The organism is Synergistaceae bacterium DZ-S4, assembly GCA_025943965.1.
GTDB lineage: Bacteria > Synergistota > Synergistia > Synergistales > Synergistaceae > Caenicola > Caenicola nitritireducens.
Genome location: JAPCWD010000011.1, coordinates 1 through 57,671, shown reverse-complemented (window position 1 = coordinate 57,671; position 57,671 = coordinate 1). Strand labels below are relative to the sequence as shown.

Here is a 57,671-nt window from a genome sequence, read left to right as displayed (position 1 = left end):
GATGTAAGAGCGGCGGCGGATGAGACAACTTTAGACAATGACAGCGACGGGGCGGCAGTGATAGTTGAAAGATATCTGTAACGGGGGGTCAGATTATGAGAGATTACTTTGAACAGGAAAGGCCAACGATGACTTTTGAAATTTTTCCTCCCAAGGGCGCGGGAGATCTCGCTTCGATATTTGCGACGGTAGACGCGCTTGCAAGCCTGGCGCCTGACCTCATCAGCGTTACATACGGTGCGGGAGGGACCAGCCGCGTCAACACCGTTGAAATCGCCTCCCAGATACAGAACAGCTATGCCATACCGGCTCTCGCCCACCTTACCTGCGCGGGAAACTCGATCGAAGAAGTGGAGCCAATACTGAAAACACTCTCTGAAAACGGGGTAAAAAACATCCTCGCCCTCAGGGGAGACCTGGCGGAAAGCGAGACGCTCAAGGACTTCCGCTATGCCTCGGACCTCATAAGATACATAAGATCCAGATATGATTTCAGGATCTTCGCGGCCTGCTACCCGGAGAAGCACATCGAAGCATATTCGATGGAAGACGACCTGCGATGCCTCAAGGAAAAAGCAGACTGCGGAGTCGATGTGCTCATATCCCAGCTCTTTTTCGACAACGAGATCTTCTACAGCTTCAGAGACCGGGCAAGGACCATAGGAATAGCGACTCCGATAGTAGCAGGCATTATGCCCATAACATCCTCTTCCCAGATCAGCCGCATGGTCTCAATGTGCGGGGCAACAGTCCCGGAAAAGGTCCAGAAAATTATAAGGGCATTCGGACATAACAGCATGGCTATGAAAGAGGCGGGTATCGCATACGCGACGGCGCAGATAGTCGACCTGCTCGCTGCAGGTGTTGACGGCATACACCTCTACACTATGAATCAGCCTGATATCGCAAAGAGGATATCAGAGAACATAAGGGGGATACTCTATTCCCTTAGGGTAAAGCGCGGCTGAATTTCCCGGCTGACGTCAATGAGCGGAAACAGTTTACAAGGAAAATGAGGCGGGTCATATGACATTCAGGACAGATGAAAAAAGGGCAGTAATTTTCGACGGTGCCATGGGCACCATGCTCCAGAAGAGGGGGCTGAAAAGTGGCGGCATACCTGAGCTGCTCAACCTGACCGATCCTGAACTGATCAGATCCATCCACGAAGAATATCTTGACGCGGGGTGCGATGTAGTCTCGGCAAATACTTTCGGGGCCAACAGGTTCAAGGCTGAAAAGGCAGGATGTCCGCTTGCGGATATCGTATCGTCGGGGGTCATGATCGCAAAGGCTGCGGCTTCTGCCCGCAAGGGCAAGTTCACCGCTCTCGACATAGGTCCATGCGGGCGTGTGCTTAAACCGGTCGGGGACCTTCCTTTTGAAGATGCCGTCGGGGTCTTTGCCGAAATAGTGAGGGCAGGGGATGCAGCAGGAGCCGACCTGATACTTCTTGAAACGTTCACCGACCTTTATGAACTCAAAGCAGCCATGATCGCGGCAAAAGAGAATTCAGACCTGCCTGTCCTGGCTACGATGAGTTTCGGGGAAAACGGAACATCCTTCTTCGGTGCTACAGTTGAATCAATGGTGCTGACACTTCAGTCCCTTGGAGCAGATGCGTTGGGAGTTAACTGCTCTCTCGGGCCTAAACAGCTTGTGCCTATAGTCGAAAGGATCCTCCGGTCAAGCAGCATACCTGTGATGATCCAGCCAAACGCCGGGCTTCCGGTTTTCAGCGAGGGAGAAGCCAGGTATGATGTCACGGCTGAAGAATTTGCCTGCTGCATTAAAGGATTTGTCGAAAAGGGTGCCTTGATCGTCGGAGGGTGCTGCGGAACGGATCCGGGGTACATCAGCCTTGTAAAAGAGCGGCTCCGGGGCGTAAGCCCTACAGGGATCTGGCCGGGCCTCAAAACGGGAGTCTGTTCCGCGTCAAAAACTGTCTTCTTCGGGGATGACACGGTGATCATCGGTGAACGCCTCAACCCCACAGGAAAGAAGTCGCTGCAGGCCGCGCTCCGGGCGAAAGACATGGACTACGTGCTCAGGGAAGCGGTTCGGCAGCAGGAACAGGGAGCTCACATCCTTGATGTGAACATGGGGCTTCCGGATATTGACGAACCTGAGATGCTCAGGAGAGCAGTCATTGAGATACAGTCGGTGACTGCTCTGCCTCTTCAGCTTGACTCCTCTGATCCGGAGGCTCTGGAAAGGGCTGCGAGAGTCTACAACGGAAAGCCCCTTATCAACTCGGTCAGCGGTAAGAGGGATTCCCTGAAAAAGATACTTCCCATAGCTAAAAAATACGGAGCAGCCGTACTGGGGCTTACCCTGGACGACGACGGGATACCATCCTCCGCGGAGGGCAGACTTAAGATAGCCCGGACGATCATGGAGGAGGCCCAAAAGGTCGGCATCCCCAAAGAGGATGTCCTTATCGACTGCCTTGTTATGACTGTCTCAGCGCAGCAGGATCAAGCTGTGGAGACCCTCAGGGCCGTAAGGATGGTCAAAGAAGAACTCGGGCTTAAGACGGTGCTCGGTGTGAGCAATGTCTCCTTTGGACTCCCGGCTCGCCCCGTTATCAACAGGACTATGCTTGCGATGGCACTGATGCAGGGCCTTGACGCTCCGATAATGAACCCGGGCGACGAGGGGATGAGGGAGGCCGTCGATGCGTTCAGGGTGCTGATGGGCAAAGACCGGCAGGCCGAGGCATTTATTGCGGGTCATTCAGGACCGGAAGAAGAAAAGCAAAACCGGGGCTCCATGACCGGCGGCGATGTGCAGGCCGATCTTGCACAGGCTATTATTAAAGGGTTCAAGGGAGATGCGGAAAGGGCGACTGAGCTCCTGCTCTCAAGAATGAAACCTCTGGAAATTATTGAAAAAGAGATAGTTCCGTCCCTCGACTTGGTGGGTAAAGAGTACGAATCATGCAGCATATTCCTTCCGCAGCTTATCAAGTCGGCCGAAGCCGCACAGTCATCCTTTGAACTGATCCGCAGACAGCTTGCGAAAGACGGCTCCGAAGGCTCCGAAGAGAGGGGCCGGGTAGTTATCGCGACCGTTCAGGGAGACATACACGATATCGGTAAAAACATAGTGAAAGTGATTATGGAAAATTACAATTTCAGGATGATCGACCTGGGGAAAGATGTCCCTCCTGAGAAGATCGTAGAGGCAGTCAGGGAGAACGGCGCCGATATTGTCGGTCTCAGCGCTCTAATGACGACGAGCGTCTCAAGCATGAAGACGGCGATCGACATGCTGAGGAAGGCATGTCCTGGAGTGAGGGTCATAGTCGGCGGAGCGGTGCTGACTCCATCACTTGCGGAATATGTCGGTGCTGACCACTATGCGAAGGATGCCATGGAGGCAGTCAGGATACTGGGCCGCAAATAACTCCTTTTCAGCAGCGGAGGGGCCTAATTGAAAAGGTTAAGCAGACTGAAGCCCTCAACGCTGTCGATCGATGAATTTCCCTTATGGACGCGGAGTTTTTTGTACTTCGCGTCAGTGCCGTTGCTGTTCAGCCCCGCAGCGTAAAAGGTGAGCCCGCCGCCTTTCGCAAGGCATACGACAGCCTTGTCCTCTCCCTCTTTTCTCCATTCAAGCCTTGATGAGTTTTTGGGGAGAAGGAAATTCGTCAGCCCCAGCCCGGTCTCTGTCTTGTACTCCCCGGAGCGGGCCTCTGCTTCGCGGACCTTGCCGTTTATGAATATCACACGAAGTCCTCTTCCCGGCATAGTCCTGCTGTAAGTCCAGATCTCCGCAGTGTCGTCCGACAGGATCGATTTTCCTCCGACCTTCCTGAATTCCTTTGCCTCAGGCGCGCCAAGTTTTCCCTTGACCGCATCTTTCGTATCGCCGATCTCGACCGGTCCGATGGATCTGCCCGGCCTGATGACGAGCCTTTGGTCTGTCGGCCAACCCAGCATCGCCTTGGCCGCGTTTGCCCCGTGTTCCCCCCGTTTATCCTCAGGGGCAAGTTCCGAGAACCTCTCGTAGCCCTTAAGAGCCTCTTTCCATGCACCAAGGCCCATGAGCATCTTTGAACAGGTCAGCACCTGTTCCGGTTCCCTGAAGAGTTCGGTCTGCTTCAGGAGGGCCTCAACAGCCGTTCCTGAGTCCTTCGATTTTATCGCGGCCTCACTTACAAGCGCCCATGCATAAGGGTCTTTCAGCTTTGCCGCTCCCTCTTTGAGGGCAGCAAGGCCTTTTCCCGTATCATTCTTTTGAGTGTAGAGCCAGCCCATCCGAAGGAGAGCCTTTCCATCTCCCGGAATTGTCTTAAGATGCTCTTCATAACGGGTTATCGCTTCGTCGGTCCTTCCGGTCTTTTCAAGACAGAACGCCATCTGGTAAAGGATGTTTTTTCTTTCGGGACGCAGCTTCAGAACTTTTTCGTAGAGAAGATAGGCTTCCGAGTATTCTTCCAGCTTGAAATGCGACGATGCCCTCTGGTAATATTTTTCGGGCAGGACGCTTGTTCTGTAGTACCATAGGCTTCCTCCGAGAAAAATTATAAGGATCAGCGCAGCGATGACGCCAAAGACATAGCGAGGCAGAGGAGGACGAGGTTCTTTTTTCAGCCCCCACTCCTGTTCCTCTTTTGTCATCCCCGTCTGTTCTTCGGGAACTGTTTCAGGGCATTTTTCTTGGTTGCCGGCGCAATTGTTTTCTGTCAAGTCCATCGATCCCTTTTTAATATTTGATGCTGATACAAAATTGTAGCAGATATACGTTCTTTTGCTATTGGCAAAAAGTGCGAAAGAGGTTTAATCTTTAATCGTAAGCAGAACGGAGGGAATCGTTCCTTGTTTCAATATAGTGACATAAAACTTGAAGACATCTCATTTTTTGAGCGTTACTGGAAGATCACAAACCAAAGAGCATCCGACTACAGTTTTCCGATACTTTGGGGATGGGCCTGTGACTACGGATACCGGACAGCCAGGGAAGATGACAAGGATCTGCTCTGGATCAGGCAGACCTTTCCCCGTGACTACGACCTCGCACCGCTGGGGAATTGGGAAAGAACAGACTGGGCCGACGTTATAAGAGAAAGATTCGGCAATGAGCCTGAATTCTGGCTCGTGCCCGAAAAACTTCTCGAAATTTGGAAGGACCAGCTGGGAGAAAAGCTTGAAGCGGAAGATATGAGGGGAAGCTGGGAATACCTTTACGACATAAGGGATCTGGCGATGCTTCCGGGCAACAGGTATATGAAGAAACGTAACAGGGTAAACCATTTCCGCAGGAATTACGACTATCTTTTCAGGCCCATAACACAGGAGATAATTCCTGAAGTCATGGAATTCCAGCTTGCATGGTGCCAAGCCAATAACGGATGCACGGACAAGGGTCTGCTTCAGGAAAACCATGGCATATTAAGAATACTGAGCAACTGGGAGAGCATCCCGCGTATCGTTGGAGGAGTCATCGAAGTGTCGGGGAAGGTCGCAGCCTACACGATAGCCGAGCTTGCCTGCAATACGATACTCGTACACTTCGAAAAGGCCAGCTTGGAATATGGAGCCGCATACCAGGTGATCAACAAGGAATTTATGTGCCGCATGCTTCAGGAACATCCTGAACTGGCAGTCGTGAACAGGGAAGAGGACATGAACGACCCGGGGCTTCGGGAGGCGAAGATGTCATATCTGCCCACGGACTTCATAAAAAAGTACAGGGTGCGGATCAAATTTTAAAAAAATTTGGATGATGATCGGGAAATATTGAAAGCAACGGTCAGATCTCTGCCGCACTTTTTAGGGTTCGGAGAGTGGCTGAGGACAGGTATAAATGTTAGAATCTGCAGGTCAGGAACAGACAAAAGAAGACATTGGAGGAATAAGCATGAAGATATTTTCAGCAGGCCCCGCATCGGCGGAAGAAGCACCAAAGCGTCAGACGGCAGTTTTTGAAACATCCGCGGGTACTTTCAAGATCGAACTCTACAACGATCTTGCGCCGAACACGGTTAAGAATTTCACGGATCTTATCGAAAAAAATTACTACGACGGAATAATCTTCCATCGTGTGATAGATAACTTCATGATCCAGGGAGGCTGCCCCCAGGGCACAGGCATGGGGGGCCCAGGCTACAACATACCTGATGAGTTCGGCAAAGGGCTTAAGCACGACAGGCCCGGGATCCTGTCTATGGCTAACGCGGGGCCGAACACAGGCGGATCGCAGTTCTTCATTACCCTCGTCCCATGCCCCTGGCTTGACGGCAAGCACGCGATATTCGGGCATGTCTCTGAGGGAATGGATGTAGTTGAAGTGATAGGCAAAGTCCCCACGGATTCAAGGGACCGCCCGTTGAAAAAGGTAGTCATAGAGAAACTGACAGTAAATTAGTCCGAAACAGGACCCAAGTCAGAAGATCGATCTCATGGGGGCCGGGTGCATAAGCATCCTGCCCCCTTCGCAGTATCGGCGGAATATTTCCCGTCATTAAAAAATTACTTTTTTGGTGTATACAACAGCGATTTTATGATAATATGTTCAGATGAGGTTTTGTGTCTGGAATTATTTTAAAAACCTGACATATAGATTTAATGAGCTGCTCACCGGATCCCGGTGTCCGGATGACCTGTACGGGGAGGATAAAGAATGAGCTTAACTATAAGCTTCAAAGACATGCAGGAGATCAAAAGCGATTTCCCTATGACCGCGAGGGATGTACTTATAAGGACTGATTTCCCCGGAAGGGACAGGGTCGTGGCATGCAGGGTGAACAGAGTCCAGCGCCCGCTCTCATGGGAGATCGACATGGATTCCAGGCTTGAGTTCATCACATACGACACCATAGAGGGTTCGGAAGTTTACCTGCGAACCATCAGTTTCATGCTGACCTCTGCGGCCACAAGAGTATGCGGCATAAGGCTGCACCTTCGGCAGTCGATGAATTATTCATACTACTACGACAGCCCTGACGGCCCTGTCACCGAAAAACAGAAAAAGGCCATACTGGCAGAGATGCGAAGGATGGTCAAGGAGGGAGTAAGCCTGGTGAGGGAGGAACTCTCCCTGGATAAGGCTCGCGCTATCATGTCCTCCCAGGGTTACATCGACAAGGAGAGACTCCTCCGCTGGGTCAACAACGATCCTGTTGTCCTGTACAGATGCGAGGGCATATACGACTTTTTCGGGGCGGCACTTGCTGACAATGCCGCCATAGTCCCTGTATTCGACCTGCACCTCTATAAGGGGGGCATCTTCATATCAGGCCCTTCTTTCACTGATCCGACAAAGACACAGCTCTTCAAGACCTCGGCGAAGACCTTCTCCCTCTTCCAGGGCTATGCCAGGTGGCTTGACAACCTCAAGGTGTCAACGATGGACAATATCCATCACCTTGTGGCGAATGGTCATTCCCGTGATTTCATAATGGTCTGCGAGGCTCTCCACACAAAAACACTGAGTGAGATATCCATGTACATTTCAGACAGGCCCGAGGTGCGTCTGCTTTGTCTCGCCGGCCCCTCAAGCTCAGGTAAGACGACCTCGTCAAGGCGTATACGAGTACAGCTCCTTGCCTCATGCAAAAATTCAGCCACGCTCGAACTGGACAATTATTTTGTAGAGAGAGCAAGGACACCGAGGGATGCCGACGGCAATTTCGATTTTGAAGCCCTTGAAGCGCTTGACATTGACCTTATAAACGAACATCTCGAAGCTCTGCTCAAAGGCAGGGAAGTTGACGTGCCTAAGTTCGATTTCACTTCAGGGGAGAGGAAAAAGGGATACAGAATGAAACTTACCCAGGATCAGATACTGGTGATGGAGGGCATCCACGGACTGAACGAAAAGCTCTCCGAGAGCGTTTCTGCCGACAATAAATACAGGATATTCATTTGTCCCCTTACCGGCGCTGCCATAGACATGCACAACAGGATAGGAACGACAGATACACGCCTTCTCAGGCGCATGCTGCGCGACTACAGGACCAGGGGGCACTCTCCCGAGGCTACCCTTATGCAGTGGCCTTCAGTGGTAAGAGGCTCTCACCGCCACATCTTCCCGTACCAGGAGAACGCCGATACGCTCTTCAACACATCGCTTGCGTACGAGATCCCTGTGCTAAAAGGTTACGTACAGCCCCTCCTAGCTTCCGTGAAAGAGGATTCGCCCGCTTACGGTGAGGCACAGAGGCTTCTTTCCATACTAAGTTTCGTTCCGGTAATACCCTCAGACGATGTTCCGAATATTTCCATATTGCGGGAGTTCATCGGCGGAAGCTGCTTTGAATAAAGACTGGTACGGTATGTGTGAAAAATGATAGTGTTGCATTCTTTTTTTGCAGACAACAGTTTTTTCGTGTGGGGGGAAAGCTCATTCGGGCCGAATGGTCCTGACCTGCAGCCAATGACCCGCGCTGCGATACCCAGAATACCGTGGGACGCGGGAAGCGCTGCGGTCAACGATGCACTGAAGAGGGCAGGCATACGCCACAGCAGGAAAAATCTTGCAGAATCAACAGTTGTGGCTTATGTTGATCTTCCTTCGCAAAGGGGATGCCCTTTGCCGTCCTCACCTCTTCTGGGCGAGTTTCCTGAAATTGACGGAGAACTGACGACAGAGAGGTTTTCTGTAGAAGCTCTTCGGATCTCTCACGAAGAGATGACAGCGCTTTTCCGGATCATAAGGGAAGGCAGGGAGAGGCTGCCTGTGCCGGGTCTTTTGTGGGGCAACGACCTAAAATATGTCCTAAAGGGCCTGGAATATGCATCAATGATGGTAATTAGGGGGACATACCTCCCGGGCATGGAGTCTTCGGGCGAAAGCTATTTTTCCGTCTGGAGGCCGTTACATCTGGCTAAATACCAGGATGAATACTCAGCCTTCGTAAACGCGCTCCCGCCTGTTCTGATGAGCTTCTCACTATCATGCGAGAGACCGGCGAATGAGGGGCCGCAGGCGATCGCGGACTCAATGCTGGAGTCCTTCCTTGAGGATATGGTACGGAAAGCCCAGGCAGCACCGGGAAGAAGGGGAAGACAGGTCGACCAGACCAACCCCCACGATATATGGCTCCGGTCACTTGCCTGGCCGAGGTCCGCACTCCACAGATGGAAAGACGAGATGAGCCAGGTCTCATCTCAGATAGCGGAATGGACCGATTCTGTAAGGGTGGTCACGAACCAGCCATGGAGACTTTTCCTGAGGCTTGAGGAACCTTTGTCCGGGGAGAGGGAGGGGACCTGGACCCTCTCATGGCATCTGCAGTCTGCGATGGATCCTACCCTTTCTGTTGCCGCCGAAAAGGTATGGAGTCCGGGCCCTGCAGAAAGAAAGTGGTTTCGTGCCTCAGGAGCCAATCCGAGAAGGTACCTGCTTCAAATGCTTGGGCAGATATCCTCCTCTGTCCCGGCGATAGCAAGAAGCCTGAACGGACCCTCCCCCATTTCCTGTACCATGATGTTTGACGAACTGCTCGTGTTCCTCCACGACAATGTGCCGGCTATACTCGACCATGGGATACAGATACAGTTCCCCTCTTCATGGGGTTCCCCGTCCGACAGGCCTAAACTTGCGGTAAAGGGAAGCGTAAGGGAAAGCTCTGTCTTCTCTTCAGGAAGCGGGATGGACCTTGGCGACCTGATGGACGTCGACTGGTCCGTCGCTGTCGGGGATGATGTACTGACGGAGGGCGAGCTCTCGATGCTGAGGAAGCTTAAGGCTCCCCTTGCGAACATAAGAGGGAAATGGATCCTTATCTACCGCGACGAACTTGAGAGGGTAATGGAAGGGATCAAAAAGCTGCCTCGCAAAATATCCAGAAGAGAGGCCCTGATCTCTTCCTTCAGGGAGAGCAGGGGCGATCTTCCGCTTTCAGCTATTACCGGCTCAGACTGGCTTGATTCAGTCAGGTCTGTCCTGACCGGCGTTGAACAGATAGAGCAGACAGCGCAGCCCGAGGGGTTCCGAGGAGAACTGAGGCCATACCAGATAAAGGGTCTTTCATGGCTGTCGTGGCTTGCGGAAACGGGGCTTGGGGGATGCCTGGCGGACGACATGGGGCTTGGAAAGACAGTACAGGCCCTGGCACTCATGAAAACAAGGATACTGAAGGGAGAAAAAGACCCGGTCCTTCTCATATGTCCCACTTCAGTCATAGAGAACTGGCGAAGGGAAGCCGAACATTTCGTTCCTGACCTCTCTGTCCGGATACACCACGGGACCGGGAGGCAGAGGGGTGAAAAGTTCTCTGAGTCGGTGAAGGGAACGGATCTCGTTATTACCTCCTATTCGCTCCTTCACAGAGACAATGATACATTTAACAGGACAGAGTGGTCTGGAGTGATCCTGGATGAAGCCCAGAACATCAAAAATCCTGAAACAAGGCAGTCAAAGGCCGCCCGCTCAATAAGGGCGAAATGGCATTTCGCCCTTACCGGTACCCCGGTCGAAAACCACGTTGGAGACATGTGGTCCATAATGGAATTCCTGATGCCGGGCCTTCTGCCGAACAAAACAAGGTTCGTAAGGGATTTTATGCGTCCGATACAGGCCGGGGAGACCGGCGCGCTCCAGAAGATAAAAAAGATAACAGGACCGTTCATTCTGAGAAGATCGAAGACGGACAAATCAATAATTTCCGACCTGCCCGAAAAAATCGAGACAGAGGTCTTCTGCTCGCTGAACAGGGAGCAGGCCTCGCTCTACGGAGCGGTATTGGACGACCTTGAAGAGAGGCTGAAGGGAAGCAGCGGCATCAGACGCAAGGGAGCTGTTCTTGCCGCGATAACCTCCCTGAAACAGGTATGTGATCATCCTGCTCTCTACCTTAAGGACAGGTCGCAGATAGCAGGACGCTCGGGGAAACTTGCCCGCCTGACCGAGATCGCAGAGGAGATGCTGAGCGTAGGAGACAGGGCCTTGATCTTCACACAATATGCTGAAATGGGCGCTATGCTGAAAAATTATCTTCAGGAAACTTTCGGAAGAGAGGCCCTCTTCCTGCACGGAGGGGTCGAGAGAGGAAAAAGGGACGAAATGGTCAGGAAGTTCCAGGATTCTAAAGATGCTCCGCCCTTCTTCGTACTCTCTCTCAAAGCGGGTGGGACTGGTCTCAATCTTACAGGAGCAAACCACGTGGTCATGTTTGACAGGTGGTGGAATCCGGCAGTCGAACAGCAGGCAGTGGACAGGGCATACAGGATAGGACAGAAAGAAAGGGTCCTGGTCCACTATTTCTGCTGCAAAGGGACTCTTGAAGAGAAGATAGAACTGTTGATCAAATCGAAGAAAGAGATAGCCGATTCAGTGGTATCCGCAGGCGAGAACTGGCTGACAGAGATGTCGGACAGCGAACTGAGGCAGCTTTTCAGGCTGAGCAGAGATGCAGTGGAGGACATAAGCTAGATGTACAGAAGAAGGACTTCCTGGACATACACAAAACCACTCAGTACAAAGGGCGGAATAAAATCCCGCGTTAACAGGGGGCGCTTTCACGGTTCCAACTGGTGGTCGTTGCGCTGGATGGAAATACTTGAGAGCAGCATAGACGCTGCACGGCTCTCAAGAGGGCGGAGCTATGCCAGACGGGGACAGGTCGTAGATATCGAAATAGAACCGGGCCTCGTTACCGCATCTGTACAGGGGACCAGAAAGAAGCCGTACCAGATAAGGCTTGGTTTCGAAACCCTCTCGGATGAAGCCAAGGCGCTTCTCCTCTTCCGTTTCAGGGAGAGGTCGTCCTTTGCGGCAAGGCTTCTGGCTGGAGAGATGCCGGAGGAAATGGAGAAGGTGTTCAGGGAAGCCGGGATGGGACTATTCCCCAACAAAACCGACCTGCGCCGCTACAAATGCAGCTGCCCGGACGACGCGGTCCCGTGCAAGCATATAATCGCTGTGCTTTTGCTGCTTGCCGAGGTCTTTGACGATGACCCCTTTCTTCTTCTGAAACTGAGAGGGGCCAACCGTGAAACGCTGATAAACCTTCTTACGCTTGAGTCATCCGGTGAAAATGAAGAGGATAACTGCGAAAGGGAGGAGATCAGCGAGGACGGGGAGCTGCCAATGATGATCACCGGGGGTTTTGAAAACGACCCGGACATCCCTGCAGGCATTCCCGATCTGCCCGAGGCCTTTTCAGAGGCCTCGGTCCGGCCAAAATGGTATGGGGATGAGATCCCCGAATTCAAATACAATATTGAAGAAAAGGAAAGACGGATAGCGGCACTCGAGATCATCAACGATTTTCCCTTCTGGAAAGGAGATCTTCCCTTCAGACAATCTCTCTGCCAGTACTATGAACGGGCTGCCGACCTTGCTGAGGAAATACTGACAGGAGAGAAGAAAAAGACAGTGGGACGCCCCCGGAAGCTTATCTAGGATACAAAAATAGGAAGGGCATCTGCCCTTCCTCAATGATCCAGAATAACTGGCCCTTTGAAAAACTAAATTCCGGGGTAGTCGAAGTCCTTTACCTCAAAGGATGCATACCTTTCAGCTATCTCCCTTATCTTGACCTTCAGTGCATCGGCATCGGGAGCATTTTCCGATTCGCGCTTTATGCTGTACTTTCTGAAGAAGGCATTTTCCTCTTTTGCCCCCTCTACCCCAAAGATTTCCCTGTACATCATAAGATCGACTGGCATCTCAAAATCCTTAGCAACATCCTCATATCCGAAAAGGACCCAGATCTCTTTGAAACCGGACCATGCAATAGCGGAAATGCACATTGAACATGGGTCATGGCTCGCCACAAAAATGCATTCGGAAGGATCGGGATGGCCTTTCATTGAAAAGAAGCGAAGGATAGTGTCTATCTCACCGTGAAAGATCGGGTTTCCCTGTCTGTTGTTTGTTCCGGCAATGACGGTCCTGAAGCTCGCGGCATCCAGGACCAGTCCGCCGAATACATGGTTGCCCTCTTCCACTCCCTTTTTTGTAAGAGGCAGCAGATCGTTTTTGATAGCGTCAAGTATTTTATCTATCTTGGTCAAATTGATCATCTCCTTATCTGTACGGAGTTTCTCACAGACTCAAACTTAAAGACCAGTCTAATGTAACACCGTTCCGGACACTTTGTCCACCTCTCCCCTGCTCTCCCGAAGAGGCTGAAGCAAGTCATGTCGCCTTTGCAGGAGAATATTTGCGCCTGATCAGGCAGATGGCGGCCGCTGTCATAAGGAGGAAGGCGCTGAAGGCGAAGAAGCTCTTCTCCATGCCCCAGAACGCCCCGCAGACTCCCCACATTATCGGGCCCAGAAAGTATCCCATGCCCCAGAAGAGGTAGTATGCGCCGGATATCGTACCCTTCAGGCTGTCGGGGGCCTTTTCATTCAAAAACGCCATAGATGAGACGAAAAAGCCGCCGAGGGATCCGGCTGAAATGCCCAGCAGTACCGTTGCGGAGAGCTTGCCGGTGTAAGGAAAGAACCCCCATGCAAGGGCGGAGCAGGTAAGTCCGAGCATCATGAATATCTCCCTGCCGAACCTGTCCGAAAGAGGCCCGTAAAAGAATTGTGCCCCTGCGATAAAGAGGTAGTAGGCGGAGAAGAGGATGCCTATGTCCATTGCCCCGTACTGCCTTGCCGTGACAAGCCAGCCTGGAGCTATGCTGAAGAGAAGGCCCTGCCCGCATCCGTACAGGAATATTCCAAGCAGGACGATCCTTACGGGGATATCGGAAAGGAGGGAGAAGGCTTTTTTTATCTCAAGTGATTCCTTCTTGCTGCCGGGTCCGGGTCTCCTGTTTTTCTGCGTAAAAAATATTATCATAAACGCAAGACAGCAGAGGAGGCTGAAAAAGAGGAAGCCGCCCCGTTCACCGAAAAGATCCGGCATGCTCGGAACAAGGAGAGGTCCTGCAGCAAGCATTATGTACACGGCTGCTGTGTATATCCCTATCATCTTACCTTTGTTGCACGGATATGCTATCGAGATTATAGCCGGAGCAGTTGCCCAGACGGGTATCTCCCCCGCTCCCTGGACCGCGCGGCCGATAAATATCGGCATGGGTGATCCTGCAAAATAAAATATTATGCCCGATACGGCTGAAAGAAAATAACCGAAGAGCAGGAAGGGCTTGAATCCATAACGGTCAGAAAGGTTTCCGAAAGGGACCTGTAGGAATATATACGGCAGTGCGAAACAGGAGGCAAGGAGTCCTACAAGTGAGGCGTCGCCCCCCGAAAGCGTTATCACCCTCGCCGGGAGGCCTGAAGCTACGATCCCCACACCAAGCATTGATATCGCTGCGGCGGAGGTGATGCCGAGAAAAGTCTTCAGTCTGCTTTCAGACAAAGAGAACGCCTCCGATTGGATACAAAATAGTGATCATTAAAAAATGTTATACCACAAATAAAGCCGGAAGGGGCAGGGAACTGAAAGATTTTCAGGCTCTTCCGGTTCAAAAATGAGAAAAGGGCCCCAAAAGATCGTTTTTCGATCCCAAACTGATGCAAAGCAAGGGATTTAAGGTCTATCGCCCTTGCCAAAATGATAAAAACAGAATAACATATCCGTTATTCCACTATTAAAATCAGGCGGGTCAATTTTGTCTGCCAAGTTTATTTTAAGGAGTATCAGTGAATATGATAACGAAAGAAAAAGAACTCTCTGTCTTAAGGATAGGAAAGCATCAGCCCAAATATCCGATAGTCCAGGGAGGGATGGGGGTAATGATATCAGGCCCCCGGCTTGCCGGAGCCGTGGCGGCTGAGGGCGGGATAGGCACTCTTGCCTCCGTGGGTCTCGGAGTTCTCACCGACGGATACAACGCTAAAAATTTTGCTGAACGCAACAGCACGATGCTGAAAAAATACATCAGGCAGGCAAGGGATGCCGCAAAGGGCGGAGTTCTTGCGGTAAACTGCATGTGCGCCCTCTGTGACTATGAGTCGCTCGTAAAGACCTCGTGCGAAGCGGGTGCGGACATAATCGTATCGGGCGCTGGACTTCCCCTGAAGCTTCCGGAACTGACGGACGGTTTCCCCGACGTTGCGTTGGTGCCCATCGTCAGCAGCGTAAAGGCTGCCAACATCATAATAAGCCGTTGGAAAAAACATTATGACCGCTATCCCGACGGTATAGTCGTGGAGACGCCGAACACCGCCGGCGGACACCTGGGCGCGAGGGACATTGAACAGGTGTCCGACCCGGCACTCTCGCTGGAAGCTGTCGTTCCCGCACTCGCGGATTACCTAAAGGAAAATGAGCTCGATATTCCTATCATCGCTGCCGGAGGGATATGGGACAGCGAAGACATTTCGAAGGCCTTTTCGATGGGGGCGAAGGGTGTTCAGCTTGGCACACGTTTTGCCGCTACGGAGGAAGGCGACGCCTCAGACAGGTTCAAGCAGTCGTATGTGGACGCGAAAGAGGAAGACGTGGTGCTTATCAACAGCCCCTGCGGACTCCCCGGCCGTGCGATCAACAGCCCGATGGTGAAGCGCTACCTTGCCGGGATCCAGGAGAGGATGCCCTGCAGGACGCCATGCCTTACCCACTGCATCTGCAGGATAAAGCATGAGACTTTCTGTATAGCCGACGCTCTTGTTAACGCCTACAGGGGAGACTGGGAGAACGGACTCTTCTTCTGCGGCAGCAACGTGTTCAAGGTCAATTCGATCATGAAGGTAAAAGAACTGATGAACGAGCTGCTTGAGGGATTCAGCATCCCGGAACCCGCACTTCCTTCACTCTCATAAAGTGATTTTTAAGGGCGCCCTCTTTAAGGACAGAGGGGTCAGTTTACCTAAATGATCAAATTGTGCCGTAAAATAGATTTTAATTGAGATGTTTTGAAAGGAGGTAAATTTTGCTGAAATTACTTTAAATATAGTTCTGTAATTGACAGCATTACCAAAAATATGTAAACTTTCTATGGTATTTATCATTATGAATTTATAGGAGGAATCGGTACCATGACCGAACAGACAGCAAAAAAACCGATCAGCCTGCCATTGAAGATCCTTATCGCAATGGTGCTGGGTGCAGCGCTCGGCTTCGTTATCGGAGAGAAGGCGACCTACATCCAGTTTATCGGAGATGTATTTATACGCCTCCTTAAGATGTGCATCTATCCCCTCATCTTTGTCAGCATAATCAACGGTATTTCACAGGTAGCGGACATGTCGCGGCTGAAGAAGGTCGGCGGCTACTTCCTAGTTTACTGGGCAATAGCTTCGACCCTTGCCGCAACAACAGGCCTAGTCTGGGCCTTTATAATCAAGCCGGGCATTGGCATCAAGCTCGGAGCCAAAGAAGTCCCCGAAGTGGATGTAGACCTTCTGCAGTCGCTTGTAAACTGGGTCCCGAACAACCCCTTCTCAGCATTTGCGGAGGGCAACATCCTCCAGATCATCGTATTTGCACTTATATGCGGGTTTATCCTTGCCAGCTTCAAGGATACGGTGCATGGACAGAGGATATTCGACATGTTCGATTCACTCAACGAGTTCTTCACGCGTATAGTCGGCTGGGTCATCGCTCTGGCTCCCTACGGCGTCTTCGCGCTTGTTGCCAACATTACGGGTACCCTTGGTTCCACGGTCCTCTACGGACTGGGCAAGATGCTTATGACACAGTATCTTGCTTACGGGACAGTCATAGTCATCATATACCCGTTGATCTTGGCATTCATAGCCAAAGTCAGCCCGCTGCAGCACTTCAGGAATATCTATCCTGCTATGCTCCTGGCTTTCTCGACGTGTTCCTCCAGCGCCACCCTTCCTCTCACAATGAAGTCGACCAAGGAGAGAGCCGGTGTCCCGGAAGACATGGTCAACCTGATAGCCCCTCCGGCGGCGACCATAAACATGCATGCCTGCGCTGCTGAAATGCCGATCTACGCGGTATTCGCGGCCCAGATATACGGAGTGGACCTTCCCTTCACCAGCCTTCTGGTCATTATCGCGCTTGGGATCATCATGGCGGCCGGAGTCGCGGGTGTCCCCGGAGGCGGCATCATCATGTCGGCAGTGCTGCTTCAGGTGATGGGACTCCCGCTTGACATAGTCCCGTGGATAGCCGGTATCTACTACCTGATCGACATGCCCAACACAATGATCAACGTTACGGGGGACACAGTGGGGATGGTGACCGTCGCCTCACTGATGAAAGAGCTCGACCTGGGAGTCTTCAACGCAAAGAAATAGCGTACTTTATCAAGCTATAGATCACGTCCGCCGGCAATAATCAACAGCGATGCCGGCGGTTTTTTGTTATATCAAGGGAGTTGCTGAGGACCTCAAAAAACCTTCTGAAAATTATTGGAATTATCAAGATGAAAGAGGAGAGGATAATCTTGAAGGAAAAGCTCTCATTATCGGATGAAAAACATGGCATTGTCTGTCTTACGGGACATGTGGGCATAGCCCACGCGCACGGAGCCAACAACTACCAGCAGGATGACGGAGGCGGTTTCTGCGCGGCCGGAACGATAGTCTCGCATGCCCTCTCTGTCGACACAAGGATCAGGGAGGTCTCCTGCACCACTGAAAAGATAACTGTCAAGCTTATGGGCGGCGGCAGCGCAGTGACGATGCCAAGGAGAAGGGTCACGCCACAGGAAGCCTCCATGATGAAAAGGGCGGAGGGCAAAGACGCCCTCTTTTCGCAAGGAGTAGCAGCGGAAGTTTTTGGACGGGTGTATGGCCAAGGAGTTGCGGAGACGGCTGCATGCTTTCAGGGTGCGCTGGCCCTCTCAGTGCTCGATTCCTTCAAAAAGGCCGACCCGGAAAGGGTCTTTGTGGTTCCTGAAAGCGAAGAAAACGCAGGCGCGATACTGGGAACAGTCATAGATCTCGACGGCATGCCCGTTGCTGTAGTGATGCCGGTCAATTTCACCGGAGGCGGACTTGGCCCCGATGAGGATTATGAGGGAAACTTCATGCACGGCATGAAGGGAGAGATGATGAAGAAGATTGGCTGTCCGCTCCCCACCATAGTCGCGGAGAGCAAGGTGAGCAGCGTCCTTTCGGAAGAGTCAGACCATAACAGGTTCCTCATCCGCTACTCCGAAGAGAGAGGAGATCCCTCTGTGGCAAGAGCTCTGGAAGAGTCATGCAAAGAGCTCTCCGTCCCATATTTTGTGAGGAACGATCTGCTTAATTATGATGCCGACTCGTTCCAGGCACTCTCCTCGAATTTCGCGGACAGGCTCGAGAACATAGCGGCTGAACTGAGAAAGACGGAGAAGTCGTCGGTAAAGGTTAGGCTGGTCGGAGAGCTGGCGAAACTGGTATCAGAGGACGCTGCAGGCTTCACCTACATGAGCAGGCCAGTCTTTGCCGAATCATCAAGCCCGGGACTCCATCCCGGAACATCCGCAGTCCTCTCCATGATCGTCGGAAAAAACTACATTAAGGACCACGTCATACCTTTGATCACCGGACCCGACAGGGATGATTACGTGAGGATCATACTTTCGGCCTTGAAAAAGATCGGCCGGAGATAACGAAGGAGGGTGGAGCAATGAAGATACTGCTCATATCTACCGGGGGCACGATCGCATCCCAGCAGAGTGCAGAGGGCCTCGTGCCGATAGACCAGGGCGAGGCACTGGCGGCTCAGGTACCCGGTATTTACGAGATCGCCGACATTGATATCGCCAATGTCTTTTCCAAAGACAGCTCCAACATTGATCCGGCCGACTGGAAGGCCATCATAAAATGCGTCAGGGAGAATCCTTCATATGACGGCTATGTGATAACTCACGGCACAGACACGATGGCATATACCTCGGCCGCCCTTTCCTATGTCATGAGGGACCTCGAAAAGCCGGTAGTCCTGACTGGGTCGATGATCCCGATGTCTGAGCCGGGAACGGACGCCAAAAGGAACCTTGAGGACGCCTTCAGATTTGTCGAGGCCCTTCTTGCCCAAAAGCAGTCGGGGATCGCCTTAGCCTTTGCCGGGAGGCTGATCCACGGACCGAGGGCTAAGAAGATGTCGGGCAAGAGGATCGAAGCGTTCAAGTCTGTCTACTATGATGAACTTGGAGTATCAGACGGCAAAAAGGTCTCTCTGCTTAAATCTCCCTTCATTGACATGAAGACCCTTTGCAGCTTCGGCACCGGATCAGAAGGAATATCTTTTTCGAAAGAAGTGATCCCGGTGAAGCTTTTCCCCGGTTTCAGGGCGGATTACTTCGACAGGATCATTGAAATGAAGCCAAAAGCGATAGTAGTTGAGTGCTTCGGCCTGGGAGGGCTGCCTTACATGGGAGAGGATCTCCTCCCCGGCATCAAAAAAGCCGTTGACCTGGGCATACTGCCTGTAATAACGACGCAATGCCCCGAAGGCGGGGTCGACCTCTCGACGTACGATGTGGGGCAGAAGACACTGAAAACAGGCGCGGTAAGCGCCCTCGACATGGGGTTCGAGGCGATAGTGACCAAGCTGATGTGGCTCATTCCGCGGATGCCAGTCAGTGAGGTTGCAAAATATCTGACTATGAACCTCTGTGATGAAGTGGGATCAAAGTAGAATATCTGTGGCATCACGGAGTATAGCCGGGCGGCGGCGCCCGGCTATACGTTTCCGATAAGCACGTCGTCCAGGTGTTTCTCCGCTGTAGCGCAAAGCCTTCTCAGCAAGTCAATGTCGGTCGGCATCCGGTCAGACATCTTTCTTCTGGGAAAAAATCTGGTTATGTGGAGCGGGATAGAACGGTCGACTGAGCTGAGCCAGACTGCGAGGGCTTTCATCTCTTCTTCCGAATCGTTCATGCCCGGCACTATGAGAGTGGTTATCTCAACATGAGATCTTTCCGCCGCCCTTGTTATGAAATCCTGTACTATTCTAAGGTCTCCCCCCAGCCTGCTGTATGTCTCCTCCGAAAAGGACTTGAGGTCGATATTGAAGGCATCGACCAACGGCAGCACCTCTTCAAGTATATGCGGCATAACGCATCCGTTTGTAACCGCCATATTTTTCATTCCCCGTTTTTTAGCCTCCAGCGAGGCATCCCTGACGTATTCATAACCGATCATCGGTTCGTTATATGTGAAGGCAAGCCCTATGTTTCCCTCTTCCCTCAGTTCTTCCGCCATCACGGCCAGTTCCCCGGGAGAAAGGCACCTCGTTCTGACATCATCCTCAGAAGCCGAGGCAATCGAGTAGTTCTGACAGAATGGGCAGTCCATGTTACAGCCGAAGGAGCCGACAGAGAGGACCCTGCTTCCCGGATGGAATCTTGCAAGGGGTTTTTTTTCGATCGGATCCAATGCTATAGATGTCAGCTTGCCGTAACTGAGGGAGACGTTCCTGTCTCCCCGGTTGCCCCTTGCTTTGCAGAAGCCTCGTTTGCCTTCTTCGATATTGCATCTGCGCGGACAGACGTCACAGATCATCTCAGTGATACCTCACGACCTCGAAACGCTGCAGTCTGATCCTCTCGCCCTTCCTTATTCCCGCCTTCTGCATGGCTATGGATATCTGATCTTCTACGTCATCGATTCCTTCAAGGTTTGGAAGGAGCAGGCCTCTTCTGTATCCGCTTGAGACTATCACGCCGTATTTTTTCACATCCAGTTCTTCGGGAGAATCGATGTCCTCCGTCTCGCCAAGTATGTCTACGCTGTAGTCGAGGTCTTTAAGTTCGGAGGGCGATACAGGCGGAAACCTCGGGTCTCTGGTCGATGCGCTTATTGCGTTGTGTATGATCTCTTCCGATATGTTTGCCTCGGCCGGGGATATCGTGCCGATGCATCCCCTAAGCTGACCAAATTTTTTCAGCGATACAAAGGTCCCTGCCCTTCTTGTCAGGGCCTCTTCCGGCAGGTATTCCGGAACAGACAGCCTCTTTCCCTCATCTACATACCTTTCCACCGTCTCTCTGGCGAGGCGCACATAGGGACTCTCTTCCTTTTTGATCTTATCCATCTTCTCCCCGCTCCCCATTTCCTGTGTCAAAAGAAATTTTCTCGTTTGGTCCGGTTCGCCTGGTATAAAGGTGCAGATCCCGTAACCAACGCCGAACGGGCCTTCGTATGAGAGCATTTCTGCCTTTACGGAGAGCCCGTCGAAGCATCCCGCCATTATAGTGAATGACCTGTGTCCGCATTCGGCGGCTCTTTCGCAGAAGGAATCATTGAAATCAAAGAGTTCACTGAAAGCGGCCCGGGACATCACATCCATGATCCTTTTGTCGTACTCGCGACCCTCAGACCTGTATCCGTAAGGACCCTCCCTTTTAAGTACATGAGAGAGGTCTCCGCTTGCTATGACGCAGATATTCCTGCCAAGCAACTCCGCGGTCTTTTTGATCAGAGCTCCGAACCTGTAGTGTTCCTCAAGAGGCATCCCCGAAAGTCCTATCCTTACTATTCTGCACGGGATGAACCCGCCGAATGCCTTCTTCAAAAAGTAGAGGGGTACTGTCGTAGCGTGGTCCAGGTTTTTTTCACGTTCGCCCATCGTTCCGGCTTCAATGCTTTCTATGCGGGCCATTTTTTCAAGCTCAAGGACGAATTCGGAGTCGTAGCGGACATCGAAGGTGACCCTATGCGCCCCGAATTTAGACAGGTCTCCTGATGCGGATCTCCCCGGGGAAATGTGGAAATAGTCGGAATAATAGGCACTGTGCGGAGAAAAGATCACGATAGTTTGAGGGGCCAGTTCCGCTATCAGTTCCGTCGCTTTTGTAAAACCTATTATCGTATCATTTATTTTTTTTTCCTCACCCCTGCCGACCTCAGGAACGATCAGCGGGGGATGCGGGACCATCACAGCAGCAAGAATACCCATTGATACCGCCTCCTTTTTCAGTATGCAGGCTGAGGACCGAATAGAATTTCACCTCTTTATTATAATACCGAAGCATTAAAAATACATGGGCCGTCCCCATCGTGAGGCGGCCCATGTTGTGCGCTCAGATCATGCTTTAATTGCTTAAAAGGTCATTCCAGTTCGTAGGCTAGCCAGTCGGGGATGCCGTCTTTTGTCTTTTCGTCCTTGACGGTCGAACTGAGGCGTTTGATCGAAAATGCCTTCGATCCGTCCTCGATATTGGGTTCGCATTTTAAAAAGTACTTTATTTCTATGGAGTGTTTTTCTTTTTGCGCGTCTTCATAATATCCACGCAGCTTTACCACGTGCCCCTCCATATCATGGTAGTAATATTCCCACTTTGGTTTAAGTATGAATTTGCTCACGGCTTCTCCCCAGGGAAGCCCGTCCTTTGCATACCTCATATTTCCGATCATCTCAATGGCTGTCTCTGGCACCAGGGGATCCCTTACCATCTTTTCGGTAAGTATCGTCCTCGCCTCTTCATTTCCTGCGAGCGCGGATTTTTTATACCATTCCCTCGCGATCGTGTCGTCCTGTGTCACGCCGTTTCCCTTTTCATAGAGTTTTCCCATGTTGAGCATAGAATATGGAAGCTCTTTTTCCGCAGCCTTTCTGAACCATGAAGCAGCTTCGAAATAGTCCTGCTCGACACCTATGCCGTATTTGTACATGATACCCAAAACTTCCATTGCGTCTGGGTTCTTGTATTCCGCTGACTGCTTAAGAGGTGCAACGGCATCCTTTGGTTTGTTTTTTGAAAGGGCCTTTCCTGCTTTGACATAGTCGGCGTCATCCTTTGTGTAACCGGCCATCTGCTGGCCTATGACAATGGTCAGGTTATTTAAGGGGAACTTCGACCAATCCTTGTTTGACCAACCCGATTCAACGAGTTTTTCAAAATAATACCTTGCCTGAGCAAGGTCCTTTTCCACGCCATATCCCCCGGACATATACATTTCGCCCAATTCCTGCATTGCATATTCTTTTTTGACAAAGGGGAACTGCAGATAGCTCTTGTACCACTTTGCGCTCTCGGCGTACATCGTATCGAAGTTAGACTGGTTCTTGTAAATATAGCCGAGCATCCACATCGCATCAGGGTCAGGTTTGCTTTCAACTATTTTTTTGAAGAGCGGAAGAGCTGCCCCTGCTCCCTGGCTTTGGTAGACAGCGTAAGCCTGGTCATACTCAGGGCTGCCCGCGTATGCCGGATAGGGCGAGACAAAAAGGAAGAGGAAAAGGGAAAAAAATAAAAACAAAACAATTTTTTTCATAAAAGGACACCTCCCCAAAGTATCAAGACAATGACATTATAAATTGGTATAGTCACGTTGTCATTACTAATTTTTAATAATTTTTATTTCGGTCCGGCATTATAAACGGCAGATATTTATCCCGGATAGGACTGAGATATCAGGATGTTCTCATTCATGCCCTTTCACGTTTATAATATTATCGTTAATGATAAAAAACCTAATTTGATCGAATAGAACAGCCTGCAGCGTTGCCGGATGTTGATCGAAAGGGAGGATAAATCGATGAAAAAGATCGTTCCTGAATACAAGATCCAGAATAAAGGACATTACAGCCCCGGTATATTGTCTAACGGAGTGCTTTACATCTCGGGCCAGCTCTCAAGGGATCCCGATACTGGGGAGGTGGCTTCGGGAGGCGCCCTGGAACATGCTGTGCTTGCGCTTGCAAACATGGAAAGGGTCCTGTGTGAGGCAGGACTGTCCAAAGCAGACGTCGTACAGTGCCGAATTTATATATCTGACATAGATATGTGGGATGAAGTAAACGAGGCGTACTCAGAATTTTTTGCAGATCACAAGCCTGCAAGGTGTGTTGTTCCCTGCGGAAAGCTCCATTTCGGATGTCTTGTTGAGATAGAAGCGGTCGCGGAGGTGCCCAAATGAATTTTATCTGTGCCAAATGCGGCATTAAAGAAAGCACGTCGACCCGAAAGCCGAAGTGTGACTGCGGAGGGCTCTGGAAGCTTGATTTTAATGCGCCCCGCTATGATCCGTCGCGTATAGACAAAAGCATCTGGGGAATGTTCCGCTACAAAGCGTTCATGGCCCTGGAGGACGATACATGGCGTCAGGTTACTCTCGGAGAGGGAATGACCCCGATAGTAAGCTTCAGCGATGATGTGCTCCTCAAAATGGATTATTTCATGCCGACCCTCTCCTTCAAGGACAGGGGCGCAGCGGTCCTTATAGCCCACTGCAAAGCGATAGGTGTGGATTCTGTCGTACAGGACAGCAGCGGCAACGCCGGAAACAGCATCGCGGCATACTGCGGAAGATGCGGAATTGACTGTGAGATCTTTGTGCCGGAGGGAACGTCTCCGAAAAAGATCGACATGATAAAGGCGCACGGTGCGCGAGTGAACATAGTCCCGGGATCCCGCGACAACTGCGCCGATGCCTGCAGGGCCAAGGTGGAAAAAGAGGGGAAGTACTACGCGAACCACGTGTATAACCCCTTCTTCTACGAGGGGACCAAGACCTACATATACGAAGTTTACGAGCAACTGGGGAGAATTCCTGAGAACATTTTCATCCCGCTCGGAAACGGCACGCTTTTTATAGGCGCGATAAAAGGGCTCGAAGAACTTCTTGCCGCCGGGGTGATCGACAGGATGCCCAACATAGTGGCTATCCAGAGCGAAAACTGCGATCCCTTTGTGAAGGCGGCGGAGGCCGGCGAAAAAGTTCCGGCAAAGATTACTCCCAAGCCCACTCTCGCGGAGGGGATAGCCATTGGCCGCCCGGCCCGCGGTGAAGAGATACTTGAGTACATCTACAGGTATCATGTCAGGCTGATAAGAGCTCCGGAAGACAAGATACTTGAAGCGAGGTCCCTATTGGCAGAAAAGGGCATCTACTGTGAACACACGACTGCCGCAAATTACGCCGCATACCTTAAATACTGCGAGGTGCACGGAAAAACGCCCGACAGCCTGCTTACGATGTGCGGGGCGGGACTCAAATCAGATCATTGAGAACAACAGGGTCCTCCTGCCGAGTATCCGCGAAAAATAGCGGTGATATAATAGACGGGCAGGAAAGAGAGTGGAATGGATGGACATTTTTTCAGATCTTTTCTCGTATGATAAAAAATCAGACAGGAGCAGGGTGAAAGATGTTTCTCCCTTCAGAGTCGTCTTTGAAAAAAAAGCTATAGCCCAAACACTTATTATTACAGCATTTACACTATCAATGCTGACTGCAGTCGCCCTTGTGTGGCCATGGGATGACCTTCCGCACAGAAGACCGTTTGGCCTGGTATTGAAGCTGATCATCTCTGGGCTGGCCGCAGCGGTGGCAGAGGAAATATTTTTCAGGGGCTGGATGCAGCCGATGCTTAGGAAGAGGTATTCCGCAGCAGTCTCGATAGTTGCCGTAAATCTTGTGTTTGCACCTCTGCACCTTATCGCCGCCCCCTATTTTATTTCGCTTCTGACCTTCTTCCCCGGTCTTATAATGGGGTGGCTGCGCGAGAGATATGGAAATATACTGCCCTCAATAATTTTTCATTTTCTGGGGAACGTCTGGTCTATCTGGTTCTTTCCCTCGCCCTTTTAAGGTTATAGAATTATTAATGGAGCGATACGTAGATAATAGATGTAACAAATCAAGATCAGGTCACAAAACTTTCAGAAAAAAGGGGACAGGCAGATTCTTATGAAAACGAAAAAAATCATAGATAAACGGCGTGGTTTTACTCTGATTGAAATAATGGTCGTCGTTGTGATCATTGGCCTCCTTTCGGCTCTTGTCGGTCCCAGACTGATCGGACAGAGTGAAGAGGCAAAGATAAAGACTACAAGGACCCAGATAGCGCAGCTGGAACAGGTGTTGGGCCTTTTCCATCTGGACAACGGATTTTATCCTACAACAGACCAGGGTCTTGCCGCCCTTGTGAAACCGCCGACTACTCCTCCGGAACCGCTCAATTACAAAAAGAACGGTTATATGAAAAAGGTTCCCAAAGACGCCTGGGGCAGGGAATTTGTTTATGAGTGCCCTGGCCGGGACGGGGACTTCGATCTGTTTTCATACGGCGCGGACGGCCGGGAGGGCGGAGAAGGACCTGACTCAGACATAACAAACCGGGAATAGCGATCAGGCGCGGTCTTTTTAGGCCGCGCCTGTATTTTTAGCAACATGCCGCATCCTTATTCGAAAGGGACAGCGAGGGAATGGAAAGGTTAGCTGCAATGATAAAAAAGCATAAGAGGACGATAATGTTCTTTTCTCCATTGATCATCGTGGCAGCCGCAGCACTGTCGTTGTATGCGGCAGGAGAGCTGTGCTTTCATGACCCGAGGAGCGCTTCGGGTGAAGAAGTGATATCAATAGGCGGAAGGGACCTGCTTAACATGTCCAATCTTTCACCTGCCGAAAGGGAGCTGTACCGCACACTGTCTAAAAACGGCGGAATAGTGACTGACAAGCTGATCTCCGCCATGGGCAACAACAGACATTGGGACGAGTTCATACTTAAAATGGAGGAATCACCCGAAAATGCCGCAAAAAAATACCGGATCCCGACAGAAGACCTTCTGAGGATAAACGGCATTGACGGACGAAGAGAGAGAAAAGGAGATGTAGTGATCTATGTGCCCAGGGGCAGGGAGCACATTGAAGAGACTGCATCCTTCGTCAAAGAAATGAAAAAACGTGAAGCAGAATTTTTAATGCAGAAAAAACTGATCTCTGTGACCGCGTATATAGTAATAGAGGGGGATACGCTCTGGTCGATCGCTGAAATGTTCGGCCTGAGCGCCGATACGATACTGGGGTCAAACAGTCCGGAAAAAATCAGCAGCCTTTTGCCGGGTACAGTTCTGAGGATACCTGACAGAGATGGGATCTTTGTCAAAGTCCGGGAAGGGGAAAGCATCAAAAGGCTTTCTTCCCTCTATGGCACGAAAACAGATCAGGTCTGTGCCGCCAATGGGATCGACCAGGATTCGCCGCTTCCTTCAGGCAGAGAGGTATTTTTGCCCGGTGCAAATTATGCCGCGGTAATAGAGACAGAAACCGGAATGGTCAAGATCGCATCCGGAAGAGAGCACCTGCTGCGAAATATCCTTATTTGGCCTGTCAGGGGAAGAGTTTCCAGCCTTTTTGGCTGGAGAGGCCACTCTTATGCCTCAGCAGGCAGTTTCCACTCAGGCCTGGACATAGTGGCTCCATACGGGAGGGCGATAGTTTCAGCCATGGATGGCGTAGTCGCCTATTCAGGATGGATGGGAGGGTACGGCAAAACAGTTGTTGTGGATCACGCAGACGGGGTCACGACCCTTTACGGACACTGCAGCGAACTGGCTGTACAAAAAGGAGATCCCGTATATTCGGGCCAACTCATTTCGTATGTCGGAAGCACAGGAAAATCAACAGGCAGTCACCTTCACTTTGAGGTAAGAAAGGACAGCTTCCCGGTCGATCCCCTTAGTGCTCTCAGATAATTATTATCTCGTTGCAAGTGTCGAAAGGTCAAATATCGGCAGAAGCACTGCTATAACTACGAATCCCACAAGAAAACCCATCACAAGTATTATTATTGGCTCTGCAAGCTCAGCGTATTTTTGCATCGATGACTGGGCGATGTCCCAGCAGTTGCTCCCCAGGCGGATCAGGCCGTCGGAAAGATCCCTCCCGTTTTCGCTCACCCTTACCACTGAAACTATCTCCTCGGGGAAGGAACCCTCTTTTTCAAGTCCCTGCGAAAACCTGTATCCTTTTTTTATGTGCTCCTGCACAGTCTGTAGCCTGCCCTTAACGGGATCCAGCGGTTCTGTGAGCTTAAGCGCCAGGATAAGCGGCAAGCCGGATCTCAGAAGCGTTCCGGTCTGTGAAAATATCATTGAGAATGCAATGTTTTCTTTTATCTCTCTGAATATAGGGATGGAAATGCTTCTACCGCTTTTGCGCAAGAATATAAAAACGATCAGCAGAGCTGCCAGGAATGGAATAAAGCCCACCCTTACAGCATCGGATATGAGGATCAAAAGACGGGTCACAAAGGGAAGTTCGGCTCCCGAATCAATTACGAGCACTGTCAGCCTCGGGACCACAAAGGTAAGCAGAAAGACTGCCACTGCCATTCCTACGATGAACATCAGAAGCGGATATGTAAGCGAGGAACGAAGCTTCCTTCGCAGATGGATCTCGTTGTGTATTAGTTCCGCAGCTTTTTCCAGTATGTCGGGAAGGGATGCGGATCTTTCCCCTGATTCGACCATCCCGACCAGGCTCTCCCTGAAGACCCCTGCGACACGCATTGAAGCTGCAAGTGAGCGGCCGCCCTCGACAGATTCCCTAAGCTCAGTGTAAACGGGCCTGAGGTATTTGTTTCTCGTCTGTCTTTGCAGCAGGCTGAGTACTTCAGTGATCGAAAGTCCGCTTTTGATGTAGGAAGAGAGTGTGATGCAGAAGAGATGCTGATCCTCCAGTCTGATCTGCTTCGCTTTTTTCCTGCGCCCTGAGAAAATATTGAGACTTCTGCTGTTTTCCTCTTTTATATTTATTACGGTCAGTCCATCGGATATAAGCTCCCTGAGAAGCTCATTTTCACCTGCTGCCTCTTTCCGGAGCTCTTTTTGACGGCCGCCTGCCGTGTATACCTCAGCTTTGAAAAGGGGCAATTCTTACACCTCTCCGACTACCCGCAGCATTTCTTCGGGGGTCGTTTCGCCGTTTGCCACTGCTTTTATGCCCAGTTCGAGAAGGGTGAAGAAACCATTCGTCCGTGCCAGTCTGCGCAGTTCTGAAGAAGGGGCTTTTTCCGCTATTGCTGCCTGTATCTCCGGTGTGACGTCAAATTGCTCATAAAGGCCGAAACGTCCGATATATCCGGTGTTTTTGCACTTTTCGCATCCTCTGCCCCGCCATGCCTTTTTTATTCCGTGTTCAAGAATAACTCCCGAAGCGGGGACCTCTTCCCTGCAATGGGGGCAGATCCTCCTTACCAGCCTCTGGGCTACGATCCCCAGCAGGGAACCTGAAACCAGGTACGGTTCGATCCCCATATCGGTAAGCCTTGTTACAGCGCTTATGGAATCGTTGGTGTGCAGCGTCGAGAGCACCAGGTGTCCGGTAAGGGAAGACTGTATGCCTATATGGGCTGTGTCGAAGTCCCGCATTTCTCCGATCATTATGATGTCGGGGTCCTGGCGCAGTATCGACCTCAGCGAGGCAGAAAAGGTAAGTCCGGCCCTATCGTTTACCTGGACCTGTCCGACACCGGGCAGGTCATATTCAATGGGGTCTTCCACGGTTATGATGTTTACCTCGGGTCTTGCAAGGGCCTGGAGGATAGCGTAAAGGCTCGTGCTTTTGCCTGAACCGGTAGGTCCGGTGAAGAGTATCATGCCGTTGGGCCGTCTTATCAGGTCGTCCAGCCTTTTTCTTTCATCCGGCTTCATGCCAAGCTCCTCAAGCGACAGAAGTCCTCTTGCCCTGTCAAGAAGTCTCATTACGATCCTCTCTCCATGCTGAGTCGGAAGTGAGCTGACCCTTATGTCGACCATTCTCTCCCCCAGGCTTATCCCTATCCTTCCGTCCTGAGGGACGAACCTCTCAGCTATGTCAAGGTTCGCCATAACTTTGACTCTGCTTGTGACAGGTGCCTGGTGTCCTTTGGAGAGGCTGTATTTGTCGTGAAGCACGCCGTCTATCCTGTATCTGACAGTGACCCTGTCTTCATAGGGCTCTATGTGTATGTCTGTCGCCCTTTCCTTCAGCGATTCAACTATCAGTCCGTTTACAAGTCTTATGACAGGAGCGTCCACGGTATCGCTCATAACTTCCTGACGGACCAGCTCTGAAAGGTCGTTCACCTCTTCTATTGAGCTGAGCGTATCCATAACGATGCCGCTTTTTATGTCGTAAAGGCTCCTTATGATATGCTGTATTTCAGATGCCGGATATATCTCTGTCTCGCAGGGCATGCCTGCTTTTGATGCTATGAGCTGGGCTTCTGAAAAGGCCGAGAGGTCCGAAAGGCCTACAGTCATGACCCCGCCCGACTTTTTCAGCGGTATCATCCCCTTGTCGCGAAGAGTGTCCAGACTTATACCTGAGGGGATAAGCTCCAGGATCTCTTCGGGTGAGGGCATCGGCTTGAGCGTCATTTTCCCTTGTCCTTATCCTTTGCTTCCATCTCTTTCACCAGCTCGTTGTACCTTGACTTCCAGTCGCCCTTCTTCTCTTCCTGCTTGTCTCCGCTAAGGATATTGCGCGGATCCAGCATCTCCTTCGTAACTCCCTCGTTCTCTATCGATTTCTGGTAGCCCTCGTGGTTCTTCATCAGTGTACCGATCTCTGCGGTGCTTAACTGCTGTCCGTCGCTTATTATCGAAGTTGTCATACTGGAGGCAGCCTTCGGATCCTCGAGTATATAGGGGGTAAGGAATATCATGAGGTCGACCTTTTCCCTCTGTTTTTCGCTCGATTTGAAGAGATTCCCGATAAGGGGGATGTAGGAGAATAAGGGGACTCTGTGTTTGAGTACCTTCTCTGCTTCTCTTATCAGTCCTCCGATGATTATAGTATCTCCGTTCGCGACCAGCACGTTTGTCTTGACCTCGCGCTTTGAGGTGACAGGTGTGGGAGAACCCATCGTTGTCAGCAGATCTTCGACCCTCTGTTCTATCTCAAGTGCGACGAGATTGCCGCTCCTCACATGGGGAGTGACAGATAGGATCAGGCCTACGTCCTTGTACTCATAGGTGTTCTGGACGGCCCTTGGGTTGGTGGTGTCGGTAAGAGTGCCCTTCATTTGGGGTATGACCTGTCCGACCTGCAGGTGGCTCGGCAGGTTGTCGGTGCACATCAGGCGGGGCATCGAGAGTACGTTGATCGCGTCATACTTGTTCAGCATCTTGACGTAAGTGTATATGAGCGCCTTTCCGTCGGTGTTTGTAGTTTTATATGTGCTTCCATCTTTATCGTAAACTTCTTCAGTAGTTATAAGCCTCTCGTAAAGGTCGATCACGTTATCGGGGATGGCAGAGCTTCCCATCTGGACGTTGCCTGCTATGACCGCGTCTCCGGCGATCCCTCCGCCCCATGCCGCCCAGTCTATTCCGGCGCTGTTGAGCTTGTTGAGGTTGACTTCAGCTATGAGCCCCCTCAGCAGGACCTGTTTGGGCTGGATGTCAAGCTGGACCAGTATCTCCTTGAGAGAGCCGAACTGTTCGTGGGAGGCAGTGAATACAAGGCTGTTTGTAGGGAGGTCCGGGACCACGGAAGAGGGGATCGTTCCCTTTGGATCCGGGGAAAGTTTGGCCGCAGTGGCCAGTATACTGTTCATCTGTTCGGCCACGACCTTTGCATCGGCGTTTTTGAGGCGGTAGACATGGAAGCTCTCAGCCCTTGAAGGCACGTCGAGAATTTTCAGTATCCTTTCGGACTCAAGAATAGCCTGATTGCTTCCGATAAGGACGACTCGCCTTGTTCTCTCGTCCCCCACCGCGAGAATTCCTGAAAGCCTTGATGAAGTGTCCTTTGACATGACATTGAGCTGAGATTCCACGATCTTTGGATTGGCATGGGTAAGGGTGAACGCCTTGATGCTCCTTATGCTGTCCTTGGCGTCCAGTGCCCTTATGACGCTTACGGAACGGTTCAGGGCAGAGGCCTTGCCGGTAAGCAGGACTGCATTCCCATTTTCGAGAGGTGTTACATTTATATCAGGTACAGCGGATCTGAGCGGTTCTGTTATGTAACCGGCCTTTACATGGCGAAGAGGGACCATCTGGACAGTCAGGGCTTCACCCGGAGCTATGCTGCGGTCGCCCTTTATGACGGTGTTGTTCAGTGTCGGTCCGGAACTGGCAGGCAATACCTTTGAATACCCCCCCATGTTCTGTATCGACAGGTTGTTCATCTCAAGTACGGAGAGCATCACTTCCCTTGCCTCCCTCAGCGAGATGGCCTTGGGAGAAACGACAGAGACCTTGCCTCCTACAGCGGGATCCACCACGATGTTTTCATTCAGTAGTTCCGACATGAACCTCAGGAACTTGCTGATCTCAAGGTTGCTGAAGTTCAGCTGTACATTGTTTGACTGCCGCATCTGGCGGGCTGCCGCAACGAGGTTTTGTTCCTCGTCCGGAGCATCCTGTGCTTTTGCGGGCATGCATCCGGCTGATGAAGAGATTATAAATAAAAGGATAAAGATGAAGGACAATAATTTGGTTTTCCTGAACATGTCAGATCTCTCCCCGGCTGCTGGTATGGATGATGTGTAAAGATTTTACGGCTGGATCTGTGCTGTGACCTTCTTTGCCCTTACGGTCCCGCTGTCATGATCCGGTATCAGTCATAGGGCATATATATGACGATGTGCCGCTCATCTTTCGTGTTGCTGACCCTGATCTCTTTCCATCTCATATCTTCATTGATAACGATCATATTTGTCTGTTCCCGGCCGGAAAAGTCAAGCCTCCCGAAATTCTCGCCGAACATTTCCTTTGTCCCGTCAGACGTTTCCCATATTATATCGCCGCGTTTGCCTGACGTCTGTACTGTTCCCAGCATTATACCTGTCCTGATAGCTTTTGCCTCTTGTGTCAGCGTGATCTCGGCCTTTGCTCCTCTGAGTCCTTCCTGTCCAAGCATAACAAGCCTTATCGCTGCGGTTGCAGTCAGGGACAGTATGACCACAGCCACCATAACTTCAACTAATGTGAAAGCGCGTTTCCTCTTGACGTTCATTTTACCTGATATTTTAATTCCAGAGGTTTGCCGGACCTTTCGACCTTCACGTCAAACCTTGTGCCCGACATCATCGAATTGACAGCGTTCGTGGCATCGCTGAGATTGGTTATCTCAACTCCGTTTACGGCTTTTATGACGTCGTCCTTTTTGACTCCGACAAGTCCGAGGACGCTGTCAGGGTCTATTCTCGCCAGCTGCATGCCGCCGCCCTCGGCAGGCACCATCCTCATCTTGGCGATCTCGTCATAGGGGTTCATCAGAAGCTTGTCCACGAGCTCTCTGGGGATCACTCCCTCGATCCCTTCCGATGCAGGTTCAATACCGGGATGCCCCTCTTTGGGAGGTGCCTTTTTGGGGACGGTGTTCCTTTGCTGAGGGCGGTCTGAGACCCTTTGCGGGGGCGTCAGATTGCCGGTAGAGATGCTCATAAACAGCCTGTGTTTCTGATCACCCCTAATAAGGGTGACTTCCTGATATTTGACATCATCCAGCTTATAGCCGCTGATCTCCTCGCCTTTCAATACGAAACGAGTTGAGGAACTGCCTCGGATCCATGCTCCGATGTCGGGCAGCGTTCCGGCAAGGCTCATGTCTCTGATCTGATATGACATGTCTTCCGAACTGCCCCTGTCGGGCATAAGCGTACCCAGCGGATTCAAATCATAGAAATCCCGGTAAGGATCGGCACTCAAAGAATTGAGAAGGGACGGGGTCCTGTTTGATATGGCCGCTGCAAGGTCATGTTTTGCCTCGGCAGAACGATCAAGCAAGGAAAATTCCATGAAAAAGCATATCACCGATGCGATGATCAGGCCGGCAAGAAAGGAGAGTAGTGGCAGAAGAAGATCCTTTGACTGCCTCTTTGCGCCAGAGGGATATCCGTTTCTTAACAGGCCGCAAAAATCTTTTATATATGCGGACAAACGGGGCCTGAGGTCTTCTTTCACCGTGATATCCTCCATTCCCCCGAGCCGGACTTCGTAAGGGGGAGTAACTGCATATTGCTCAGCATCTCAAGCGCCCTGTCAAATTCATGCGGGAAACGGGCAGTTATATCAGATGCCACTATCTTACCTGTATCCGTTGAAATATTTATGAAGCCCTTTGCCGATACGCTGCCGGCAAGCGTAAGGTCGTCGATATACAGCGTCTTCCCGTCAGACCTTATGTTCGCCGTTCCGGAGGTCCATTTGAGTTTCTGCCTTGTTACTGTTGTGATCTCGCCGCTTCCAAGAGAGATGGTCCCCGTTTTTGAGGCGGATATCAAAGATCTTATTATCTTCGGGTCCACTCTGGCTTCGTTGATTTTTATCGATACTGCGGGCATGTCCGCGGTGATGCCCCTGTAGATGAATTCCCTGTCCGCGAAGCCCTCGGTGTAAATGTCCCTGAATGAGATAAAGATATTTTTTTCCGAAGCTGACGCGGCAGTCCGGCTCGCTGCGTACTCTGCCGCTGCGTCCCATGGAAAGAAGAGGACCATGCCGGCGATGAGGCCGCACAGTCCTGCAAAAATGACCTTGAGTGCGTTACTGAGAGCCATCGCCGTTTGCTCCTATCAGCATTGATGCGTTTATCAGCCTTCCCTTTTGAGCGGAAGTTATCGCCCTGATATCAGCTGTTTTTATCTGAAGGCCCTTTTCAGCGAAGCGCTTCAGCAAAGAGACAAATTCTGCTCCGTTCAGCTCGGTCATCTGAACGGTCAGCCCCAACGAACCTGAGTTCATCAGTCCTACACGGTCTTTCAGCCTGAGTTCGTTTATCGTGTCGGTTAGGAGAGACAAAGGCTCTTTATCTCCTTCGGAATTTCTTGAAGGATATGAATAGAAGGTATTTGCCGCATCAAGGACTCTTCCTGCGTCGACGATCCTCTCTCTGCTGCTGTTCAGGACAGCGGCAGCCTCAAGGAAGAGTGCTGCTCCCACTGTCCAGACCAGAAGTGCGAGCAGTCCGAGGCGGATGAGTTTTTTTGTCTCAGGCAGTTCCCTGATCTCTTCGATCATTTTTGCCCGCTCCTTTCGGGGCTGTCTAGTCCTATGGAAAAACGCATTCCCGAACCCGGTATCTGCTGGATGTCGGTGATCTTCGCGCTGAAGCCGCTTTTGTTCAGCGAATCGCGAAGGGATTCGACAGCACCGCTTCCGGCAGCGGTGCCCTGTATCTCGGTGCGCTCGGTCCCGTACCTTATTGCGTCAAGTTTCAGTGATCCTGATGAAGCGGATGCTTTCCAGGCTGCCGAAATATTTTCCAGAGCCTGTTCAAGGCTCATGTTGGTCCCGCCCGCGCTGAGGTTCTTTATTTTCGCGGATGAAGAGGCCAGAGGGCTGTTGGACCTCTCTCCAAATGCTGTCCCGTAAATCTCAAAGGGGACATACTCAAAATGATCACTGTTCAGCCTGCTGTATAAAAATGCTCCTGCCGAGAGGAGCAAAAACAAGAGGCCGAGGAAGACGGCTGCCCTGGCTGTGCTGAAGGCTGCGGCGAAAAAGGATTCCAGTTTTCTTGCGCTGTCGGCACTTTTAGTTGAAAGATCAAGCGAGGCCGAGCCATTTAATGACTTCAGGGTCTCCCTCCCGGCTTTTTGGATGTTTTTTGAAGATAGGGAAGATCTTTCTGCAGTTATGACATTATCTATCGACATGTCTGCTGAGCGTGAGTAATCGACGAACCATTTCTCCAGGTTCTCCGCGGCATTTTCTGATGAGGGTGTCCATTTGTATAAGATAGGAGAGCCGTCTTTAAAAAGCATTCCCGAGGTGCCGCTGTCAGCGTTCCACAATGCCAGCCCGTTGCCCCCTGTCTCATGGAACAAAACCAGGGGAGCCGGCCAGAAAGCTATCCCGTCGCCCAGCCTTTTTTCTGCTTTCTCTATCTCTCTTTTAGAGACGAACCATACGACCCCGTCAGTCCTGTCAGATCCCTGTTCTGTCACCTGGGGTATCATGAGGATAGAATCATCGTCGTTTCCCAGGGCATACCTGAAGGACATCTTCAGGGCATCCCTTACCCTCCCGTTTTTTCCGAAGGGGAAGGAGAAGGGGTGTACTGAGAGCGTCCTGAGCTGAAGGAGCGCGATGACCCGTCGGTTTTGTGACGAAGACAGGACCGCATTGCGGTCGGCAACATCCTCCTCAGTACAGAAACGAATATTTTCATCCGTTTTTGCATGTCCTCCCGGATCTTGTGAGAATAAGTCTTTCAGTTTACTGGAATCTGTCATCTGTCTTGCCTATTCCTCCCAGCGCACCAGGCTGCAAGAGTTGTTTTCCCGTTTAAGTATGATCCTGAAATTCCTCTCCATTTTATCTCCATATGATACATTGATATTCAGACGAAAATAAGAGCTTTCAAAAGCGATAACATTAGAAAGTTTTGTAATGACCTCAACAGGTATGTTGGGGATCTTTTTCAGGTCATCCAGGCTTCTTATGGGGTACATCATCCTAAGCGCGGCAAAATTCCGTGCCTGGGCTATGTCGATCTTCTCGTCCATTATTGCTATGACCTGTGGGGAAGCGGTGTTTATATTTACTTTTTCGCTGCCGTAAACGGTTAGATATCCTGCCAGGCCCATGGGGATGTCTTTTGTTCCCCACAGCACCCCGTCGTTAATTTCATCTATCAGCCTGAGCTCGGTGAGATCGCTCAGTTGCCGGTTGATGCTTGTGTTCCTTTCGCTTCCCTCCAGCTTCTGGCTGCTGTCGGAGTCAATGAAATCCAAAACTACCGCGGCAAGCCATGGGAAACCAACATTTTCCCATATTTTGTCCCATGCGCCGGTGTACTCGGATCTGATGGTGACCCTGTCAGGCAACAAAATACCGTTTATCGGGATTTTGTCATCTAGGGGCTCTATTTTGACTTCAAGGGTAAAACCGTCGATCTCAGATCTCAATACACCATTATAAGCGTAAAGGGGCTCAGATCGGCTGTCATATCCGTTATTGTCCTGCGCGATCTTTTTTGATGCGTACTTACAGGCTATCTCAGCAATGCTCCTGCTTCTGACGATGAAGCTTACTGCCTCTGCCCTTTGCATCTCAGTCCTTGCGTACCACGAAAATGCCGTCGCGGCAGTAAGGAGCAACGTGACTGATATCATTACTGATATGAGGATGAACCCCTTATTCTTTGAGGATCGTCGGCAGTGAATCTTCATAAACTTGTTTTCTCCCGTTAAGCGTTATCGTTATCCTTATGGCTTTCGGGAGTTCTCCCGTATATTCATCGGCCCATGACTCGCCTGACCAGACGGAGAACCTCAGCCCCTCCGCATCCTTGAGCACCATTTTGCCATCCTCCGGCTTCAAACTGTCTGTGTCCAGATCAGTCGGTCCCGTCTCTTCACCGGATCCCTTTGCCGCAGACCTCCATCCCGGTATCTCCCATCTGTAGAGTCCCGGTTTATATTTATTGAGGCCTGATGAAGATACGATCTTGTAAACTATCAGCCCAGGCGCTTTATTCTCCTTCACAGGAGCGGCTGACCAGACAAGCAGCCTGTCATCCTCCCTGACAGTAAAGCCCTCCTTGTGAACAGTCCGAAAGACGGGGAAAGAACTGCTTCGTGCAAAATTTCTTGTGTCGCTGAAGATCCTCTCAGCCGTCTCCATCACTTTAATGTTTTTGCCCCAGCCCTTCTGGACGGTCTCAAGTGACTGCACAGTAAAAACCAGCGGAGTCAGGGCAGCAACGGCAATAATGCCGGCCAGCCCGACTGCGAGAAGTATTTCTATCAATGTGAAGCCCTTATGTCTTATCATCTGATATGCTGAACCATCCTCCTATCTTCTGAGACAAATGACCGATACCAATATACAGCATCAGGCTGAAATGAAAAATGATCCCGTCTTGAGGCAGATGCTCTATCTATTTTTGTGAACAGACCTGTATATCGTGAAAAGAGATGCCAGAGACCCGATGATGACAAAGAGTGCAAAGATCAGCACCCCACCGTTTCTTAGTCCCTCTTCCCTTACATGATCGGTCAAAAGACGAAAAGCACCGTAAGCAAGTATGAAAAGCGGAGTAAGAAGAGTATGGCCGGGAGCCCTCTTTTTAAAAAACAACTTTTCAGTTGCGGCCAGAAAGAGCATCATCCCAAGCATGAAGGCTGATTCTATCAGGGGATATGGGTATCTGAAAATGGAAGCATGGTCATTTGGATAATGCACGGCAAACCACGGCAGCGGCAAGCTGTCGAGACTGATCCCGCGGCAGCATCCATCGAAATAGCATCCCAGCCTCCATATGGCTATAGCGGATGCCGCAGGTATCATTGCAGCATCCGCGAAATCGTTCCACCTGATCTTTTCCCTGTATGACTTGTATATGCCTGCCAGTCCCCCGCACAGAATGCCGCCGGAAGAGGAGAGCTCGGCGGGGAAAAAGCCCGCGAAGGAAGGATCATTTGTAATAAACAGCATTGCTTTGCCGAAAAGATCAAAAAAGAGAGCGCCGCCCGCGGCCCCGAAAAATGTCCAGACTATAGCATCCGTGACCCCGTTATGTTCGAGGCCATACTTATTCACGGCCCTGTGCCGGGTCATGAACATGAAGACCACGATGGACAGAGTCCAAAAGAGGTAGCTCGTCTTTATCGTAATGAAGGAGTACTGGAATAGCACCGGAAACATCCATTCATCTCCCTGCCTGTCGCCGTTTTAATATATCATTGTTTGAGCTATTGAGAAATAACGGTTTTACAGCGGCAGAGGTCTGGTGCAAGATACAAAAGGCGGCAGGCGTTAGCGCCTGCCGCACTGAACTAGCTTCGGGGATATTTTTATCTTATTACCTGCAGAAGCCCCATGGTGAAGATCGGGAAGTAGGTGAAAAGCATAAGGCATCCGACCATAGCCACGAAAGCCGGGATTATCTCCTTTGAAATACTCTCAATGCTCTCCCCCGATATCGCAGAAGCAACAAAGAGGTTGATCCCGTAAGGCGGTGAGATGAATCCGCATGCCAGGTTGACCGTGATTATCAGCCCAAAATGTATGGGGTCGATACCGATCATCTTGACTACAGGCAGAAGTATCGGCGTCAGTATGATGACGGCCGCTATGTTGTCCACGAAACAGCCGATGATCAGCAGGAACACGTTGATGATCATAAGCAGCAGGAAGGGGCTGTCAACGAAGGTAGTCAGCCATGCTGCCATCTTTGCAGGGATCTGCGCCATTGCAAGGTAGCTTGCGAACGCCATTGAGAGCCCGATAAGGAATGATGTAGCCCCGTTGATGAGTCCGGTCGATTTGAGGCAGTCATATAGCGATCTCATGTCCAGCTCATGGTATACAAATTTCCCGATGATCACAGAATAGACGACAGCTACGACTGCCGCTTCGGTGGGGGTAAAGATGCCGCCGTATATGCCCCCGAGGATGATCAGGGGGACAAGCAGTGCCCAGAAAGATTCTTTGAACGCTTTGGAGACCTCAGAGAATCTCGGACGATCTGTCATGGTTTTGTAATTGCGCTTCCTTGCAGTTATATAGCAGACTAACATCAGCGCTATGCCTATTATGATCCCGGGGATGATGCCGGCAATGAACATGTCGCCTATCGAACACTGCGCGACTACACAGTAGATCACGAATGGAATGCTCGGAGGTATTATGACTCCGATCGTGCCTGCAGCAGCTGTAATAGCCGCGGCAAAACCGGCATCGTACTTCCTTTCCTTCATCGAAGGGATCATAAAGGATCCGATGGCCGAGACTGTGGCCGGTCCGGAACCGGAAATGGCAGCAAAGAACATACAGGCAAGGACCGTTACCATAGCAAGGCCTCCTACGATGTAGCCGACAAGGCTTTCAGCGAGGGCGACAAGCCTGCGTGAAATGCCTCCGTTGCACATAAGAGCGCCTGCAAGTATGAAGAACGGTATTGCCAGCAGCGGGAACGAATCGAGCCCCGTAACGGATTTCTGGGCAAGCATTATCATAGGTATGTCGGATGTCATCAACATGGCAATGCACGTTGAAAGCCCGAGAGTGATGCCTATGGGAATGCTGAGTGCTATTGTGACGATAAGGATGGAAAAGAGGATAATAGCTTCCATGGTCCCGCCTCCTATTCCATTATCTCTGCCGCAGGTGATGCAGGTGCGGGCAGGCCATTTTTATGCAGCTTGTAGAATTCGACTAAAAGCCTCAGGCACATGAGGGCGCACCCCACCGGCACGGATGCATATGGCCAGGTCATCGGTATCCGCATCGCCGCAGATTCCTGCCCGGTCTCCTGGAGGAATATCAGCAGCATCGTCCCTTGCCATGCCAGGAAGAAACTGAAGACGAACCATACTATCAAAATCATATATTCGAAATATATGCGTGTTTTTCCTTTTATCATATTAGCGAACATTTCGACCCTGAAGTGGCTTCTTTCTTTAACTGCGTAGCTGGCGCCTATCCAGGAGAGCCAGAGGAAGATAAAACGGGCCAGCTCCTCGCTCCATGAGAGCGAGTTTGAAAAAACATATCTCATTACGACCTGGATAAAGACGATAACTGTCATTATGGCCATAGTCCAAACGCAGAAGTACTCTTCAAAATTGTCAAGGAATTTACTCACCGTCATAGCGGTTATGACCTCCTCTTAATGCAAAAAAGGCGCTTCCGTCCGCCGGAGCGGGCGGAAGCGTTGGTACTGTGTCGATGCTACTTCTGTACCTTCTTGATTATTTCCATGAGGTCCTTGCCGAGGTCCTTCTCAAACATCGGGTAGACTTTTGCAGTTGCTTCTACAAAGGGTTTCTTTTCTTCTGCTGTGAGGGAGTTTGCTTTCATTCCTGCCTTGATCACTTTTTCCTTGAATGCGCCTTCCTCTTTTTCCATAAGCTGACGCTGTTTCGCTGTGGCGTCCTTGGCGGCCTTGACTACGAGCTTGTTAAGATCTGCCGGGAGTTTATCCATGAACTTCTTGTTTGCAATAAGGATCTCATATGAGAAGACGTGTCCCGTCTCGGATACGTACTTCTGTACTTCGTAGAACTTACCGTCGTCGATCATTGCATAGGGGTTTTCCTGCGCGTCAACAGTTCCCTGCTGCAGAGCGGTGTAGAGTTCTCCCCAGCTCATGGGCGTGGGGTTGGCTCCGAGTGCCTTGAAGAATGCGAGGTGCATCGGGTTTTCCATAGTACGGATCTTCAGGCCTTTAAGGTCTGCAGGGCTCTTGATGGGTTTCTTGCTGTTGGTGACGTGGCGGAATCCGTTCTCCTGATAACCGAGGATAAGGATGCCTTTGGCAGCCAGATAGCCGTTGAGTTTCTCTCCAAGGATCCCGTCTACTGCTTCAAATGCTGCCTTTCTGGTGGTGAAGAGATAGGGCAGGTCGAGGGCCTGGATCCTCTTGTCGAATCCTGCGAGGGGTGATGATGAGGGGATAGCCATCTGGATCGTTCCCATCTGTACACCTTCTGAAAGTTCACGGTCGCCGCCGAGCTGTCCGTTAGGATAGAGTTCGACCTTGATCTTACCCTTTGAACCCTCTTCGACCTGCTTCACGAAGACTTCTTTCATCGCCTTCATTGTCGGATGCGAATCGGAACCGATGTAACCGACCTTGATGGTGTATTCCGGAGCCGCAAAAGCCGTGCCCGCAAATACTGCTACTACTGCCATGATCATAAATACTGCAAAAAGCTTCTTCATTTGCTGTTTCCCCCTTTGATTTTGTGCTTCGTTTGGAATTATAGAAAACGCCTCTATGAGGCGCAACTACCAATAGGCCTATTTCTTTTTCCTTACTCGGATCTCGCCCCTGTCTGCGTCGACTTCGACATAGTCTCCGTCCTCTATGACCTTGTAGGGGTCGGTCTCCATCTTGTCCACCATAGTGCATCCGACCATAACTGCGGAGGATACGATCACCGGTTCGGTGTCGATAAGGATTATTGCAGCAGGAAGATTGTTTTTGACCCAGAGCTGATAGAAACCGTCTACCTGTACCACGGAGCTGCCTTTTCCCGACTTCAGCACGAGTATTTTATTCGCTATGCTCCTGCCGTGGATCGCATGGTTCCTCTCTATGACTGTCCCCGTCTCGGGATCTGTAAGGTAGAAGCACATCGCGTCTGTCGAGACGACGGCCTCGCCGCATGCGCTGCCCTTTACTATCTTGCGGCACTTATAGACCTTCATATCCTCAGACATTAGTCCAGCCTCCCTTTTATTGCTGCCTCGACACACTCTGAAAGTCTGCGGATAGCAAATGGCTGTCCGCGGCGCTCTCTGTAGTATGCGCACTTAGGAGAGTCTGTCACGCCAAGGCTGCCTTCGAATGATTTCCAGCAGGGTTCGTCGATGCATGTGTTTCCTACCATGCGGACTCCGAGAAGCTCCAGCTTCTGGCGGAGGTGCGAACGCTCGGCAAGCTCAACGGCGCCGGATTCGGCCAGTATCCAGAAGGCAGTGTTGTGGTTGACCTTCCTTCCCGCGAAGAGCCTTTCTATTTCAAGGATCTGGCTGTATGTGTAGTGAGGGCAGCCAAGCATTACCAGATTGATGTCCCCTGTAGCTGCTGTAAGTTTTGTCTCCTGGTCCTTAAGTGTTTTATTTGTAATAAGCGCTGTGGGAGCCGGTATTTTTTTGCCGCCGAAAGCTGCTTCTAGAGTGGGTGCCTCAGGTGTGATGCCGACCATGTGATACATAGCCACGGCTCCGCTTGTTGCGGCCTCTGCTCCGAAGTAAAGGAAGTCTTCCTGTGATGGGCGCACTTTGTTTTTGAATACAAGGACAGGGTCAAGCGATCCTGCCATCTCTCCGATGCAGTGCCCGAGTATCCCCCAGTCGTAGCATTCGTTAAGTTCGGCATCGACTTCAATAAGAATGTCCCCGTGCCTGTTTTCGTCGAGGTGGTAACCGTAATATGGAGTCTTTCCGACTACCGCGGCAGCCAGCGCACTTATTGATGATTCGCGGTTGGAACGGGCACCCAGTGCTCCGTTGACATAGGGTGTCGCGCTGGACTCTGAAAATGCTATGTGCTCTCCCAGGAAGGGAACGTTGGAACATACTCCGGGGGCGCAGTGATATGTAAGTATCGCGCCGATTTTGCGGTATGCCTCTCCTGTGCGGTTAGCCAGATCAAGTTCCTCTTTTGTAACGTCATAGAATTTTGTCAGGTAGTCCGTGTCCCAGTAGGGGTTGGTCGTAGGCGGAACAGCGCATGTCGCGCCTCCCTCTACAAGGAGCTCGCACCAGTATGTATCGCCCTCCTGTCCGCTGAGCGCGACGTGGGCACGCTTGATGGGGATAAGCTTTTCCGCGTCGAAGGTGACTCCGAGCGCATAGAGCATTTCCATGGCTTTCTGCTTTCCCGCGCCTTCAGCTCCGTCGAGTATCCGTTTTTCTTCATCTGTCAGAAACATAGTCAGCCGCCTTTCTTGTCTTATATATTTTCTATGATCGGCAGTGAAATGCCGCCCTTGGGAATAATGCCTATCGTAGCTCTGGGGATCAGTCTCATCGCTTCATCAAGAGCGGCCTGAACGTTAGGGAAGGGAGTGTACTGCATAGCTGCAAGGTCTTCTTTTGTCAGGCCGTCAGAGACGCAGAATATTTTTGCCTTGTCCCTGGCGCGGCAGTTGCAGACAGAAAGCACTGCAGAGACCATGTCAGCTTCAACATCTTCAGGGGAAGCCGCAGCCAGCCTTCTGAGGACTTCGTCCATGGGCAGCGACAACCATTCCCTGAAATGGGGGTGGTTGTGTGCCAGGCCTTCTGTGCAGGGAGCAGCGAATATCATTACACCGCCCTCTTTTACTGCGAAATATGCACAGCTTGTGCCTTTGCAGGCCTGCCAATAGTCCATGTCTGAGGGTGAGGAGCTCACGATTACGATGTCTGCAGGTTCCGGCACACTTATACTGTAAGATATTTTCGCAAGCTTTATTCCCTCTCTGTGTGCCTTGATAAAGTCTCCCGCGAATATTCCGGAGATCTCTCCCTCATAGTTCTTTACAGTGTTGACGATAAAGGCAAGCCCTGCGATCTTTGCGACCTCTTCCATTCCCATGCGGCATGGATTGCCGTCTGCCATCCCGAGTGGTATATCGGGACAGAAGCCAGCGGCGGCATGGGTGGCTGATGTCGTAACAAAGTCACAGACTCCCGGCTGAAGGATCTTTGCACCGCCGGAATAGCCGGCATCGCAGTGCGGAACGATATTACCTATGCCGACAAGGAGATCGGCCTCCAGTGCGTATTTGTTTACGTGTACAGGGATCTTATAATCACCTGCAGTGACTGTACCGAGATCCTTCATGTCTTCGCTCGCATTGGCGTCGTGCTGTACCACTTTGAAACGTCTTACCATTTCCGCCCCGAGCTTTTGTATTATCTCTTCATCGGTCATAAGCCTGTGAGTGCCTGGCGCGGTAAGAAAACTCATGGCGTTGTCAGGGACTCCGTTTTCGTTTAGGTAGTCTGTGATTATGGGCATTATTATGTCGAGAGGAGTGCTTCTAGTGTTGTCTTCAACGAGAAAGACGATGTTTTTCCTGTCTACGGCAAGTTCTTTGAGCGGCGGAGTGCCGATCGGCGATTCAAGGGCTGAGATAAGCTCTCCCTTAAAGTCTTTGACCGCCGGGATGTTCGTCATTTTCCCTTCGAAAATGACAGATCCTTGCGGTGCATCAAAATATTCTTTCCTGTCTCCGTATGGTATGTCGTATCTCATCAGCTTTGTCCTTTCATCTAACACAACTTGTGTGTTGAAAGTATGTAGCCTGTATACATTTTATAGATTATACCATTCCGTTTATGTATGCACTACCCGTAGCGAACGCCCAGCGGACTAAATCGTCCCAAATATGTGAGCATGATAGTATCTTCAGAAATATATGTCAACTCAGATTTTATAGAGGCTCTGATGTCAATAGATAAAGCCGCCTGTTGACTTCTTTTCGCGTTCTATTGTCAGGATGCTCCGCATCTTCCTGCAGCAGATGAAATATGTAGACAAAAACCTGATTAAGATGTATGTTTGCTGTATACATATATAGTAAAAATGGGGGATCTAATTGACACACGACCATGAAAAAGCCAGCTGGACAAAAGCATACGAATGGATCCGTGACGCAATTGAATCAGGGGAACTTGAAATGGGCACACCCTTGCCGGAGAACCTTCTTGCCAGGGAGATAGGGGTCAGCAGGACACCTATCCGTGAGGCACTAAGGAGTTTGGAACAGGACGGATACGTCAAGATAATTCCCCAAAAAGGCGCATTTGTATCAGAAATATCCCTCGAAGACCTGAAAGAGATATACGACATTCGCAAACTTCTGGAACCCTTTGCAGCACTCTCTGCAGTCAATAGGATACCCGATGGGGAGATCGACGAGATGGAAAGAGGCTGGAAAGCCCTAAAAAGGGCAGTGCTGGCTGGGGAAGTATCTCTCTCTAAGGTCTCAGAAATGGATCTCCTCCTCCACATGACGATCACCAAATATGCGACCAATAAACGGATCGGCGCGATCATAACCACATACCATGCCCAGATCCAGCGCTTCCAGAAACTTTCTGCACAGTCCCTCGCGAACATCCACGAAACGATCGGCCAGCACGTTGAGATATTGGAAAAACTTCGTGAGAGGGATGCCAGGGGCCTCTCTTCTCTGCTCTACGAACATATCGCAAAAAGCGAGAGCAATATAATGAAGGATTATTTCCTCAAGTAAATAGATCTGAAGGTGGTGGGATCCAGATGAAATTCAGAAGCTCCGAAATACTTTCAGATCCGGTCTTTACCGAAAACAGGGCCCTCTATAAATCCATGGGCTTCTCTGACGAGGACCTAAAAGGGCCTCTAATAGGGATAGCGAACGCGTGGAACGAACTGGTGCCCGGACATTACAACCTAAGACAACTTTCCGAATTTGTCAAAAAAGGCATATACAGGGCCGGCGGAATGGCAGTCGAGTTTGGTGTAATAGCTGCCTGTGACGGGCAGTCATGCGGACATAACGGTATGAAATACATACTCCCCACCAGAGACCTTATAGCATGTGACATCGAAGCAATGGCGGAGGCCCACAGGCTGGACGGCATTGTTATGCTTGGATCGTGCGACAAGATAGTCCCCGGTATGCTGATGGCAGCAGCAAGGCTGGGAATTCCGGCGATATTGCTTGTCGGAGGTCCAATGGCCGGGGGCGTTTCCTTTGACGGGCGTAAGAGCGACTCCACCTCCGTATCGGAGGCTGTGGGGATGCTGAGCGCCGGACGGATAAGCAAAGAGACTTTATCAATGCTTGAAGACAATGCAGCACCCTCATGCGGTTCATGCTCATACTACGGCACCGCGAACTCGATGGGCTGTGCGGCAGAGGCTATGGGCATGTCCCTCACCGGTTCGTCCCTGATCCCCGCGACAGCATCCGAAAGGTTCAGGTCCGGCGAAATGACCGGCATTAAAATTGTGGAGCTTGTAAAAAGAGGCGTTACTGCAAGAGACATAATAACAAGGAACTCCCTTGAAAACGCAGCTAAGATAATGGTCGCCACGGGAGGCTCCACAAATACTTTCATCCATCTCTCGGCAATAGCACACGAGATAGGGACAGACGCAGAGACTATGATGAAAATATACGACAGGGCAAGTGAGACTATACCTTCTATAGCGATGGTGAACCCTGCTTCTTGCTACGACATGGAGGACTTCTACCGCGCCGGAGGGATCCCGCAGGTCATGAAGGAACTGGGGGAGGACATCGATCTTTCATGCATGACCGTGACAGGCAAGGATCTCAGAGAAAATCTTGGCGCATGGTCTGATCAGTTCGGCATTGACCGGCGTGTGATCCGCACCAAGGAAGACCCTTTCGGCAGATCAGGCGGCCTGGCAGTGATGCGGGGTAACCTTGCTCCGGGGACTGGGATAACAAAACCCATAGCAATGGATCCTGCTATGTACCATTTTTCCGGACCTGCAAGGGTCTTTGACTGCGAAGAAGATGCGAACCGGGCGATCCTTGACGGAAAGATCAAAGATGGGGATGTGCTTGTCATCCGTTACGAAGGTCCTAAGGGCGGCCCCGGGATGCGTGAGATGTATTTCGCGATGAAACTGCTTTACGGCAGGGGGCTTGCAAAAAAGACCGCGATCATAACTGACGGCCGTTTCTCCGGAACCAACAACGGCTGCTTTGTCGGCCACATATCCCCCGAAGCCGCCGAAGGCGGCCCCATAGCCGCAGTCAGGGACGGAGACATTATCATCATAGATGTTGAAAATAAGAAACTGGACGTTGACCTCTCCCCCGAGGAGCTGGAAGCCCGCCTCAAAGAGTGGAAAAGACCTCCGCAGAAAGAACTGAAAGGCATCCTCGGCATATACGCCAAACTTGCCGCCTCAGCAGCAGAGGGCGGCATGATGAAGGTCTAGCCCAATAGTGATAATCACAGTATCTCGATCTCTGAACAGATAACATCAATGACCCTCTGCAGTATATCCTGGGGGAGCCTCTCAACGATCTTGAAGTGTCTTCTGTTTATGTCGAGTGATTTGACATGTTCGCAAAGTATGACTCCGGTGGTTTGGGTCCTGCCGTCAAGACGTATATGAAGAGGGAATTCATTGTTGGTGTTGGTTACGGGGCATACAACAGCCATGTTGGTCTTACTGTTGAAAAAGTTGTTGCTTACTACTAATGCCGGTCTGTACCCTGCCTGTTCATGCCCGGCATGAGGATCAAAATTAAGCATGATGATATCGCCCTGGCTTACCATACTTCCTTACCTACAGGCTCACCCCAGTCGATCCCGGTGGGTTCGTACTCACCTTTATATCCCTCAAAAAGATTCATTATATTCTGACGCTTTTTTTGTGGTTCAGCTTTCGTTATTACAATGCAGTTTCCCTGTGCAGAAATATTGACTGCACCTTCCTTATCAATTTCCGCTTCTCTAAGAATATCCAGAGGAAGCCTTATCCCCTGACTGTTTCCCCATTTTTTGATCGTTGTAAGCATTCTCATCACCTCATGTATATACAAGTATATACACAACTTGAACGAGTGTCAAAATAAGCATTTATACATATCGATGAGTGTCGATGTTATAGTATATTGTTCCTGGAAATTAAAAGCAGTTTTACGGGGGAGTGGTATAGATGTGGTGGGGAGCAGCTGCAAACGGATGTGGAATGCCATTTGGGATGTTTATGATGCCGTTGTTCTTTCTTATAGTAGTCGTGATCCTCTTTTACGCATTCAGCCACAGAAAGAATGAGTTTGAGAGTCATCGGTCAGGAAGCTTCAGCGACAGTGATGATATTTTGAGAGAATTGCGGGAGATTAAAGAAGAGCTCCGTGATTTGAAGAAAGACAGCTAACAAATAAGCGGCTTCAGGGGAACCAGCCCCGAAGCCGCCTTCTCTTTTTTGTATGATTGGAATACAGACTGAAATTTAAATTTTTTATCGATCTGGCACGAATATTAATTTTGCCCTTCGCGTACCTTGATTAGCCGTACTCCAGGAAATATGGCCGTCATTTGCCAGTCTTCCCCAAACAATTCCGGGATGGATATCTATGTTTTTTGCAAATTTTGATACACTTGCGTCAGAATAATCAGAAGTGCCATCGATAAAATATTTGTATTCGTCAGGCGGGATCAATGTGTCGGCGGAATATTGATCCGCCTGTTTCTCCATCAGCATTTCCTCTGGGATCATGCTGATATTGTTTTCTCCTGGAGATATGTAATTGACCAGGATATTTTTTTTTGTGTGACCGAGCATTATATGTCCGATTTCATGGAAGAAAGAAAACCAGAAAATATCTGAATGTGCACCCCTTGTACTGAGGTTTATATGTACCTTCTCAGGGGAGAGCCATCTGGTCGAGCCATGTACATATGTCCCTTTGAGATGAGGCAGCAGCGTAACGGCAATCCCGGCAGATGCACATATCTCTCTTAGGTTTTTGTAAATATCCACTGTACATAAAGTAAGGGCCCTTAATTGGGGAATGATAGATTTCAAAGTTTTATGTGAAAATGGTTTTGTTTCGATCCGCCGACAAATATTTTCACCCTGCTGTAACCATGCCGCAAGAGCAATTACAGATGGATCAGCGATCAAGGCATGACGAAAATTAGCCGCGTATGGGAGGTCGGGAAAATATTCTAAGGACCCTACATTAAAAAAATTTCTCAGATTAACAACTTTTTCTTCTTTTTTTCTTGTTGCAGGAATCCATCCATACTTTGCCATTTCAGCATAACAGGAATATTGATCCAAAAGTTCCGTCTCTTTTGTTATCTGTTTTTTTTCTTTTATCCGTTCGAGCTTTGCCTGGTAATTAGATTCCAATTTTAACCAATAAACTGCCTCAGGCTCGAAAATATTCTCCAAAGCCAGAGCAGTTTTAGGCGTGACAGGCGCCTTTCCCTTGATGATCTCGTTTACGGTTTTGCAGGTCATCCCAAGCCTTATGGCCAAATCTTTCTGCGTCATATGATAATACTCAAGTAGCTCACTGAGAGTTTCTCCCGGGGGGACAGCATAATCAGATTCCCCATAAAATATTTTTTTATCAGCCATGATAATCTATAACCTCCAGGATGATAATTTCTGTTACCTTGCCCCAATCCAGTCCTCCGCTTGGCTGTTTCGGGACAGGGTCATTATTAGGCTTGAAAATCAGCCTCACATTTCCTGATAAAACTACGCTGAGCTGCCCCGCTCTGTTGTTGACGAGCTCGTGACACCTTGCCGGGGGCAGTTTACTTATGTCTGCAAGAGAAGATGCCGCTTCAAATTCTGTTATGCGCAATCTAACCTTGTCAGCAATTGTTTTTCCCCATCTTTTATTGCCGTCAATGTTATTTAAACAGGCTTTGTACAGTGTGTTCGTAGAGAAGTATACCTCCATCACGTGCCTCCGTCAAGATAATAATTAACCTATTATGTTAATAAAAATATTAATTGATTTTTATTTATATATACCTATTAAGTTAATTATAATTAAACATCTAAGCATGGATAATGTTGTTAATGCCTGTAATTTCATTCCAGAAATGTTGGTTACAATAATACATCAACTTAGCTAAAAAGCAAACTTAGTGCAACCCTTTTGGAGTGATCACGAGGACCTGGATCCCCGCTCGAGGGCATGCGGGGATGACGGGATGAGGAAGGCGTACGGGGATGACGGAATGAGGAATACATGCGGGGATGACGTAATGAGGAATACATGCGGGGATGACGTAATGAGGAATACATGCGGGGATGACATAAATGAGAAAAGTATACGGGGATGACGGAGAATGGGTCGTACCAAAGGGTTTTGATCCTAAACTATCGATTTGCTACCGGTTTGCAATTAACTCCCCTGATTTATCCAGTCTTTGCCAGCTTCGCCAGCCACTTAACGTGTCTTGTGATCTTTGGGGATGCGAATGACTCACCCAGTTCCTGAATGAGCTGTAGATCCAGCTTTGCCAAAGCCTCTTCGTCGATCCTGAGATCTTCAAGGATGAAAGCCTTCCAGATAGGGTAGTTCTGAGGTGTGTATCTGATGACGTAAAGTTGATCGAGCAGGGCCTTTTCCGGTATTGCCCTTATGTATCCGGGTGGGGGGTCCTTTACGGCGTATGTGCCTGGAAATACGGCCTGCCGTGGAACTGTGAGCCATTGGATATTCCCGTATGGCGTCTTCAGGCTTCGGCTTCTCTTTGGCGTGACCGCTGTGACGGAAGCAACAGCCTCGGGGATCAACCCAGCTTCAAAGAGGACAAGGTTGCCAGATACTGCGGCTGGGCCGTAAACATTGCATGCAAGGTATCTAAGGGAGGGCTCTCTCTTGCGCAGAAGGGGACCAAGACAGTACCAGCCACGCATTATCCGTTCGATATAGCCGTCCGCGGCAAGCCCCTCTATCTTCTGCCAGATATTAACGTAGCCGCTCTCGGTCAGTCTGCTCTGCAGCACCCAGCCGGGGATTTCTGTATCCAGTCCCTTAAGCAGCTCGATATCGGTCAAGCCACATCACCTCGCTAAAATATATTCCATTTTGTGCATAATAACATCTAATTATTAGAGTTTACTATACATAAAAAATATATTCAAGCGTAATAGATCATAGGGATCAAAAATCAGGATCTATGAGCAAGGAGGTATCTTTTCGCAGAACATCAAGCTTATCTCCTGTCTCGATTCCCTTCTTTAGTTCATCAAAAATCTCCGCCACCCCCATACCAATACATTATAAACCTATGGTCGAACGATTATGAAATGGCAGAAGGAGCAGAGGAAATTTGCAGCAATCACGAGGAGCTGGATCCCCGCTCGAAGGCATACGGGGATGACGGGATGAGGGATGCATGCGGGGATGACGGAGAATAGGACGTACCAAAGGGTTTTGATTCCCCGCCCCCGGTCGTTCCCGTGTGCCCCTGATCAGGAAGGAGCTGTTCCTCGATAGAGGGACATAATAAATCACCATAGCGACTGACTATTTCGAGTGCGTTCCGAGATCGGGAACCCAGGTCTGTCTTTGCTTTTGACCCTTTATGGAGTGATCATGAGGACCTGGATCCCCGCTCGAATGCATACGGGAATGACGTAGAATGTGCCCCCGTACGTCCCGCTTTTTGGGCTTTGGCTGAGGTATTACGGGCTCGGAGTTACATCAATGAGGCTGGCCACCAAATCCTGCTGGATCTTCAGCACGACATCGGTATGCACGGTATGAGTATAGACGTCAAAATCTATGCCGCCCTCATTCGTCGTCGTCTTGATCCACTCGCTCCCATCCTCATACAGAATGCTGACACTGTCGTTTGAATCTCCGTATATAGTGAGTTTATTATTTGAGTCCGTCATGTCGATGACATCCTGCACGGACAAGTTCTCAAGCGCATTGGAACCGCTTGTGCTGCCCCTCAGGTCAAATATCTCTATGTTACGAATGGAAGGATCTGAACCAAAATCGATGCCCTCATCAAATCTCATGACGACCGTGTCGGTTCCGGTGAACCCGTCAAGAGCTTTTCCCCCGGAGTAGAGCAGGGTGTCGTCTCCCGTTGTCGCAATCTTCTCAAAGATATCTATATCGAGGGTGTCCGATACAGGAGAAGAAGGATCGGAGTGCCCAGTCTCAACAGTATATGCTTTGACTTCAATAGTTCCAGTTCTTGCCGATTGTATAAATGCGATGTTGTCTATTTCGCTTGCGGCTATTCCGGAAACAGTGTAGGTGTCTGTTGCAGAATCATAGCTTGAAGATATCAAGGAAGTACCGGAGTAGAAGGAAGCGTATTCTCCAAGTCCCTTGATCTCCAGAGTTACTGTTTCAGAGCCGTCAGTATCGATAATTGAAGCATTAAGATTCAACGATACATAATCTCCTTCATTGCCAAAAGTACTGGTTGGAGAAATAGAAAGTCCATTTGCAACCGGTACTATCTCCATATCAAAAGTAGCGGTGCTTATTTCCGGATCCAAACCATCTTCTCCGGAAATAACGGAGAGAGTCAGATCTGTTATAGTTCCACTGTAGTGCTCCGGTGGCAATATGGCGATATATGGAGGCAATGAAACTCCGTTGACCGGGATGGACCATGACATATTGCCAAATGCATCTGCACCCAAGTTGTGGGCTAAAACAGCAGAAGCCTCGTCCGCACCGTAATAGACAAGGTACCCATTTGGCAAGTTGCCCAATATTGCCGTTAAAACTGATTCCGAGCCGTCAGTGTCAACAAGTCCCGTGCTTGTAAAGTCAAGTACGATCTTGGAATCTTCGCTTCCGGAAATATTGTTTGTATGTATGTCGTATCCGCTGTTGACAGGTTCAACCGTAAGTGTTTCTGTAACAGTGTTAGTTACGATGTTTGCGGCATTTTCTTCCTGTCCTACAAGTGTTGTTGTGATGGTAGCCTGTCCGGATGAGTGCTCACCAGGTCTATAGATAAGATCCACAGGCTGGTTAATGTCTGTTACGCCTTCTACTATATAGTAATCGCCGTCCGCAACTCCTGCTACACCTGATACATAGGTAAGAGATAGCTGATTCCCTCCATACCAAAGTGTTCCGGGTGAGTCCATTTCTGTTTCGTCAAGCGAGACATATAGCTTTTCTCCGATGATATTTAAATGAGTATTATCCGCAGGGTTTGACATGTTGAGAGTCATAGTAACATCATTGCCCTCAAGAGCATCAACAATCGAGAGTGAGAGATCTGTATCGTCAGTCACCGGAGTTATCGGCTGGTTTATTGTAATTGAGTCATCGCTTCTGATTCCGCCTTCTGAGTATGTTGTCAGAGTTGCATCAAAAGAAAGATTAGAACTGTTATTGCTGTTCCAGTTAGGCGGGGGCGTTATAATTATCGAAGCTAAGAGAGCTTGTAATGCAGCATTTCCGCCTGTGCTAGAAGCAGTCCATACAGTTTCTCCATTGACAGTTGTTTGTACCATTCCATTTATTATTGTGCCTGGAGGTAGCCCTGTTAGCGTAATAGAGAAGTCGCTAGTTCCGTTGGTAGTAAATTTGGCAATATCAGCCAGAGTAATTGGAGAATCTTCATTTGCAACAGGTAACGGGATAAATTCAGCCTCTATAATATCTACAGGTGTTCCTGTGGTACTGCCTGTGTCATCAAAATCAGCAGGGGTGGTTATTACAATTACGGTAGAGGATGATACTGTTACGCTGTCAAAATCCTCTGAATGTGCTGAGATGATAATACTCTGATTTAGGTTAGAAAGCTCTGCTGCTGTACCATCGAAATACAGAACAACAGTGTGTGTGAGCGGTCCGTTAAAATCAACATTCGGATTAACCTGTATGAGCCACTGTCCTGTATTAGAATTACCCGGTGTGTTACCGATGTAAACTGCGTTCCCAACTGTCACTCCATTAGGTACTCCATCTACGACTATAGTTATAAGTTGTTCACTACCGTCATAGTCTTGCTGATTGTTAGCATTAGGATCATGTGCCTGTTCTACCTTTATGGTTACAGAAACAGTGGAGTTTTCTGTGACGGTAATTTGATTGCCAGAGATTATAACAGACGGTTTGTCTCCAGTTATTAGATCGACAGATGTCGCTGTCTGGTCTGTCACTGCGTTTACGATAAAATTGTATGTTGTATCTGTTTGCTCTGTGACAGAGGGCAGAGTTGAGTCGGAAGAGGGGTCTGTTATTTCATATTTGATGGCGAAATTAAAGCTGCCATGAGTATTAGGAGCTCCCTTGCCATAAATGTTATTTATGGCTGAGCCTGTAAGTTTGTAATACCCATCTTCGAGCACAACTAAGGGAATTCCGGAGTCAGCTGACGCATCAGCCAGCGTTTTGGTAGTCGAATTGCCGAAGTACAAGGTGAAGTCTTTGCCTTCCACGTCGGATGCCTTGATCCAAACCGACGTCAGAGTTTCGTCATTATCATCGTTATGATGAACAATGTTGAAATTGAGATGCGCCAAAGTGTCTTCATGTGTCGTTGTGGAAGATACAATGGTGGATTCCGGCGAAGGAGTAACTTCTATTGTTACAGGTTTCAATGCTCCCGTTAAAGAGTCTCCGTCGTTTTCAGTTGTAATAGCTCTGAGATCTAGTTTTATGGTTCCGCTAAAGTTTTCATCTGTTTTAATAAAGGTATCTCCCAATTGAGAAGTATTAACAATCCAAACTCTATTGACGCCATCCCCGCCGACGTATGTCGCCCCTTCTACTTTGAATTTGGGATCGAGCCCAGTCAGTATAAGAGTTAAGGTTTCAGAACCGTCCGTGTCTGTAAGTCCAATATTATCAATCACGTTAGATAGTGCGATTGTATGTCCGGCTCCATCGACGATAGTTTCAGTAGTAGTGAAATCCTTCACATCAAGTATTGCAGGGTCGGCAACTCCTTTTACTATAACTGATATTGGGAGAGATACAGGATCAGAAACACTAGTGTGTCCTCCATCTGTATCCACCGATTGAGCAATGACATTTAATGTGAAGTTTTCGTTGCTGTTGTGCGGAGGCAAAATCGCAAGAGTCTTGCTAGTAGAGAACTCTGTAATCAATACCTTGCCATCTCCATCAACAGTCTGTTCGACTCCATCGTAATAGATTTTGGCTCCCGGTGGGATGTTTGCTATCGTGATATTAAATGTTTCAGATGAGTCGCTGCTTGAGGGTCGCACTTTAATATTAACAAGCGTGTCCTCAGGGGTATTCACTGGGGAAGATGCTGATAAAGTGACTTTATCAGCTACAGGTAATACCACAACATTTGTCAAGCTAGCACTTCCGGAAATTGCGCTTACTGTATTTCCCGTATCCGGGTCAACGTCCACTGTTTTCGCTTGTACTTCAATTTCAAACATGCCTTTTACGTTGTGTGCTGCTTTGAATTGTACTGTATCAAGGTAGTCGACTGGAATTTCCAATGCTGAGCCATTATAGGTCAGAGTTATCCAAGTAGAGCCGTTGTAATACTTGAACTGGGATCCCACAGCAGAATCTAGTCCACCGTTTAGTATTGGCTTCAATAGAGCATAGGTCAGTTCATCGGGGTCTTGGTTGTTCCAACCGTTCTTTAAGTTGAAACCATTCTGTTGTAGATCGAACCACGTGTCTTCATAAGCAGGAGTACTATAATTATGATCCGGGTTCATGGTAAGGTCATCGGTACCATCACCATCTGTGTCTGTTCCGACCACTTCAGGAACAGCCGCAACTTCAACAGTCACATCCATATCCGTCACAACCACAGATGTTACGGGTGAGCCATTGACGGTTTGAGTGTCTGTCGTTTCAACAGATATAGAGATGTCCTCGTCTTGACTAGAGTGCGCCGGAGGAGTAACGGTATAGTTCTTATATGCTTCACTTGCTACATCTACAGCAGAAACTGTGTAGTCAGTAGCGCCATCTCCGGTAAATATAATATTTCCTCCGCCATCGCGGATAACCCATCCTACTTGTAGTGCATTGACTGTTATTCCTGTAATTTCTTCGCTTCCATCAGTATCAGTCACTTCAAGATGCTGCAAGAACTTAACGGCAGTATCTTCATTGGTCGTTACACCTGAGACTTTTACATCACCGGCTATGGGGTTGACATAAAGGTTGAGCGTTACGCTGTCACTCTCAACATTCGGCGTATGTGAGGAATCACTGTCGGTGTCCTGAGCCCTTAGTGTTATTGTTATATTATTAATATCTCCGCTGAAATCTTTCGGCGGCTTCACGGTTATAGATGGGATGTCATTACCTCCGGTAAGAGGAATGGTAATAGTTCCAGAGCCATCTATAGTGGTTCCGTTTACAACTGTACCTGCCGGAAGTCCGGTGATTACAATGGATCTCTGTTCGCTTCCGTCCGTATCGTCAAACTGTTTCGTGAGCAATGTAGACAGATTGAGTGTAGTATCTTCATCAATCGTCACAACAGTAGACTTCACTCCGTCAATCCATAGTTCAACGTCATCGGTAACAGCCCTTACGTCGACATCAACAGTTGCCGTATTTATGGCACCTGGAACTCCCGATAGAGGGTTTCCGGAATTGTCGACTTCGTATGAAGTGACCGAAACAGTCACAGAGAAATTAACTCCGCTGTCTGCAGGGGGGAGCACCTGCAGAGCTTCGTACTGAGCTTTTGTCAGAGAAAGAGTTCCCGATGCGCTGTTTATATGATAATCGGTTTGGTCTGTAAGCACGATCGTTACAGAGCCGCCGCCGGACGTCCAAAGGAGAGCGTTAGAATTTGTTCCATCCAAAAGTTGAGCTCCGGCTGGAATCCCGCTCAAAGTGATAGCGCCTAGCAGTTCTGGGTTGTCTCCATCAACTCCCGGTCCATTTTGGTCCACATTGTCAGTTGACAGCGGCATCTTAAGTCCTAAAGCGACGGATATGTCCTCATCGGTCGTTATAGATGTGCTGTCCACTGTAACAGTGGGCTTGTCTGAAATGGGATTGACGGTTATGTTCAGAGTAGCATTATCGCTGAACGTTAAGTTACCGGCATTATATGTAATGGTGGGAACAGGGCCACTGTAATTTGGATGCGGAACAAATTCGTAGCTTCCGTCCGCATTTAGGGTCAGTGTGCCAATTGTCCCCCACGATGTGGTAATGGTGACGGTGTCGCCTGCCATATAGCTGTTCTGTACTCCATCTCCATTTGAATCTACTGTGAAGGAGAAGACTTTAAGTGGTTCGTCATAGTCTGGGTCTGGCACATCGTTGTCAAGGACATTGCCAAACAGAGTTGTGTCTTCATTAATACTTGCAATGTCATCATTTATTACTCCATCATCGTTTGTACCGATAATGGTAATTGTTACGTCTTTTGTGGTAATCCCGCCGTTGCCGTCATCTAGCTGGACAGTGTAAGTAAGTATGAGTGTTTCTCCATGCGGCAACTCATCAAAAGGATAAGTGTATGAATCAAACTTCCAGTCAATCCCGTGTGCTTTGTACTGATTTGTGGGATCATCGTTTCCTCCAGTAACAGAGAACATGGCAATTAAAGTATCATTATCAGGTACCGGTCCGGAATAAGTTCCACCGACAGAAACAGTATTTACTTTTGAAGCCACTGGTGTATCCAAAGTGTCCACATCATAGACGGAGAGAGTTCCTGAAGTGGATAATCCCGCATTTGTTTCAATTAAAGATTCTGAGTCACTGTCACCAGCGTCAAGTCGTATCTGAGGTTTATCATTTGTTCCGACCACAGTAATGGTTAGGGTTGTGGTAGCAGTGGCTCCCTGTGAGTCCGTGATAGTGTAAGTGAAAGTATCCGTTACCTCTTGGTCCTTTGCCAAAGCCTGCACGATAGGGTTTCCATTATCGAGAGTATATGTGTAAGTCCCATCAGAGCTGACTATTAAAGTTCCATAAGTACCTGCTATATCTGTGTCTACCTTTCCTGATACAGAACTATGCACTCCCTTATCAGCGCCCGTGACTGTAAATGTCTCTCCAAAGTCAATGTCCTCATCATTATCAAGCACATTCCCCGTCGCGGAATAAATTTCATCTTCTTTTACTTCATTTACATCAGCTTTAGCAACAGGTGCATCATTTGTACCTGTTATGGTAATAATAACGTCATGAGTATCACTGGCACCGGAAATATCAGTGGCTTTCACTGTATAAACAAGTATTAATTTATCTCCCTCTGCAAGCTCATCAAAATAATAATT

50 protein-coding genes (1 of these 50 running past the window's edge) are annotated in these 57,671 nt (G+C 49.7%); 21 read left to right on the top strand and 29 right to left on the bottom strand.

Going from position 1 to position 57,671, the window contains the following annotated elements:
* The 3 genes in view from OLM33_07965 to OLM33_07955 are tightly spaced (at most 58 nt apart) and all read left to right on the top strand, a layout consistent with a single transcriptional unit that may run on beyond the window.
* Positions 1–81, top strand: the end of a protein-coding gene (locus tag OLM33_07965) for a Cof-type HAD-IIB family hydrolase (GenBank protein MCW1713594.1). 726 nt of this gene lie to the left of the window's left edge; the window shows 81 of its 807 coding nt (coding positions 727–807); its start codon lies beyond the left edge, outside the window; the stop codon is at positions 79–81.
* Between the two features lie 14 nt (positions 82–95).
* On the top strand, positions 96–968 hold the full coding sequence (metF, locus tag OLM33_07960) for a methylenetetrahydrofolate reductase [NAD(P)H] (protein MCW1713593.1): 873 nt from the start codon (positions 96–98) through the stop codon (positions 966–968).
* 58 nt (positions 969–1,026) lie between these two features.
* Positions 1,027–3,408 carry a homocysteine S-methyltransferase family protein gene (locus OLM33_07955; protein MCW1713592.1) on the top strand — a complete coding sequence of 794 codons (2,382 nt, stop codon included), beginning with the start codon at positions 1,027–1,029 and terminating at the stop codon, positions 3,406–3,408.
* 23 nt (positions 3,409–3,431) lie between these two features.
* Here OLM33_07955 and OLM33_07950 read toward each other — a convergent pair whose 3' ends face one another.
* The gene (locus tag OLM33_07950) at positions 3,432–4,694 is read right to left on the bottom strand and encodes a tetratricopeptide repeat protein (GenBank protein ID MCW1713591.1); all 1,263 of its coding nucleotides are present in this window, start codon (positions 4,692–4,694) and stop codon (positions 3,432–3,434) included.
* A gap of 129 nt (positions 4,695–4,823) precedes the next feature.
* On the opposite strand from OLM33_07950, the gene OLM33_07945 reads away from it, so the two are divergent.
* The 5 genes from OLM33_07945 to OLM33_07925 all read left to right on the top strand — a co-directional run bounded on the left by OLM33_07945 (position 4,824) and on the right by OLM33_07925 (position 12,354).
* Positions 4,824–5,717 carry a phosphatidylglycerol lysyltransferase domain-containing protein gene (locus OLM33_07945; GenBank protein ID MCW1713590.1) on the top strand — a complete coding sequence of 298 codons (894 nt, stop codon included), beginning with the start codon at positions 4,824–4,826 and terminating at the stop codon, positions 5,715–5,717.
* A gap of 148 nt (positions 5,718–5,865) precedes the next feature.
* On the top strand, positions 5,866–6,372 hold the full coding sequence (locus OLM33_07940) for a peptidylprolyl isomerase (protein MCW1713589.1): 507 nt from the start codon (positions 5,866–5,868) through the stop codon (positions 6,370–6,372).
* A 255-nt stretch (positions 6,373–6,627) separates the two neighbouring features.
* Entirely contained in the window at positions 6,628–8,268 is a 1,641-nt protein-coding gene (locus OLM33_07935) for a nucleoside kinase (GenBank protein MCW1713588.1), read from the top strand.
* Positions 8,269–8,298: 30 nt separating this feature from the next.
* The gene (locus tag OLM33_07930) at positions 8,299–11,382 is read left to right on the top strand and encodes a DEAD/DEAH box helicase (protein ID MCW1713587.1); all 3,084 of its coding nucleotides are present in this window, start codon (positions 8,299–8,301) and stop codon (positions 11,380–11,382) included.
* Positions 11,383–12,354 (top strand): SWIM zinc finger family protein, encoded by a 972-nt coding sequence (locus OLM33_07925; GenBank protein ID MCW1713586.1) that lies wholly within the window; start codon positions 11,383–11,385, stop codon positions 12,352–12,354.
* A gap of 65 nt (positions 12,355–12,419) precedes the next feature.
* Here the strand turns inward: OLM33_07925 and OLM33_07920 are convergent, their stop codons facing one another.
* A complete protein-coding gene (locus OLM33_07920) occupies positions 12,420–12,968 on the bottom strand; it encodes a deaminase (protein ID MCW1713585.1) in 549 nt (182 codons plus the stop codon).
* Between the two features lie 124 nt (positions 12,969–13,092).
* On the bottom strand, positions 13,093–14,271 hold the full coding sequence (locus OLM33_07915; GenBank protein ID MCW1713584.1) for an MFS transporter: 1,179 nt from the start codon (positions 14,269–14,271) through the stop codon (positions 13,093–13,095).
* 290 nt (positions 14,272–14,561) lie between these two features.
* Between OLM33_07915 and OLM33_07910 the strand changes: the two genes are divergently transcribed.
* The 4 genes from OLM33_07910 (at position 14,562) to OLM33_07895 (ending at position 19,458) form a co-directional block, all read left to right on the top strand.
* Positions 14,562–15,677, top strand: coding sequence for a nitronate monooxygenase family protein (locus OLM33_07910; protein MCW1713583.1), 1,116 nt, complete (start codon positions 14,562–14,564; stop codon positions 15,675–15,677).
* Between the two features lie 216 nt (positions 15,678–15,893).
* Complete coding sequence (locus tag OLM33_07905) at positions 15,894–17,126, top strand: dicarboxylate/amino acid:cation symporter (protein MCW1713582.1); 1,233 nt, start codon at positions 15,894–15,896, stop codon at positions 17,124–17,126.
* A 149-nt stretch (positions 17,127–17,275) separates the two neighbouring features.
* Entirely contained in the window at positions 17,276–18,427 is a 1,152-nt protein-coding gene (locus tag OLM33_07900; GenBank protein ID MCW1713581.1) for a hypothetical protein, read from the top strand.
* Between the two features lie 17 nt (positions 18,428–18,444).
* Entirely contained in the window at positions 18,445–19,458 is a 1,014-nt protein-coding gene (locus tag OLM33_07895) for an asparaginase (protein ID MCW1713580.1), read from the top strand.
* A 44-nt stretch (positions 19,459–19,502) separates the two neighbouring features.
* Here OLM33_07895 and amrS read toward each other — a convergent pair whose 3' ends face one another.
* The 3 genes from amrS to OLM33_07880 form a co-directional block, all read right to left on the bottom strand.
* Positions 19,503–20,324, bottom strand: coding sequence for an AmmeMemoRadiSam system radical SAM enzyme (gene amrS, locus OLM33_07890; GenBank protein ID MCW1713579.1), 822 nt, complete (start codon positions 20,322–20,324; stop codon positions 19,503–19,505).
* Position 20,325: 1 nt separating this feature from the next.
* Complete coding sequence (gene amrA, locus OLM33_07885) at positions 20,326–21,720, bottom strand: AmmeMemoRadiSam system protein A (GenBank protein MCW1713578.1); 1,395 nt, start codon at positions 21,718–21,720, stop codon at positions 20,326–20,328.
* A gap of 152 nt (positions 21,721–21,872) precedes the next feature.
* Entirely contained in the window at positions 21,873–23,039 is a 1,167-nt protein-coding gene (locus tag OLM33_07880) for a sel1 repeat family protein (protein ID MCW1713577.1), read from the bottom strand.
* Positions 23,040–23,303: 264 nt separating this feature from the next.
* On the opposite strand from OLM33_07880, the gene OLM33_07875 reads away from it, so the two are divergent.
* The 5 genes from OLM33_07875 (at position 23,304) to OLM33_07855 (ending at position 27,247) form a co-directional block, all read left to right on the top strand.
* A complete protein-coding gene (locus tag OLM33_07875) occupies positions 23,304–23,684 on the top strand; it encodes a RidA family protein (protein ID MCW1713576.1) in 381 nt (126 codons plus the stop codon).
* Positions 23,681–24,775, top strand: coding sequence for a threonine synthase (locus OLM33_07870; GenBank protein ID MCW1713575.1), 1,095 nt, complete (start codon positions 23,681–23,683; stop codon positions 24,773–24,775). The genes OLM33_07875 and OLM33_07870 overlap by 4 nt, the downstream gene beginning before the upstream one ends.
* A 79-nt stretch (positions 24,776–24,854) precedes the next feature.
* On the top strand, positions 24,855–25,358 hold the full coding sequence (gene mrtS / locus OLM33_07865) for an SYNERG-CTERM system CAAX-type protease (protein ID MCW1713574.1): 504 nt from the start codon (positions 24,855–24,857) through the stop codon (positions 25,356–25,358).
* Positions 25,359–25,457: 99 nt separating this feature from the next.
* Positions 25,458–25,895 (top strand): type II secretion system major pseudopilin GspG, encoded by a 438-nt coding sequence (gene gspG, locus OLM33_07860; protein ID MCW1713573.1) that lies wholly within the window; start codon positions 25,458–25,460, stop codon positions 25,893–25,895.
* Positions 25,896–25,993: 98 nt separating this feature from the next.
* A complete protein-coding gene (locus OLM33_07855) occupies positions 25,994–27,247 on the top strand; it encodes a peptidoglycan DD-metalloendopeptidase family protein (protein MCW1713572.1) in 1,254 nt (417 codons plus the stop codon).
* A gap of 3 nt (positions 27,248–27,250) precedes the next feature.
* On the opposite strand, the gene OLM33_07850 is transcribed toward OLM33_07855, so the two are convergent.
* The 17 genes from OLM33_07850 to larA form a co-directional block, all read right to left on the bottom strand.
* Positions 27,251–28,426 carry a type II secretion system F family protein gene (locus tag OLM33_07850; protein ID MCW1713571.1) on the bottom strand — a complete coding sequence of 392 codons (1,176 nt, stop codon included), beginning with the start codon at positions 28,424–28,426 and terminating at the stop codon, positions 27,251–27,253.
* 3 nt (positions 28,427–28,429) lie between these two features.
* Positions 28,430–29,914: a GspE/PulE family protein gene (locus OLM33_07845; protein ID MCW1713570.1), complete on the bottom strand. Its 1,485-nt coding sequence runs from the start codon at positions 29,912–29,914 to the stop codon at positions 28,430–28,432.
* Positions 29,911–31,995 carry a type II secretion system secretin GspD gene (gene gspD, locus OLM33_07840; protein MCW1713569.1) on the bottom strand — a complete coding sequence of 695 codons (2,085 nt, stop codon included), beginning with the start codon at positions 31,993–31,995 and terminating at the stop codon, positions 29,911–29,913. Before gspD ends, OLM33_07845 begins: the two co-directional genes overlap by 4 nt.
* 107 nt (positions 31,996–32,102) lie before the next feature.
* Complete coding sequence (locus tag OLM33_07835; GenBank protein ID MCW1713568.1) at positions 32,103–32,501, bottom strand: type II secretion system GspH family protein; 399 nt, start codon at positions 32,499–32,501, stop codon at positions 32,103–32,105.
* On the bottom strand, positions 32,498–33,451 hold the full coding sequence (locus OLM33_07830) for a PDZ domain-containing protein (protein ID MCW1713567.1): 954 nt from the start codon (positions 33,449–33,451) through the stop codon (positions 32,498–32,500). Before OLM33_07830 ends, OLM33_07835 begins: the two co-directional genes overlap by 4 nt.
* Complete coding sequence (locus tag OLM33_07825; protein MCW1713566.1) at positions 33,448–34,047, bottom strand: hypothetical protein; 600 nt, start codon at positions 34,045–34,047, stop codon at positions 33,448–33,450. The genes OLM33_07830 and OLM33_07825 overlap by 4 nt, the downstream gene beginning before the upstream one ends.
* Positions 34,034–34,507, bottom strand: a complete 474-nt coding sequence (locus OLM33_07820; GenBank protein ID MCW1713565.1) for a hypothetical protein — start codon at positions 34,505–34,507, stop codon at positions 34,034–34,036. Before OLM33_07820 ends, OLM33_07825 begins: the two co-directional genes overlap by 14 nt.
* Positions 34,504–35,724, bottom strand: a complete 1,221-nt coding sequence (locus OLM33_07815) for a hypothetical protein (protein ID MCW1713564.1) — start codon at positions 35,722–35,724, stop codon at positions 34,504–34,506. The genes OLM33_07820 and OLM33_07815 overlap by 4 nt, the downstream gene beginning before the upstream one ends.
* Before the next feature lie 9 nt (positions 35,725–35,733).
* Positions 35,734–36,663 carry a general secretion pathway protein GspK gene (locus OLM33_07810; protein ID MCW1713563.1) on the bottom strand — a complete coding sequence of 310 codons (930 nt, stop codon included), beginning with the start codon at positions 36,661–36,663 and terminating at the stop codon, positions 35,734–35,736.
* Positions 36,629–37,267, bottom strand: a complete 639-nt coding sequence (locus OLM33_07805) for a prepilin-type N-terminal cleavage/methylation domain-containing protein (protein MCW1713562.1) — start codon at positions 37,265–37,267, stop codon at positions 36,629–36,631. Before OLM33_07805 ends, OLM33_07810 begins: the two co-directional genes overlap by 35 nt.
* A 102-nt stretch (positions 37,268–37,369) precedes the next feature.
* Positions 37,370–38,140 (bottom strand): prolipoprotein diacylglyceryl transferase, encoded by a 771-nt coding sequence (locus OLM33_07800; protein ID MCW1713561.1) that lies wholly within the window; start codon positions 38,138–38,140, stop codon positions 37,370–37,372.
* Between the two features lie 149 nt (positions 38,141–38,289).
* Positions 38,290–39,570 carry a TRAP transporter large permease gene (locus OLM33_07795; GenBank protein ID MCW1713560.1) on the bottom strand — a complete coding sequence of 427 codons (1,281 nt, stop codon included), beginning with the start codon at positions 39,568–39,570 and terminating at the stop codon, positions 38,290–38,292.
* 11 nt (positions 39,571–39,581) lie between these two features.
* Positions 39,582–40,088 carry a TRAP transporter small permease gene (locus tag OLM33_07790; protein MCW1713559.1) on the bottom strand — a complete coding sequence of 169 codons (507 nt, stop codon included), beginning with the start codon at positions 40,086–40,088 and terminating at the stop codon, positions 39,582–39,584.
* 80 nt (positions 40,089–40,168) lie between these two features.
* Positions 40,169–41,161, bottom strand: coding sequence for a TRAP transporter substrate-binding protein (locus OLM33_07785; protein MCW1713558.1), 993 nt, complete (start codon positions 41,159–41,161; stop codon positions 40,169–40,171).
* A gap of 78 nt (positions 41,162–41,239) precedes the next feature.
* On the bottom strand, positions 41,240–41,662 hold the full coding sequence (locus OLM33_07780) for a DUF126 domain-containing protein (GenBank protein ID MCW1713557.1): 423 nt from the start codon (positions 41,660–41,662) through the stop codon (positions 41,240–41,242).
* The gene (locus tag OLM33_07775) at positions 41,662–42,879 is read right to left on the bottom strand and encodes an aconitase X catalytic domain-containing protein (protein ID MCW1713556.1); all 1,218 of its coding nucleotides are present in this window, start codon (positions 42,877–42,879) and stop codon (positions 41,662–41,664) included. Before OLM33_07775 ends, OLM33_07780 begins: the two co-directional genes overlap by 1 nt.
* A 20-nt stretch (positions 42,880–42,899) precedes the next feature.
* Entirely contained in the window at positions 42,900–44,189 is a 1,290-nt protein-coding gene (gene larA, locus OLM33_07770) for a nickel-dependent lactate racemase (protein MCW1713555.1), read from the bottom strand.
* Between the two features lie 343 nt (positions 44,190–44,532).
* On the opposite strand from larA, the gene OLM33_07765 reads away from it, so the two are divergent.
* The gene (locus tag OLM33_07765) at positions 44,533–45,192 is read left to right on the top strand and encodes a GntR family transcriptional regulator (GenBank protein MCW1713554.1); all 660 of its coding nucleotides are present in this window, start codon (positions 44,533–44,535) and stop codon (positions 45,190–45,192) included.
* Between the two features lie 26 nt (positions 45,193–45,218).
* The gene (gene ilvD / locus OLM33_07760) at positions 45,219–46,898 is read left to right on the top strand and encodes a dihydroxy-acid dehydratase (protein MCW1713553.1); all 1,680 of its coding nucleotides are present in this window, start codon (positions 45,219–45,221) and stop codon (positions 46,896–46,898) included.
* 14 nt (positions 46,899–46,912) lie between these two features.
* Here ilvD and OLM33_07755 read toward each other — a convergent pair whose 3' ends face one another.
* Positions 46,913–47,242 carry a type II toxin-antitoxin system PemK/MazF family toxin gene (locus OLM33_07755; protein ID MCW1713552.1) on the bottom strand — a complete coding sequence of 110 codons (330 nt, stop codon included), beginning with the start codon at positions 47,240–47,242 and terminating at the stop codon, positions 46,913–46,915.
* Positions 47,236–47,484, bottom strand: coding sequence for an AbrB/MazE/SpoVT family DNA-binding domain-containing protein (locus OLM33_07750; protein MCW1713551.1), 249 nt, complete (start codon positions 47,482–47,484; stop codon positions 47,236–47,238). Before OLM33_07750 ends, OLM33_07755 begins: the two co-directional genes overlap by 7 nt.
* 140 nt (positions 47,485–47,624) lie before the next feature.
* Between OLM33_07750 and OLM33_07745 the strand changes: the two genes are divergently transcribed.
* Complete coding sequence (locus tag OLM33_07745; GenBank protein MCW1713550.1) at positions 47,625–47,846, top strand: hypothetical protein; 222 nt, start codon at positions 47,625–47,627, stop codon at positions 47,844–47,846.
* 84 nt (positions 47,847–47,930) lie between these two features.
* Here OLM33_07745 and OLM33_07740 read toward each other — a convergent pair whose 3' ends face one another.
* Positions 47,931–49,058, bottom strand: a complete 1,128-nt coding sequence (locus OLM33_07740) for a HigA family addiction module antitoxin (GenBank protein ID MCW1713549.1) — start codon at positions 49,056–49,058, stop codon at positions 47,931–47,933.
* A complete protein-coding gene (locus OLM33_07735; protein MCW1713548.1) occupies positions 49,051–49,389 on the bottom strand; it encodes a hypothetical protein in 339 nt (112 codons plus the stop codon). The genes OLM33_07740 and OLM33_07735 overlap by 8 nt, the downstream gene beginning before the upstream one ends.
* Positions 49,390–49,645: 256 nt before the next feature.
* Between OLM33_07735 and OLM33_07730 the strand changes: the two genes are divergently transcribed.
* Complete coding sequence (locus OLM33_07730) at positions 49,646–49,777, top strand: hypothetical protein (GenBank protein ID MCW1713547.1); 132 nt, start codon at positions 49,646–49,648, stop codon at positions 49,775–49,777.
* A gap of 76 nt (positions 49,778–49,853) precedes the next feature.
* Here the strand turns inward: OLM33_07730 and OLM33_07725 are convergent, their stop codons facing one another.
* Positions 49,854–50,498 carry a hypothetical protein gene (locus tag OLM33_07725; GenBank protein ID MCW1713546.1) on the bottom strand — a complete coding sequence of 215 codons (645 nt, stop codon included), beginning with the start codon at positions 50,496–50,498 and terminating at the stop codon, positions 49,854–49,856.
* Positions 50,499–51,128: 630 nt separating this feature from the next.
* A partial coding sequence (locus tag OLM33_07720) for a VCBS domain-containing protein (GenBank protein ID MCW1713545.1) occupies positions 51,129–57,671 on the bottom strand: 6,543 nt, incomplete at its 5' end.

Bases quoted from the DNA above. Each gene is read 5' to 3' on its own strand.
- OLM33_07875 (MCW1713576.1), top strand. From the start codon at position 23,304: ATGAAAAAGATCGTTCCTGAATACAAGATCCAGAATAAAGGACATTAC.
- OLM33_07745 (MCW1713550.1), top strand. From the start codon at position 47,625: ATGTGGTGGGGAGCAGCTGCAAACGGATGTGGAATGCCATTTGGGATG.
- gspD (MCW1713569.1), bottom strand. From the start codon at position 31,995: ATGTTCAGGAAAACCAAATTATTGTCCTTCATCTTTATCCTTTTATTT.
- OLM33_07730 (MCW1713547.1), top strand. From the start codon at position 49,646: ATGAGGAAGGCGTACGGGGATGACGGAATGAGGAATACATGCGGGGAT.
- OLM33_07895 (MCW1713580.1), top strand. From the start codon at position 18,445: ATGAAGATACTGCTCATATCTACCGGGGGCACGATCGCATCCCAGCAG.
- OLM33_07810 (MCW1713563.1), bottom strand. From the start codon at position 36,663: ATGAAGATTCACTGCCGACGATCCTCAAAGAATAAGGGGTTCATCCTC.
- OLM33_07880 (MCW1713577.1), bottom strand. From the start codon at position 23,039: ATGAAAAAAATTGTTTTGTTTTTATTTTTTTCCCTTTTCCTCTTCCTT.
- OLM33_07925 (MCW1713586.1), top strand. From the start codon at position 11,383: ATGTACAGAAGAAGGACTTCCTGGACATACACAAAACCACTCAGTACA.
- OLM33_07740 (MCW1713549.1), bottom strand. From the start codon at position 49,058: ATGGCTGATAAAAAAATATTTTATGGGGAATCTGATTATGCTGTCCCC.
- OLM33_07790 (MCW1713559.1), bottom strand. From the start codon at position 40,088: ATGACGGTGAGTAAATTCCTTGACAATTTTGAAGAGTACTTCTGCGTT.
- OLM33_07845 (MCW1713570.1), bottom strand. From the start codon at position 29,914: ATGACGCTCAAGCCGATGCCCTCACCCGAAGAGATCCTGGAGCTTATC.
- gspG (MCW1713573.1), top strand. From the start codon at position 25,458: ATGAAAACGAAAAAAATCATAGATAAACGGCGTGGTTTTACTCTGATT.
- OLM33_07780 (MCW1713557.1), bottom strand. From the start codon at position 41,662: ATGTCTGAGGATATGAAGGTCTATAAGTGCCGCAAGATAGTAAAGGGC.
- ilvD (MCW1713553.1), top strand. From the start codon at position 45,219: ATGAAATTCAGAAGCTCCGAAATACTTTCAGATCCGGTCTTTACCGAA.
- OLM33_07935 (MCW1713588.1), top strand. From the start codon at position 6,628: ATGAGCTTAACTATAAGCTTCAAAGACATGCAGGAGATCAAAAGCGAT.
- OLM33_07940 (MCW1713589.1), top strand. From the start codon at position 5,866: ATGAAGATATTTTCAGCAGGCCCCGCATCGGCGGAAGAAGCACCAAAG.
- OLM33_07735 (MCW1713548.1), bottom strand. From the start codon at position 49,389: ATGGAGGTATACTTCTCTACGAACACACTGTACAAAGCCTGTTTAAAT.
- mrtS (MCW1713574.1), top strand. From the start codon at position 24,855: ATGGACATTTTTTCAGATCTTTTCTCGTATGATAAAAAATCAGACAGG.
- OLM33_07775 (MCW1713556.1), bottom strand. From the start codon at position 42,879: ATGTTTCTGACAGATGAAGAAAAACGGATACTCGACGGAGCTGAAGGC.
- OLM33_07825 (MCW1713566.1), bottom strand. From the start codon at position 34,047: ATGGCTCTCAGTAACGCACTCAAGGTCATTTTTGCAGGACTGTGCGGC.
- larA (MCW1713555.1), bottom strand. From the start codon at position 44,189: ATGAGATACGACATACCATACGGAGACAGGAAAGAATATTTTGATGCA.
- OLM33_07750 (MCW1713551.1), bottom strand. From the start codon at position 47,484: ATGCTTACAACGATCAAAAAATGGGGAAACAGTCAGGGGATAAGGCTT.
- amrS (MCW1713579.1), bottom strand. From the start codon at position 20,324: ATGATCTGTGACGTCTGTCCGCGCAGATGCAATATCGAAGAAGGCAAA.
- OLM33_07800 (MCW1713561.1), bottom strand. From the start codon at position 38,140: ATGTTTCCGGTGCTATTCCAGTACTCCTTCATTACGATAAAGACGAGC.
- OLM33_07820 (MCW1713565.1), bottom strand. From the start codon at position 34,507: ATGATCGAAGAGATCAGGGAACTGCCTGAGACAAAAAAACTCATCCGC.
- OLM33_07910 (MCW1713583.1), top strand. From the start codon at position 14,562: ATGATAACGAAAGAAAAAGAACTCTCTGTCTTAAGGATAGGAAAGCAT.
- OLM33_07785 (MCW1713558.1), bottom strand. From the start codon at position 41,161: ATGAAGAAGCTTTTTGCAGTATTTATGATCATGGCAGTAGTAGCAGTA.
- OLM33_07805 (MCW1713562.1), bottom strand. From the start codon at position 37,267: ATGATAAGACATAAGGGCTTCACATTGATAGAAATACTTCTCGCAGTC.
- metF (MCW1713593.1), top strand. From the start codon at position 96: ATGAGAGATTACTTTGAACAGGAAAGGCCAACGATGACTTTTGAAATT.
- amrA (MCW1713578.1), bottom strand. From the start codon at position 21,720: ATGGGTATTCTTGCTGCTGTGATGGTCCCGCATCCCCCGCTGATCGTT.
- OLM33_07795 (MCW1713560.1), bottom strand. From the start codon at position 39,570: ATGGAAGCTATTATCCTCTTTTCCATCCTTATCGTCACAATAGCACTC.
- OLM33_07815 (MCW1713564.1), bottom strand. From the start codon at position 35,724: ATGACAGATTCCAGTAAACTGAAAGACTTATTCTCACAAGATCCGGGA.
- OLM33_07855 (MCW1713572.1), top strand. From the start codon at position 25,994: ATGATAAAAAAGCATAAGAGGACGATAATGTTCTTTTCTCCATTGATC.
- OLM33_07755 (MCW1713552.1), bottom strand. From the start codon at position 47,242: ATGGTAAGCCAGGGCGATATCATCATGCTTAATTTTGATCCTCATGCC.
- OLM33_07955 (MCW1713592.1), top strand. From the start codon at position 1,027: ATGACATTCAGGACAGATGAAAAAAGGGCAGTAATTTTCGACGGTGCC.
- OLM33_07870 (MCW1713575.1), top strand. From the start codon at position 23,681: ATGAATTTTATCTGTGCCAAATGCGGCATTAAAGAAAGCACGTCGACC.
- OLM33_07835 (MCW1713568.1), bottom strand. From the start codon at position 32,501: ATGAACGTCAAGAGGAAACGCGCTTTCACATTAGTTGAAGTTATGGTG.
- OLM33_07905 (MCW1713582.1), top strand. From the start codon at position 15,894: ATGACCGAACAGACAGCAAAAAAACCGATCAGCCTGCCATTGAAGATC.